51 protein-coding genes, 2 tRNA genes and 1 rRNA gene are annotated in these 47,855 nt (G+C 46.1%); 4 read left to right on the top strand and 50 right to left on the bottom strand.

The annotated features are described in order from the left end of the window. Positions 1–365: 365 nt before the first annotated feature. The 10 genes from lysS to tilS all read right to left on the bottom strand — a co-directional run bounded on the left by lysS (position 366) and on the right by tilS (position 10,708). Positions 366–1,850: a lysine--tRNA ligase gene (lysS, locus tag D479_RS03140; protein ID WP_008633529.1), complete on the bottom strand. Its 1,485-nt coding sequence runs from the start codon at positions 1,848–1,850 to the stop codon at positions 366–368. Positions 1,851–2,052: 202 nt separating this feature from the next. Next, positions 2,053–2,553: a 2-amino-4-hydroxy-6-hydroxymethyldihydropteridine diphosphokinase gene (gene folK, locus D479_RS03135; RefSeq protein ID WP_008633528.1), complete on the bottom strand. Its 501-nt coding sequence runs from the start codon at positions 2,551–2,553 to the stop codon at positions 2,053–2,055. Beyond that, positions 2,550–2,915: a dihydroneopterin aldolase gene (gene folB / locus D479_RS03130; RefSeq protein ID WP_008633527.1), complete on the bottom strand. Its 366-nt coding sequence runs from the start codon at positions 2,913–2,915 to the stop codon at positions 2,550–2,552. The genes folK and folB overlap by 4 nt, the downstream gene beginning before the upstream one ends. Then, the gene (folP, locus tag D479_RS03125) at positions 2,908–3,678 is read right to left on the bottom strand and encodes a dihydropteroate synthase (protein ID WP_081594773.1); all 771 of its coding nucleotides are present in this window, start codon (positions 3,676–3,678) and stop codon (positions 2,908–2,910) included. Before folP ends, folB begins: the two co-directional genes overlap by 8 nt. Before the next feature lie 180 nt (positions 3,679–3,858). Beyond that, positions 3,859–4,785: a cysteine synthase A gene (gene cysK / locus D479_RS03120; protein WP_008633525.1), complete on the bottom strand. Its 927-nt coding sequence runs from the start codon at positions 4,783–4,785 to the stop codon at positions 3,859–3,861. Between the two features lie 214 nt (positions 4,786–4,999). Beyond that, positions 5,000–5,884, bottom strand: coding sequence for an Hsp33 family molecular chaperone HslO (gene hslO, locus D479_RS03115; protein WP_008633523.1), 885 nt, complete (start codon positions 5,882–5,884; stop codon positions 5,000–5,002). Between the two features lie 5 nt (positions 5,885–5,889). Beyond that, positions 5,890–6,681: a type III pantothenate kinase gene (locus tag D479_RS03110; RefSeq protein WP_008633519.1), complete on the bottom strand. Its 792-nt coding sequence runs from the start codon at positions 6,679–6,681 to the stop codon at positions 5,890–5,892. Between the two features lie 128 nt (positions 6,682–6,809). Then, positions 6,810–8,852: an ATP-dependent zinc metalloprotease FtsH gene (ftsH, locus tag D479_RS03105; RefSeq protein ID WP_008633518.1), complete on the bottom strand. Its 2,043-nt coding sequence runs from the start codon at positions 8,850–8,852 to the stop codon at positions 6,810–6,812. Between the two features lie 117 nt (positions 8,853–8,969). Then, positions 8,970–9,509, bottom strand: a complete 540-nt coding sequence (hpt, locus tag D479_RS03100; protein WP_008633516.1) for a hypoxanthine phosphoribosyltransferase — start codon at positions 9,507–9,509, stop codon at positions 8,970–8,972. An 11-nt stretch (positions 9,510–9,520) separates the two neighbouring features. Further along, on the bottom strand, positions 9,521–10,708 hold the full coding sequence (tilS, locus tag D479_RS21155; protein ID WP_277422397.1) for a tRNA lysidine(34) synthetase TilS: 1,188 nt from the start codon (positions 10,706–10,708) through the stop codon (positions 9,521–9,523). Between the two features lie 100 nt (positions 10,709–10,808). Here tilS and D479_RS20610 point away from each other — a divergent pair, with 100 nt between their 5' ends. Continuing rightward, entirely contained in the window at positions 10,809–10,949 is a 141-nt protein-coding gene (locus tag D479_RS20610; RefSeq protein WP_193743862.1) for a hypothetical protein, read from the top strand. A 47-nt stretch (positions 10,950–10,996) separates the two neighbouring features. On the opposite strand, the gene D479_RS03090 is transcribed toward D479_RS20610, so the two are convergent. From D479_RS03090 to spoIIE, 3 genes are read right to left on the bottom strand one after another with little or no spacing between them, the layout of a single operon-like run. Continuing rightward, complete coding sequence (locus tag D479_RS03090) at positions 10,997–11,920, bottom strand: protein kinase (protein WP_008633511.1); 924 nt, start codon at positions 11,918–11,920, stop codon at positions 10,997–10,999. After that, on the bottom strand, positions 11,901–12,668 hold the full coding sequence (locus D479_RS03085; protein ID WP_255358545.1) for a VWA domain-containing protein: 768 nt from the start codon (positions 12,666–12,668) through the stop codon (positions 11,901–11,903). Before D479_RS03085 ends, D479_RS03090 begins: the two co-directional genes overlap by 20 nt. Positions 12,669–12,699: 31 nt before the next feature. Continuing rightward, complete coding sequence (spoIIE, locus tag D479_RS03080; RefSeq protein WP_008633508.1) at positions 12,700–15,141, bottom strand: stage II sporulation protein E; 2,442 nt, start codon at positions 15,139–15,141, stop codon at positions 12,700–12,702. Positions 15,142–15,417: 276 nt separating this feature from the next. Here spoIIE and D479_RS03075 point away from each other — a divergent pair. After that, positions 15,418–15,494 (top strand) — tRNA-Met (locus D479_RS03075). Positions 15,495–15,515: 21 nt separating this feature from the next. Next, positions 15,516–15,587, top strand: a tRNA-Glu gene (locus D479_RS03070). Between the two features lie 162 nt (positions 15,588–15,749). On the opposite strand, the gene D479_RS03065 is transcribed toward D479_RS03070, so the two are convergent. From D479_RS03065 to metG, 25 genes are all read right to left on the bottom strand, one after another. Then, the gene (locus tag D479_RS03065; RefSeq protein ID WP_008633506.1) at positions 15,750–16,136 is read right to left on the bottom strand and encodes a S1 domain-containing RNA-binding protein; all 387 of its coding nucleotides are present in this window, start codon (positions 16,134–16,136) and stop codon (positions 15,750–15,752) included. Between the two features lie 75 nt (positions 16,137–16,211). Further along, positions 16,212–16,595 carry a septum formation initiator family protein gene (locus D479_RS03060; RefSeq protein ID WP_008633504.1) on the bottom strand — a complete coding sequence of 128 codons (384 nt, stop codon included), beginning with the start codon at positions 16,593–16,595 and terminating at the stop codon, positions 16,212–16,214. 16 nt (positions 16,596–16,611) lie between these two features. Beyond that, on the bottom strand, positions 16,612–17,202 hold the full coding sequence (gene yabQ, locus D479_RS03055) for a spore cortex biosynthesis protein YabQ (RefSeq protein ID WP_008633502.1): 591 nt from the start codon (positions 17,200–17,202) through the stop codon (positions 16,612–16,614). Next, complete coding sequence (gene yabP / locus D479_RS03050) at positions 17,199–17,501, bottom strand: sporulation protein YabP (RefSeq protein ID WP_008633500.1); 303 nt, start codon at positions 17,499–17,501, stop codon at positions 17,199–17,201. Before yabP ends, yabQ begins: the two co-directional genes overlap by 4 nt. Before the next feature lie 103 nt (positions 17,502–17,604). Next, on the bottom strand, positions 17,605–17,865 hold the full coding sequence (locus tag D479_RS03045) for an RNA-binding S4 domain-containing protein (RefSeq protein WP_008633497.1): 261 nt from the start codon (positions 17,863–17,865) through the stop codon (positions 17,605–17,607). A gap of 3 nt (positions 17,866–17,868) precedes the next feature. Then, positions 17,869–19,335 (bottom strand): nucleoside triphosphate pyrophosphohydrolase, encoded by a 1,467-nt coding sequence (mazG, locus tag D479_RS03040; protein WP_008633495.1) that lies wholly within the window; start codon positions 19,333–19,335, stop codon positions 17,869–17,871. Next, entirely contained in the window at positions 19,332–20,912 is a 1,581-nt protein-coding gene (locus tag D479_RS03035; RefSeq protein WP_008633493.1) for a polysaccharide biosynthesis protein, read from the bottom strand. Before D479_RS03035 ends, mazG begins: the two co-directional genes overlap by 4 nt. 94 nt (positions 20,913–21,006) lie before the next feature. Beyond that, entirely contained in the window at positions 21,007–21,543 is a 537-nt protein-coding gene (gene spoVT / locus D479_RS03030) for a stage V sporulation protein T (RefSeq protein ID WP_008633491.1), read from the bottom strand. Positions 21,544–21,724: 181 nt separating this feature from the next. Further along, entirely contained in the window at positions 21,725–25,264 is a 3,540-nt protein-coding gene (gene mfd, locus D479_RS03025; RefSeq protein WP_008633489.1) for a transcription-repair coupling factor, read from the bottom strand. Between the two features lie 47 nt (positions 25,265–25,311). Beyond that, on the bottom strand, positions 25,312–25,542 hold the full coding sequence (locus tag D479_RS03020; RefSeq protein ID WP_008633487.1) for an anti-sigma-F factor Fin family protein: 231 nt from the start codon (positions 25,540–25,542) through the stop codon (positions 25,312–25,314). Between the two features lie 81 nt (positions 25,543–25,623). Beyond that, entirely contained in the window at positions 25,624–26,187 is a 564-nt protein-coding gene (gene pth / locus D479_RS03015) for an aminoacyl-tRNA hydrolase (RefSeq protein WP_008633485.1), read from the bottom strand. Between the two features lie 151 nt (positions 26,188–26,338). After that, the gene (locus D479_RS03010; RefSeq protein WP_008633484.1) at positions 26,339–26,992 is read right to left on the bottom strand and encodes a 50S ribosomal protein L25/general stress protein Ctc; all 654 of its coding nucleotides are present in this window, start codon (positions 26,990–26,992) and stop codon (positions 26,339–26,341) included. 81 nt (positions 26,993–27,073) lie between these two features. Beyond that, positions 27,074–28,027, bottom strand: coding sequence for a ribose-phosphate diphosphokinase (locus tag D479_RS03005; RefSeq protein WP_008633483.1), 954 nt, complete (start codon positions 28,025–28,027; stop codon positions 27,074–27,076). A gap of 16 nt (positions 28,028–28,043) precedes the next feature. Then, positions 28,044–29,423 (bottom strand): bifunctional UDP-N-acetylglucosamine diphosphorylase/glucosamine-1-phosphate N-acetyltransferase GlmU, encoded by a 1,380-nt coding sequence (gene glmU / locus D479_RS03000; protein WP_008633481.1) that lies wholly within the window; start codon positions 29,421–29,423, stop codon positions 28,044–28,046. A 157-nt stretch (positions 29,424–29,580) separates the two neighbouring features. After that, positions 29,581–29,880 carry a septation regulator SpoVG gene (gene spoVG / locus D479_RS02995; RefSeq protein WP_008633479.1) on the bottom strand — a complete coding sequence of 100 codons (300 nt, stop codon included), beginning with the start codon at positions 29,878–29,880 and terminating at the stop codon, positions 29,581–29,583. 163 nt (positions 29,881–30,043) lie between these two features. After that, positions 30,044–30,862 carry a pur operon repressor gene (gene purR, locus D479_RS02990; RefSeq protein ID WP_008633477.1) on the bottom strand — a complete coding sequence of 273 codons (819 nt, stop codon included), beginning with the start codon at positions 30,860–30,862 and terminating at the stop codon, positions 30,044–30,046. A 60-nt stretch (positions 30,863–30,922) separates the two neighbouring features. Beyond that, positions 30,923–31,789, bottom strand: a complete 867-nt coding sequence (ispE, locus tag D479_RS02985) for a 4-(cytidine 5'-diphospho)-2-C-methyl-D-erythritol kinase (protein WP_008633474.1) — start codon at positions 31,787–31,789, stop codon at positions 30,923–30,925. A gap of 104 nt (positions 31,790–31,893) precedes the next feature. Further along, positions 31,894–32,073, bottom strand: coding sequence for a small, acid-soluble spore protein, alpha/beta type (locus D479_RS02980; RefSeq protein ID WP_008633473.1), 180 nt, complete (start codon positions 32,071–32,073; stop codon positions 31,894–31,896). Between the two features lie 166 nt (positions 32,074–32,239). Beyond that, positions 32,240–32,500 (bottom strand): Veg family protein, encoded by a 261-nt coding sequence (locus tag D479_RS02975; protein ID WP_008633471.1) that lies wholly within the window; start codon positions 32,498–32,500, stop codon positions 32,240–32,242. 196 nt (positions 32,501–32,696) lie between these two features. After that, positions 32,697–33,569: a sporulation peptidase YabG gene (gene yabG, locus D479_RS02970; RefSeq protein ID WP_008633469.1), complete on the bottom strand. Its 873-nt coding sequence runs from the start codon at positions 33,567–33,569 to the stop codon at positions 32,697–32,699. 72 nt (positions 33,570–33,641) lie between these two features. Further along, complete coding sequence (rsmA, locus tag D479_RS02965; RefSeq protein WP_008633467.1) at positions 33,642–34,511, bottom strand: 16S rRNA (adenine(1518)-N(6)/adenine(1519)-N(6))-dimethyltransferase RsmA; 870 nt, start codon at positions 34,509–34,511, stop codon at positions 33,642–33,644. Beyond that, positions 34,504–35,064: a ribonuclease M5 gene (gene rnmV, locus D479_RS02960; protein WP_008633465.1), complete on the bottom strand. Its 561-nt coding sequence runs from the start codon at positions 35,062–35,064 to the stop codon at positions 34,504–34,506. Before rnmV ends, rsmA begins: the two co-directional genes overlap by 8 nt. Positions 35,065–35,158: 94 nt before the next feature. After that, the gene (locus D479_RS02955; protein WP_008633464.1) at positions 35,159–36,400 is read right to left on the bottom strand and encodes a G5 and 3D domain-containing protein; all 1,242 of its coding nucleotides are present in this window, start codon (positions 36,398–36,400) and stop codon (positions 35,159–35,161) included. Between the two features lie 222 nt (positions 36,401–36,622). Continuing rightward, complete coding sequence (locus tag D479_RS02950; RefSeq protein WP_008633463.1) at positions 36,623–37,396, bottom strand: TatD family hydrolase; 774 nt, start codon at positions 37,394–37,396, stop codon at positions 36,623–36,625. A 67-nt stretch (positions 37,397–37,463) separates the two neighbouring features. Beyond that, a complete protein-coding gene (gene metG, locus D479_RS02945; protein WP_008633462.1) occupies positions 37,464–39,416 on the bottom strand; it encodes a methionine--tRNA ligase in 1,953 nt (650 codons plus the stop codon). A gap of 417 nt (positions 39,417–39,833) precedes the next feature. Between metG and D479_RS02940 the strand changes: the two genes are divergently transcribed. Next, positions 39,834–40,109 (top strand): AbrB/MazE/SpoVT family DNA-binding domain-containing protein, encoded by a 276-nt coding sequence (locus tag D479_RS02940; protein ID WP_008633460.1) that lies wholly within the window; start codon positions 39,834–39,836, stop codon positions 40,107–40,109. A 108-nt stretch (positions 40,110–40,217) separates the two neighbouring features. On the opposite strand, the gene rsmI is transcribed toward D479_RS02940, so the two are convergent. The 12 genes from rsmI to rrf all read right to left on the bottom strand — a co-directional run. Then, positions 40,218–41,090 carry a 16S rRNA (cytidine(1402)-2'-O)-methyltransferase gene (rsmI, locus tag D479_RS02935; RefSeq protein ID WP_008633458.1) on the bottom strand — a complete coding sequence of 291 codons (873 nt, stop codon included), beginning with the start codon at positions 41,088–41,090 and terminating at the stop codon, positions 40,218–40,220. Further along, positions 41,059–41,358: a GIY-YIG nuclease family protein gene (locus tag D479_RS02930; RefSeq protein ID WP_008633456.1), complete on the bottom strand. Its 300-nt coding sequence runs from the start codon at positions 41,356–41,358 to the stop codon at positions 41,059–41,061. The genes rsmI and D479_RS02930 overlap by 32 nt, the downstream gene beginning before the upstream one ends. Beyond that, complete coding sequence (locus tag D479_RS02925; protein ID WP_008633454.1) at positions 41,348–42,091, bottom strand: tRNA1(Val) (adenine(37)-N6)-methyltransferase; 744 nt, start codon at positions 42,089–42,091, stop codon at positions 41,348–41,350. Before D479_RS02925 ends, D479_RS02930 begins: the two co-directional genes overlap by 11 nt. 76 nt (positions 42,092–42,167) lie before the next feature. Further along, entirely contained in the window at positions 42,168–42,515 is a 348-nt protein-coding gene (gene yabA, locus D479_RS02920) for a DNA replication initiation control protein YabA (RefSeq protein ID WP_008633452.1), read from the bottom strand. A gap of 15 nt (positions 42,516–42,530) precedes the next feature. Then, a complete protein-coding gene (locus tag D479_RS02915) occupies positions 42,531–43,358 on the bottom strand; it encodes a stage 0 sporulation family protein (protein WP_008633451.1) in 828 nt (275 codons plus the stop codon). Between the two features lie 7 nt (positions 43,359–43,365). Then, the gene (gene holB, locus D479_RS02910) at positions 43,366–44,352 is read right to left on the bottom strand and encodes a DNA polymerase III subunit delta' (RefSeq protein WP_008633449.1); all 987 of its coding nucleotides are present in this window, start codon (positions 44,350–44,352) and stop codon (positions 43,366–43,368) included. A gap of 15 nt (positions 44,353–44,367) precedes the next feature. Continuing rightward, a complete protein-coding gene (locus D479_RS02905; protein ID WP_008633445.1) occupies positions 44,368–44,808 on the bottom strand; it encodes a YaaR family protein in 441 nt (146 codons plus the stop codon). 18 nt (positions 44,809–44,826) lie between these two features. Further along, positions 44,827–45,156: a cyclic-di-AMP receptor gene (locus D479_RS02900; protein WP_008633442.1), complete on the bottom strand. Its 330-nt coding sequence runs from the start codon at positions 45,154–45,156 to the stop codon at positions 44,827–44,829. A 53-nt stretch (positions 45,157–45,209) separates the two neighbouring features. Next, a complete protein-coding gene (tmk, locus tag D479_RS02895) occupies positions 45,210–45,842 on the bottom strand; it encodes a dTMP kinase (RefSeq protein ID WP_008633441.1) in 633 nt (210 codons plus the stop codon). A gap of 2 nt (positions 45,843–45,844) precedes the next feature. After that, positions 45,845–47,272 carry an aminotransferase class I/II-fold pyridoxal phosphate-dependent enzyme gene (locus D479_RS02890; protein ID WP_008633439.1) on the bottom strand — a complete coding sequence of 476 codons (1,428 nt, stop codon included), beginning with the start codon at positions 47,270–47,272 and terminating at the stop codon, positions 45,845–45,847. Positions 47,273–47,410: 138 nt separating this feature from the next. After that, the gene (locus tag D479_RS02885) at positions 47,411–47,590 is read right to left on the bottom strand and encodes a sigma factor G inhibitor Gin (protein ID WP_008633437.1); all 180 of its coding nucleotides are present in this window, start codon (positions 47,588–47,590) and stop codon (positions 47,411–47,413) included. Between the two features lie 163 nt (positions 47,591–47,753). Beyond that, a 5S ribosomal RNA gene (rrf, locus tag D479_RS02880) occupies positions 47,754–47,855 on the bottom strand; the annotation flags it as partial.

Raw genomic sequence — 47,855 nt, 5'->3', positions numbered from 1 at the left:
AAGTGTTTGACTTGCTCATTTTGCACACCGAATGTGCTTGTTTGAATTCTCTCTATATAATAGAAAGAATGTTTGACGTACTGGTTGGTTCGTTCAGTTTTCAAAGATCAAAATGTTGTTTGCCGCTTAACAGCGACTTAACTAATATAACATGTTGTTTCATTTCCGTCAACAACTTTTTTATATTTTGTTTCGTTAAGTTCTGTGCGGTGCGCCGCTCTCTTAACGCGACAAGTAATAATATATCATGGATATTAAACCTTATCAAGCGTATTTTTGTAATAAAATAATTCAGATAATTTACCCTGTATATAAGAAAAGCCCCCGCTGAAAACGGGGGCTTAGATTTGTAATTCCATCTTCCTTTATTCTTTGTTTCTCATTTGAGGGAACAGCAGTACATCACGAATAGACGGGGAGTTCGTCAACAGCATAACAAGGCGGTCGACTCCGATACCAAGTCCTCCTGTAGGCGGCATACCATATTCCAATGCCTCCAAGAAGTCCTCATCCATCATGTGTGCTTCATCGTTACCTTCTTCTCTTTCTTTCAATTGAGCTTCAAAGCGCTGGCGCTGATCGATTGGATCATTCAACTCGGAGAAAGCATTCGCGTGCTCCCTTCCTACAATAAACAATTCGAAGCGATCCGTGAAGCGTTCATCTTCACGGTTCTTCTTAGCCAACGGTGAGATTTCGATCGGATGCCCGTAGATAAAGGTCGGCTGAATCAATTTCTCTTCTACACGCTGCTCAAAGAATTCATTTACAATATGACCGAAAGTCATCGTATCTTTAATCTCAATACCATGCTCTTCAGCAAGTTCTTTCGCACGTTCATCAGACATCTGTTCCCAGAAATCTACGCCAGTATATTCTTTAATAGCGTCGACCATATGCAGACGTGCCCATTCAGGCTCCAGGTCAATCTCTTCATCGTTGTACATCACTTTAGTCGTTCCCAGCACTTCTTTCGCTATGTGAGCAACCATATTTTCAGTAAGAGCCATGATATCCTGGTAATCCGCATAAGCCTCATATAACTCGATCATTGTAAATTCCGGGTTATGGCGGGTAGACACCCCTTCATTACGGAAAACTCGACCGATCTCATATACCTTCTCCAATCCTCCCACGATTAGACGCTTCAGATGAAGTTCGATAGCGATACGCATGTACAGCTGCATGTCCAAGGCATTATGGTGCGTGATGAATGGACGTGCCGATGCACCACCTGCAATCCCGTGCATAAGTGGTGTTTCCACTTCCAAGAAGCCGAGGCCGTCTAAGTACCGGCGCATAGACTGGATGATCTTACTGCGCAGCACGAATGTATCGCGGCTTTCCGGGTTGGTAATGAGATCAAGATAACGTTGACGGTAACGCTGTTCCACGTCCTGCAGACCATGAAACTTCTCCGGCAATGGACGAAGTGACTTAGTCAGTAGTTGGAACTCACTAGCTTTTACCGAAAGCTCTCCTACGTTCGTTTTGAACATAACGCCGCTGACACCTACGATATCTCCAAGATCGGCCGCTTTGAAAACGTCGTACGCTTCATCACCGATTTCATCTTTACGGACATACAGTTGGATTTGACCGGAAAGATCCTGGATATGAGTAAATCCAGCTTTTCCTTTTCCGCGTTTCGTCATAATACGGCCCGCTATAGTAGCAGGAAGCTGTTTCTCTTCCAATTCATCTTTCGTAAACTGGTCGTATTTCTCTATAAGTTCTTGAGCAGAATCGGTACGTTCGAATTTGTCACCGAAAGGATCCATCCCTTTCTCACGGTGTGTATCCATCTTATCGCGCCGCACCCGCATATGTTCATTTAGTTCTTCCGCCATTATGATCACTCCATTCTTTATCTTTAGGTTAACTCCGTTACAATAATAAAAACTGCCAGTATTGGACTGGCAGTATCTAACTAAGATTTAGTATAAAAAAGTCCTATGGTCGTGTCAACGATTCAAGAGGCACGAAAAGCGCAAACACGGTTTCCGGAAAATGTATCCTTCCACCCCGAGCTGCTGTTTATGACTGTAACTCTCAAAGATTCCCCCACCTTTTCACCTCTGCGCGTTCTGCCTCCGGAATTCGCTCCAGCACATCCTGAGCCTTGCGGTTTAAATGAGGAAGAACAACATCGCAGCTGATATCTACGAGAGGAACCATCACAAAGGCCCGATCTTGCATATATGGATGAGGAATCTTCAAGTGTTCCTCGTTCACACCTTCCTGATTATACAACAAAATGTCAAGATCGATCGTCCTCGGCCCCCATTTCACTACTCTCCTTCTGCCCAATTCTTCTTCTATCACCTGGCAGTATGCCAATAAGGGAGAAGGAGCAAGATCTGTTTCCACTCGGATGACCATATTAAGAAAGTCCGCTTGATCCGTGTACCCCACAGGGGCAGTTTCATAGACGGCGGACTTATTAGTAATTTGAATCGATGCGTGTTCATCCAGGAGAGTCAGCGCGTCCTGAAGGAACTCTTCTCTTGTATTAATATTGGATCCTAATGCAATGAAGGCGATATTTCTCATGAATGGCGGCTCCTGTGAATCTCAACAGCAACAGAGTCATAATGCCCCGGGATCGGCGGGTCCGGTTTGTACCCTTTGACCGTACATGCTTCTAACAGGTCGAAAGAGAGAAAGAGTTCCGCAGCTATTTTCTCTACCAGCGTCTCGACCAAACGATATGCCTCCCCTTCCACAACCTTCTTCGTCACTTCATAAACAGCGCCGTAGTCTATAGATTTGGTCATATCATCACTGGTCGATGCCGGTTTCAAGTCCAATTCCAGCTGCAGGTCGACATAAAATCGCTGTCCCAATTTATTTTCTTCCGGAAAAAGGCCGTGATATCCCCAGAACTCCATTTGATTAAGATAAATTTTATCCATTCTTCTTCACTCCTATCATAGCATCCATCATCTTCGTCATTTTCACTATTGGCTCTACATCATGGACACGTACCATATGTACGCCTTGCGAGATCCCAAAACAAACCGTTGCACCAGTTCCCTCCATGCGTTGATCCTTCGGAAGATCCAGCACCGTTCCAATAAAAGACTTTCTTGATGTGGCAAGAAGAATCGGATAACCCAGCTCGTGAAAGTCATTTAAATGACGCATGACTACAAGATTATCTTCCTGCGTTTTGGCGAAACCGATACCTGGATCAAGAATAATCTGGTGGTCTTTTACGCCCGCTTCCTTCGCGATGGCCACACTCTGTTTCAAATCTGATTTCATATCTTCGATTAAGGATCCGTACGTTTTGTCTGTACGGTTATGCATAAGGATAATCGGTACATCATAGCGGGCAGCAACGTCGGCAATTTCCGGTTCTTTCTTTGCGCCCCATACATCATTAATAATGGAGGCCCCTGCTTCTACTGCCTGTTTAGCCACTTCCGCCTTATACGTATCAATAGAGACCGGAATATGCACAGCGCGAGTAACAGCTTTAATAATCGGCAACACCCGTGCCAGTTCTTCTTCTTCTGAAACAGGCGCATGCCCTGGGCGTGTGGATTCGCCCCCTATATCAATAATATCCGCACCGGCTTCTTCCATTCTGACTGCTTGTCTTACAGCATCATCCATATCATTGTATAGTCCCCCGTCCGAAAAGGAGTCCGGGGTTACATTCAATATTCCCATAACATGTGTCCGTTCATTCAACGTAAATGTCTTCTGAGGTGTCTCTAATGTAAAAGCCACGCTTGATTCCCTCGTTTCCAAATAATTTCTTCCCCTATCTTACAACATTTTTTAATTTCTATCAGGAACTTCTTATATAAAAAAACTGCACCCCTTCAAAAGGAGTGCAGTTCCCATTATTTACTCTTCGTCGAATTGATAAAGTGGTGTAGACAGGTAGCGCTCCCCATTACTCGGAATAATCGCTACGACTTTTTTCCCTTTACCAAGCTTCTTCGCCACTTGTTTGGCTACGTGAATCGCAGCTCCGGAAGAGATTCCGCCAAGGATTCCATCTTTCCTTGCAGCATCTCTTGCTGCAGCAAACGAATCATCCTTCGACACAGTGACCACTTCATCATAAACTTCTGTGTCCAAGATGCCGGGAACAAAACCTGCTCCGATTCCCTGAATCTTGTGCGGCCCCGGACTCCCTCCGGACAATACCGGAGACTCTTCCGGTTCAATAGCATAAATCTTAATATCCGGATATTTTTCCTTGAGTACTTTACCAGCTCCGGTGATTGTTCCTCCAGTACCAATCCCTGCAACAAAGGCATCCAACTGATCGCCCATCTGCTCCACGATTTCCGGTCCTGTCGTTCTTTCATGAACAAGTGGATTTGCTTCGTTATTGAATTGTTGCGGCATGAAATAACCGTGCTTCTCTTCCAGTTCTGCCGCTTTTTTAATCGCGCCCTTCATTCCATCACTACCAGGAGTGAGAACAAGATCCGCACCATACGCACGCAGTAAGTTACGACGTTCTTGACTCATCGTATCAGGCATAACCAGAATTGCTTTGTAACCTTTAGCTGCAGCGATCATCGCAAGACCGATACCAGTATTACCGCTTGTCGGTTCGACGATGGTATCTCCAGCTTTCAGACGTCCGGCCTTCTCGGCCTCTTCTATCATAGAAAGGGCAATCCGGTCTTTCACGGAACTCCCGGGATTCATGTACTCAAGCTTCAAGTAAACGTCTGCACTGTCTGCATCTGCGCTTCCGTTCAATTTAACTAAAGGCGTTTGTCCAACCAACTCTGTAACATTATTTACGATTCTCATACATTCACTCCTAAAACCAAGTATTTTTATAGGATTTAAACCTAATGTACTTAAAAAATCGTCAATTGTCAAACATTTCAATCATTATTTCGACTTATTTTTCCTTTGAGTCAAACTGCATTGCATGGTCCATAAGGAGCGCTTCTCCTTATAATAAAAGAAATGGCGGATCACAATCACCCGCCATTTCAAACTTAATATTCTCCGGTACGAATTATGAATCAGAAGACGTTGATTTCAATGCTTCTAATTCGTCCACGCCGAAGTGATATTCCTCATTACAAAAATGACACTTCGCTTCGGCTCCTTTATCTTCCTCAATCATACGTTCAATTTCTTCGTTACCAAGACTTGAAAGCGCCATTTCGACACGCTCTCTTGAGCAGTGACATTGGAATTTAATCGGCATCGAATCCAACACACGTACATTTTCTTCCCCTAGAAGGGCATACAGAATTTCTTCCGGTGATTTCCCATCACGCACTAGAGAAGAGATTGCCGGCATTTCCGACAGTCGTTTCTCAATCAAACTCGTTGTCTCTTCATCCGCCCCAGGCATCATTTGAATAATAAAGCCGCCCGAAGCAAGGATGGTGTGGTCTGTATTCACTAATACTCCAGCGCCTACAGCAGAAGGAACTTGTTCCGATGTTGCAAAGTAATACGTGAAGTCCTCACTGATTTCACCGGAAACAATAGGAACCTGACCGGTGAAGTGATCTTTCATCCCCAGATCCTTAACGATACTCAATGTACCGGATGTACCGACCGCACGGCGCACATCCAGCTTTCCTTTTTCATTCAAATCGAAATCGACATGTGGATTTTTAATATATCCACGGACTTCTCCTTTGGCATTGGCATCTGCGACGATTGGTCCAGCCGGGCCGTCTCCTTCTACTTTAACGGTCAGTTTGTCTTCCCCTTTGAGCATAGCACCCATCATGGAACTGACTGTCAGCGTTCTTCCCAGCGCGGCAGATGTCGTCGCCCACGTGTCCTGCCTGCGTCTTGCTTCTTCCACTGTATCTGTAGACTTAACTGCAAACGCTCTGACCTGACCGTCAAAAGCTATTGCACGCACTAAATAATCGGACATGCTGATCATTCTCCTTTAAATACTTCTTTTTCTTTGTTGCGCTGATATATCTTATGCAGACCTTTCAAAGTCAGATAAGGATCTACATGGTCGATCGTCCGGGACTGACCCGCAATTAAGTTGGCTAGACCTCCCGTTGCGATTACCGTAGGGGTTTGTTCCGCTGTTTCCTTCATCCGCCTTACCACTTCATCCACTTGACCGACATACCCATAAAACACACCGGACTGCATTGCTTCAACTGTGCTTTGGCCGATGACTTGTTCCGGTTTCTTAATTTCGATCTTAGGAAGCTTGGCAGCCTTGGCATACAATGCCTCCATGGAAATATTTATTCCCGGGGCAATAGCCCCTCCCAAATATTCCCCTTCCGCATTAATGTAACAATACGTCGTTGCCGTTCCGAAATCAATGATGACCAGCGGCAGATCATATTCGTCTTTTGCACCGACAGCATTCACGACCCGATCCGCTCCGATCTCTTCCGGGTTCGGGTATTTCATCTCAAGGCCGTGATCCACATGACCATCTCCGATGATCATCGGCTGCTTTTTAAAATAATAACGAGACATGCGCTCCAGTGCAAACATTATGGGCGGAACAACAGAAGAAATAATGACTCCGTCCATATCTTCAAAGCGAAGACCTTCATGATCGAACAAAGACTTGATGAGCATTCCGAATTCATCTTCTGTTTTATGACGATCCGTCTTGATCCTCCACTGATATTTTAATGTATCCCCTTCGAATACACCTAGTACTGTATTGGTATTTCCCACATCAAGGACAAAATTCATACGTATAGCCTCCCGCATCGTTTCCTTCGGCTACCATCATATCACAACAACGGTTCCCGCGCGCTTCTGCGGCACAGGAAAAGCCACACCGCTCGGGTCATGAGCTGGTGTGGCCTGGTTAAATCAGATTAAGAACGACGGTCTTCGGAATCAGGGGAATGGTTATCTCCCTCTTGCTCCGCTGTGTCTGCTTCTTTTTCCTCTTTCACGGTATCTGTTTCCTGTACATTTTCCTCATCTTTAGACTGGATGTTGACGCGTACGTCCTCATCAACAGAAGAGGTGTTATTTTTTATCTTCGCATTGTTTTCCTGTGCAAGTGCTTCCAGTTCTTCATCCGTAGGTAAACGCCCTTTGTCGAAAAGGGAACGGATTTGGACAGCATCAAGCGTCTCAATATCCAACAATGTCTGCGCGATTAACTCCAACTTATCCTTGTTCTCGGTAAGAATCGTCTTCGCACGGTCATAGCAATATTCAATGAAGTTTTTAACTTCCTGATCGATTTCATAAGCGATTTGATCACTATAGTTCTGTTCATTTTGGATATCACGGCCCAAGAATACTTGACCGCCTGAATTGGAACCGAACTGAAGCGGACCGAGTTTCTCGCTCATTCCGTACTCGGTAACCATCTTACGAGCGATGTTAGTCGCACGCTGGAAGTCGTTATGAGCACCTGTACTCACTTCACCGAAAATGATTTCCTCAGCAACACGTCCACCCAGCAAACCTGTAATCTTATCGAACAGTTCCGGCTTCGTCATGAAGTAACGATCTTCTTTCGGAAGCATTACGGCATAACCGCCGGCTTGGCCACGAGGAACGATGGTAACTTTGTGAACCATATCGGCATCATCAAGCACCATACCGATTACCGTGTGACCACTTTCATGGTGAGCAACGATGTCACGTTCTTTCTTGGAAATGACACGGCTCTTCTTAGCAGGTCCTGCAATGACGCGATCGATCGCTTCATCGACATCATCCATATCAACCTGTTTCTTATCTCCACGGGCAGCTACAAGAGCTGCTTCGTTCAAGAGGTTCTCAAGGTCTGCACCTGAGAATCCCGGTGTACGCAATGCAATCGTCTTCAAGTCGACATTTTCAGCCAACGGCTTGTTCTTCGCATGAACGCCCAAGACTGCTTCCCGACCTTTGACATCCGGACGATCTACCGTAATCTGACGGTCGAAACGACCTGGACGCAGTAGTGCAGGGTCCAGAATATCAGGTCTGTTGGTAGCCGCGATGATGATAATTCCTTCGTTCACGCCGAAACCATCCATCTCTACAAGAAGCTGGTTCAGTGTCTGTTCACGTTCATCGTGACCTCCACCAAGACCTGCTCCACGCTGACGACCGACTGCATCGATCTCATCGATGAAGATGATACCAGGTGCGTTCTTCTTCGCATTCTCGAACAAGTCACGAACACGGGAAGCACCGACACCGACAAACATTTCAACAAAATCAGAACCACTGATAGAGAAGAACGGCACTCCCGCTTCCCCTGCAACAGCACGGGCCAGCAATGTCTTACCAGTACCAGGAGGCCCCACTAATAGAACCCCTTTAGGAATACGCGCTCCGACAGCAGAGAATTTGCGAGGGTCTTTCAAGAAGTCTACGACCTCTACAAGCTCCTGCTTCTCTTCATCTGCTCCGGCAACGTCTTTAAATCGTACTTTTTTCTTCTCTTCGGAATACATCTTCGCCTTGCTCTTACCGAAGTTCATAACACGGCTTCCGCCGCCCTGAGCCTGATTAAGCAAGAAGAAGAATAAGATGAAGATAATGATGAACGGAATAATGGAGGTCAAGAATGTCACCCATGCACTAGGCTGCTCTTCTTCTTCCACATTCAGAACACTTTGTTCCTGAGCCGTCTGTGTAATGTTCGAAATCACTTCATCGTTAGCAGGGATGTTAGCAGTGAAGGATCCTTCCCCTTCAGCCGCACCTTCTAACTGACCACTGACACGAAACACCCCATTGACAGGCTGGATCGTCATCTCCTCAATATCACCGTTATTCAATTTATCGTAAAACTCATTGACATTTAACTCTTGTTGCGCATCACCTTGCCCTCGGAATAGACCGACTACGCCGATTACAACGAGGAAGATAAGTAAATAAAATAAGGTGTTACGAAATATCCGGTTCATTGCCTACCTCCTCCCAAACGAGAAAAACTATAGTAAATACTACCATACAAAAAACGGACGATACAACTAATTACCCTTGATGACAAAGAGTTGACGCTCTGCGAAAAACTACTACGATCAGCCGCCATAGACTTCCGGCTTCAAGACACCTACATATGGAAGATTGCGGTATTTCTCCTGGTAATCCAATCCGTATCCTACGACAAACTCATCAGGAACACGGAACCCTACTGTATCCGCCTTAATGTCAGCACTTCGGCCGGTCGGTTTGTCCAGTAACGTTACAATTTTAATGGATTTGGCTTTGCGGTACTTAAACAGGTCCACTAAGTAAGCAAGTGTTCTTCCACTGTCGATAATATCCTCAACGATCAAGATGTCGCGACCTTCCACTTTCGTGTCCAAGTCTTTTACAATCTTGACTTCTCCGGAAGATTCCATACCTCCGTGATAACTGGAAACATCCATAAAGTCCATTTCCAGATGCGTTTCTACACGTTTCAAAAGGTCTGTCAGGAATGGGGTTGCACCCTTCAGCACTCCGATTGCCAGCGGAAAGCGCCCGTTATATTCCTCTGTCAATTGGGCTCCCAATTCTTTACACTTCTCCTGAATCTCCTCTTCGGAAATCAAGACCTTTTCAATGTCGTTATGCATGATTGCTCCTCCTACGTGTCTGCTTTGTTTTTATAATGTAACCGAAGCCATGTACCTGATGAAGGGTCTACGGGAGTCCCGCTTCCTCTTAGACCTGCCACCCATATGATCTTTCCAGTCTGGTCCGTAACAATCGGCCAGGAATCACGCAATGCAGCAGGAACCTTCTGATCGATAAAAATATCTTTTACCTTTTTCGATCCGTCCATTCCTTTCAACCTGATCCGATCTCCATTCTTCCTGGAACGGACGATTAACGGCAGCTCTACGTGAGCGGTATCACATATGTACATAGTATGACCTTTAGTATCCAACGTTTCTGTCCACTCCGCCTCCACCACCGAGCCGTCGGGTGTAACGACATGCCCGCCGGGTTCCAGCTGGAACCGATAGGGGGCTGATCCGCTTTTCTTTTGGAAAGAGAGCGTGACTTCATCATAGGCACGGACAACTTTCAAACCGCCCGGGAAGTCCAGCATTACGTTTGATTTTTCACCTTTTAACAGGTCTAGAAACAGATCTTCATGCAGGTAAGATATGTCTTCGGTCTGCTTCACATACAGATAGTTCAATATTAGATGAAAGGCAGTCCTTTGTAAAGCTGGCGGGAAGGTTTTGAATGTTCGCACAGACAATTGTACGAATTTCTCAACATTTGTAGAAAAATGTACGGTTTTCAGCACTTCTTCGGCCTGTTTCCTTATGTACGTTCTCTCTTCCCTCGCCCTCTCACTCCACGCCTGCATGTGTTCATGCAGCTTCGGGTTCTGCTCTTTCATGAAGGGCAATACATACTTACGAAAAGCATTCCGTGTATAATCCGTCTGTTCGTTTGAAGGATCGTGCTTCGCCTCGATACCGTGCCTATCCAGATAAGCGGCAATATCCTGTTTGGATACTCCCAGGAGCGGGCGGATAATTCTTCCCGTACTGAAAGGCCGCTCAAGCGGCATCCCCTGGAGTGCTTCCGGCCTTGCACCCCTGACCATCTGCATAACCATCGTTTCTGCCTGATCATCCCCGTGATGCCCTGTAGCAAGCACATCGGCATCATGTGCTTCCATCATCTCCTCGAAAAAACGATAGCGTAAATCTCGCGCCGCTTCCTGGGTTCCTTTCCCTGTCCATTCTTTGTACGTTTGTACATCCACGGAAGTTCCGACAAATTCGATTTCCCACTCCCTGCATATACGCTCCACGAACAAGAGGTCCTCCTGAGACTGSCACCCCTCGCAGGCCATGGTCAACCGAAAGCGCCGTCAGCCGGAAAGGGATGTCCTCACGCAGGAGATTCAAGAAGTGCAGAAGTGCCAGAGAATCCGGACCGCCCGATACAGCTGCCAACACCACTTGGTGAGGCTGTATCAACTGATGTTTCGTGATGAATGCACGAACATTGCGATCCATGACATGTACCTCCTGTCTGTAATTTCAATCTAACTAATCCTATCGTATCACTCTTCGATCTATCTGCAAAAGAATACCCACTAAATAAAGAAACTTATTATCGACACCCCGAAAAGAAGAGCAGATACGAGGGAAAATACGGTCCACTCCTTTGTTTCCATATCCTCTTTCTTTCGTCTGACATAACGTGTCTGGTTGTTTTGAGCTTTCTTGCTGCTCATCAATACGCCAGAAAGAGCCTGCTTCATTTCCCGGGAATTAATGTATCTGCCTCTCCAACAGTCTTGTATGAAACGCCGATATGGTTTTAGAAGATCTGACTGCTGCAGCTTATGTTCCAGTGTCTTCTTTGGACTGGAGCCTCGTTCGAACCGCTTCGGGTACGCCATCTCCATCATAATCATCGTTACAGCGAAGAGGTCGTAAGATGGTTCCGCCCTTCTCGATCCCATCCCCCAGTACCCCCTGTCATAAAACTCGGTGTACTCCTTGATCGCTCTTCCCAATGCTGTCACACCTCCTACATCGATCCAACGAACTTTGGAAGCGGACATAAGGAGGTTATCCGTTTTTAAATCGCCAAATACATAGCCTGCCTGATGGAGATGATCCAAATCACTGAGAAGCTGCAGTGTACATATACCGATCCAGTCTTTCGTCTTTCCTTTAAGGAATTGTTCTAAAGGAATTCCGTCTATATATTCCATGACATAGAAAGGCATAGCCTTTCCGCCTATTCTTGTCCAATCATCGACGTCAACAAAAGAAGGCCCAAGCTTGACCCCTTGGACCTTGCTGAACTTCTTCAGCATATTCACTTCCATCATCATGCGCGAGCTGTCCTCTCCCGCCTTCAAGGCGTACTTGCGCCCATTTTCATTCCGGCACAAAAAAACCGTACCACAAGCACCCGAGCCCAGCTCTCGGATGATTGTGTAGGTTTTTCCATTCCACTTTCCTGTCACCTTCGCTCCAGGTTGAAGATTAATTACCTGTTTCTTCATAAGGATCGACCTCATCTCGCATCGTACGGAATAATGGCTTTTCGGCAAACGCATAGATCGCCTCTTTCAGTGCAGGTCCAGTCGGTGTGTACCCTCCACTGTTCAATTTGGAGAAAATGCCGTTGATTTCCCCTAGTTCCGGCGTCCAATCCACCATGCGTTTGATGGTTCGCTTCGGATCAGGGAACGTGTAGACGCTGAACTGATTCGATCCGGTTCTTGCATTCAAACTTAAGGATAAGTCATACAATGCATCTTTGACCGTCGGCAGCTTGTGATGCATGCTTGCACTCGTGTCGACAAGCACGAGAACTTCCAAATCACAACTTTCTCCAAGCTCATCCACCACCTCCACGACTTCCCCCCGCTGTTCCGGAGGTAATTCCTCAATCGTCTGGCTCTTTCCGAGGATCTCCTGCAATTCTTTATTAACGACTCCTTGTATCGTTTGGGTCATGGCTTGTCTCGTCACCATCTGCACGGTTTGGGACAAACTTTGTTGATAAACAATTTGACTGACGCCTCCACCCGCCTCTGCAATGGACTCTACTTCCTCAAGCCCCTGAGGTTGTCCGTTCTGACGATCGTCAAGAACGCCAATCACATTGACCGTTATGCCCTGATTCCTGGCAAGTGCTGCTACAGCAATCGGGTCTTCTCCGTGGTTTGAGCAACCATCCGTTAATAAAAGAATCTGCTTCAGTCGGCCTGGTTTCATGTTGGATCCCTCCTGTTTCGTTGCTCTCAGCTTCGCCGAAACGGAGGAAATATATACTAAATCACGCCTCTTTTTTCTCTGCTGGAATGGAGGACCACTCCGGCATATACCGATCAATTCTGGCGACGATAATCGTCATATCATCATCGATCGTTCCTGCTTGGGCGCGAATAACTTCTTCTAATAAAAGATCCGCGATAATCTGCGGGTCTTTCTCTGTTATACCTTTGATCCGATGCTTGAGCCACAATTCCACATCATCCAGCTGTTTCGGACCTTCCAAAATCCCGTCGCTCATCATGATAAGGAAATCTCCCGCTTTCAATTGTTCACTCGTCATATCGACGTCGACTTCCGGGATAATTCCCATTGGCAGGTTTCCTGACTCCACAGTAAGGATCTGCCCGCCTCGTTTGATAAAGCTCGGTGTGCTTCCTACCTTAATAAATTTGGATGTCGCCTTATGCAGGTCGATCACCGCTAAATCGAGAGTAGAGAAGATTTCATCATTCGTACGTAGAGATAGAATGGAATTAATGGACTGGATCGCGACAGACTCCTGAATCCCTGACTGCAGAATTTGTTTCAGCAGCCGGAGCGTTTCCATACTTTCTTCATGTGCCCGCTCCCCATTCCCCATCCCATCACTGATTGCAAGGGCATATTTCCCTCTGCCCAATTCCATCATGGTGTAACTGTCACCGGATATGAACCCTCCTCCTTTTGCCGCGTGTGCGACGCCTGATTCAATCGAATAATGCTTTGCCGAACCAAAAGATAAATAACACCGGCCGTTCGGATAAGGAGAAATCTCCTCCATCGTCACAACAATCGTCTCCCCTAAGATATCGGACAATACCGGCGCAATGATCTTGGATCCTTCTCCGCGGTAATTCTCAATTTCTACAATTAACTCCAAGTCCATGTTTCCTTCATCAAGCGAGTAGATTTCAAGTTTCTGAATAATCATCCCCATTCGTTCCAGTGCATGATAAATGATCTGTTCTTTATGTTCGTGCTGCTCCCGCTCCTTTACAATCTCTTTGGCGAAATTATTCATGACCTCTGATACACCCTGCAGCTGCTCCGCTACGAATTTGCGGCTCTCCATCACCTGCCGCTTCAGCTGCTTATTAGCATGATAGAAAGATAATTCATGATTCATCGTATCGATCAGCTTCTGTGATTTCACACAGTGCTGGTCTACATTTTTCCTTAAGAGCCGGCTCGGTTCCCCCTTCTCATCCAGCTCATGCATCAGATCAGTCATTAAATCATGGGTGTCGTCGAACTTACTCACCCAGCATTTCTCCTTCTTAAAGCACGACTGACACGTTTTCTCCGTTACATGACTGAGAAAATAATCGACCTCCTCCGCTTGTCCTTCGTCTACTTTCGGCTGTTCCAATGTAAAACTCTTCGATAACGCCTGAAATACGTCGGAAAACTTTCCGACGCGTACAGCCGTCACATCTCTAACCTTCTGCAAATATTTTTGCTGCTCTGAATGATGTTCTTCCGTTCCCGGAATGTATTTCGATAATTGTGTCACCCATGAATTCGGAGTCAATATAAACAAAGCCACCGCCCACGCAGACGCCCACAGAGAAGACGGCAGACCTGCCCCACTGTTCATATAAAAGCCGATAAGAAGGGTGCCGACGATGAGCCCAGCACTCACCCCCAGCTTCTTCCCTTCTTTCAATAAACCACCCAGCAAGCCCGAGAATGCAAGCAGGCTCATTTGATAGATATGATCCATGTTAGACAAACTTAATACGAGTCCTGTCACGACTCCTACCGTCGACCCGATCGCCGCCCCCGCGATATAGGCCAACAAAACAACTAAGTACCGTGCAAATATATCCACAACTGCTACCCCTTGAATCTGCCAACCGATCATGCCTGTCAATACAGAAGCTAACAATATGATCAAACAAACAATCTCTTCATTCTTTAACGTAGGTTGATATCTTTGTGGTGTTAAAATCGGAAGACTCTGCATAAAGATTAGTACAAGGATGAAGCTCAATACCCCTTCTGCCGCCATTAATGTAATTTCGTAAAGCTGCCAGCGATCGAGCAGTGCCAGACTGACGGTCCTTGGTATGAGACTGGCAATCAAGGCGAGTGCCGGCAGCCATCTCTGGGGGTGACTTGTTTTGCGCACTCCCAGACTTAAGAGCAAAAAAGCCAGCGACGCTCCGACGATAAACCCCGCATGACTGTAGCTGTATGTAGAAGCTCCAGCAGCCATCATAATGGTGACCGGTATAACCAGCGGCCGCTTCAACCACCAGATCACGGCCAGGAACGCAACACCGAAAGGGGCCATGGACGATAATATAATCGCTCGTCCCAGTAGTAGTGCAAGAAGCATGTGGAACACGCCTTTGTTCGCCATGAAGGAGAACGTTCCGAAAGAAACCTTCTGTAAACCTTGTACAATTCCTGATCCTCGAACAGCCTGACGACTTTCCCGTTTTGATACAGTACTCAACATCTATCACCACTCCTTTGTGAAACCTATTAAACCACAGCAAGAACAAGCATTTTGTCAAAACAACAGGAGAGCAGAAACAAAAACTTCGATGGTTTTCCCACGAACGGATGGAGTTTCTACAAAATGTCTCAGGTCCAACCCCCTTCTCCCCCATAAACCTCCTTCATTCCCTAGCGAAATAGACAGACTTATCTGATATTTTTATTTGTTGTTGACACTTTTTTTATCATGGTGTACTATATTTCTTGTGCCTTTGAGATAACTATTTAAAAATATGGCGGTGTAGCTCAGCTGGCTAGAGCGTACGGTTCATACCCGTGAGGTCGTGGGTTCGATTCCCTCCGCCGCTACCATTATTTTTTCAAATACATAAAGGCCCGTTGGTCAAGCGGTTAAGACACCGCCCTTTCACGGCGGTAACACGGGTTCGAATCCCGTACGGGTCATCGAAAGCATTCTTGTCCTAAAAAAGCACGTCTCCCTATGGAGACGTGCTTTTTTCTTTCGCATAGAAAGATAAGCAGCAAAAAAGCAGATCCGCCATCGGATCTGCTTTTTCTATAAGTTATGAAGACGCGCACCTTTTACTCATTGTCCTAGACAGCAAGCTATCCTCTTTTAGCACCTCGACCTCCACGTTTGGATTCCGTGTGCTTTTTCAGTGATGCTAAACGCTCGTCGCTATCCTTGATAAAACGGTTCATCTTCTGTTCAAAAGACTCTACCGGTTTACGAGGTTTTGGCGGACGACGATTCTGGTTCTCTTTTGCCTTTTTTATGGAAAGGCCGATCTTACCGTCATCTCCAACATTAATGACTTTCACTTCCACCTGGTCGCCCTGGCTCAAGTGCTCATTAATGTCTTTGACATAGTTGTCGGCAACTTCACTAATGTGAACTAGACCCGTCTTACCATCTGGAAGCTCGACGAAAGCTCCGAAATTAGTGATTCCCGTTACCTTACCCTGCAGCTTGCTGCCTACTTCAATTGACATAAAAAAAATGCTCCTCCTTAAGTTTTCGATAAAAGTATCGTTCCTACATATTATATATAAGCTTTGAAAAGAGTGTCAATAAGACGGGTCCTCATTAGGCATTTTAAAGATAATTTCGCCTTCTTTGGAGAAGAAATAGTTCGTTCTGGCTATCTGCAGAACATAATCTTCATCATTTAACAGCTCGATCTCCTGTTCCAGCCCATTTTCCTCTTTTTTCAAAGCGGCCATCTCTTGCTGAAGTTGTTCGTACTGTTCGTTCTTTTCGGCATACACGGATTGCTGTTTCCAGTGATACACACCCATGGAGCCGGCAACGACCGTCACTAACAAGGCAAACATAACAAGACGACGAATCAAGCGTTTCTTCTTACGCTGGTGTCTGTCCATGTAAGCATCGTAGTGCTTCATGTATGTAGAATCCATGCGTGCTACTGACTCCGACTGTCTCTTTGCCATGCAGGCTCTGCCTCCTTTACCTCTTTAATCGTTTTATCCACTTGTTCCATGTATTCTTTATTTTATCCAAAAAACCTGCTGTTTTCCTTAAGTAATTTTTCATGTTTTTCGGCACAAGTCGCCAAATCACTCGTAAAATTAACCGGATCGGATAAAATATGACAAGAAACAATAGAATGATACCCTTTAAAAGTATCTTATAAACGCCAAGAAGTAAAGAAATAATAAGGAAAATGATGGATTTCGATGGAAGGAAAAGCACATAGTACACCAGCTTTTTCACAGCATTCCAAATTCCGAGCCATAAGCGGATCCAAGCTTCAAGCGCTCTTAAGTAAACCTTCTGAAACAATGCACGATAGGCGGAAAATCCACAGAGAATCGCCAGGAACACATAGACTCTAAGCTCACCATAGTTAGCCAGGTACAGCAAATAAAACAAAAATACCGCCTGAACGAACCAGAAACCAAGCTGATAAAAAACCTCCCGCCACGCGCGTTTATTACGTCGGCCGAAGATGCGCTCGAATGTGTCCATGGAGGCTCCCACCCCCATCCCTCCCACAATCATAGAGAGGATGGTGATGAACTGTACCGTGAGCGTCATTTGAAGAGCTTGCTAAATAGTCCTTTAGCTTTCTCCCCTTGGTGTTCGTCCAGGTATGTCATCTCATGCATTTTACCCTTGATGGCCACCACACCGGAGTCCAAATCGAGATTCTTCATTTGTAGATTCTGCCCGCGGACGACGAGGTATCCCATGGATGTCTGAAGTAAGAACTCCTCGCTGTCGAAGCTGTCCACTTCTTTCACACCAGTGATTTCTATATTTCTCCGGTTCCAAACCTTCACATTATGTTCTGCCTGCTGTGTGCGCATACCATTGTTCTTATCGTAACCTTCCATTGATTCACACCCTCCTTCTCTAGTACAACCTATGAAAAGAAACAGGCGAATAGAACAAGAAGAAAAACCCGCCGTCCTCATGGACAGCGGGATAAGAACAGCATTATTGTTTCACCGGTTCTTCTTTCTTAATTTCATAAAGTGTCGTCGCTTCATCCTTTGTTACGTTTTCCTTGAGAGACTTCACTTCAATGGTCAAGATTTTCTGACCGAACTGGATCGTCAATTCATCGCCGACGGCTACGTTGCTTGCTGCCTTGCTTTGAGATCCATTGATGCTGATTCTGCCTTGATCCGCTACTTCTTTAGCCAGTGTACGCCGCTTGATCAACCTGGAAATCTTCAAGAATTTATCTAAACGCATCTGTTATTCCGCTCCTTTATTTTTTGCTTTCGCTTCTACCCACAATGCTTCCAGCGAATCAAGATCGTAGTCTTCCAGCTTACGCCCCTGCTGACCAGCCGCTGTTTCCATTAATGACAGCCTCGTCCGGAACTTGCGGTTGGTTCTTTGAAGAGCATTCTCCCCACTTATCTTGTAATGCCTCGCCAGATTAGCGATTGCAAACAACCAATCACCGAATTCCTTCTCCATCTCTACTTCATCCCCGGCATCACGCGCTTCGAGGAATTCCGCCCATTCTTCGTTCACCTTCTCTATTACGGGTTCCGCCGAATCCCAGTCGAATCCAACCTTGGCGGCTTTCTTCTGTAGCTCTTGTGCCTGCAGCAATCCAGGGAAGCTCTCCGGGACACTATCCAGAATAGAGGCAGGAGCCGCTCCCTTCTCTTCCTGTTTGATTGCTTCCCAGTTGGTCAACACTTCCTCCGCATCCCGAGCTTCCTCATCAGCGAATACATGAGGATGACGACGGATCATTTTATCCGTTATGGATATAATTACGTCATCGATTGTGAAAAATCCTTCATCTTCTCCAATTTGACTGTGAAGCATGACTTGAAGCAGGACATCTCCGAGCTCTTCAATCATATTCTCATCATCCACACGATTAACCGCGTCTATAAATTCATATGCTTCTTCAATCATATATTTGCGCAGAGATTCGTGCGTCTGCTTCCTGTCCCAAGGACAACCTTCCGGACTTCTTAAAATGCGGATCACTTCCCGGAGGCGGAAGAATTGATGGTTAAGGCGCTCCCTCTCCAGAGGAGGAACATAGACACTCGTAAGGTTGTCTACTTCCACATGGCGGTCCAGTTCCTCCAGAGGTACAGTCGTAAGCTTCTCTGCAGAGCTTCCCGCCGCCGTTACCACCGTCACGGGATGACTGGCAGGCAGGTCTTCCAGCAGCGTCAGTTTCACTTCTGATGCAATCATACTGTCGTAGACCTGGCAGAGAATAATGTGATTTAAATATTGCAGTTCTTCCCGCTTCAAAGCAGTGGCATCCAGAAATTGAAATCCTTCTACAGGATCGATTTCCAGTGCCGAAAAGGTAGCATCCAGGTAACTCTGTCCCCCCAGTATTTCTACAGCGATGATTCCCGCTTCCCTTTTCTCCAAAAGGAGCTGAGTCGTTCGTTCTGCAAGCATTGGATGTCCAGGTACCACATAGAGAAGATCCCCTTCTGCGGATGCCTCGACCAACCTGTCTACGATTTCCTTGTAGACATCCCCAAACTGCTGATGAGACTCATATACATCATCAAAGCTGCGAAATGCCAGCCCCTCCTTCTCCAATTCGTGGACGACCGGGTGTTCTTTCGTCCTCATATAAACCGGTGATTCGGCATGGATCAACGCACGGTAAATTCCGAGCGGGAGCTGATTCAATTCCGCAGCACCAAGCCCGATTACTCTAATCGTGTTCATTCTTTCATTCCTTTCGGCAACAATTTCATCAACCATCTCCGGGCCGGCAGTGCGGCCACTTCCACTCTTGTGAAACATCCGCACTTAAGCAGGAGCAATAAGTAAAGAGCAGCACCGACACCTACTCTCACAAGCACAAATAATAACAGCCAGATACGGCTTCCTGATATATTCACATATGGTAAAACGGCATCAATAATCCACAGACCGACAACCATCCCGGAAGCAGAAACAAAGACAGCCCGCCAAGGTAATGCGAACCATTTCCTCCATGGGATCTCTTGCCTTAAGAGTACGATATTTCCCACTAAAACGAAAGCAACAGCTATTATGGATGAAACCGCTGTGCCATAGACACCGAACGCAGGTATCCACACTAAGTTGCCAAGCGTCTTCACAACTACCCCTATCACCAGGATCCCAGCTGTCTGTCTCATATATCCCAGCCCCTGCAGGATAGAGGACAGGGTGATGATCAACGAACTGAAAATGATAACAAACATAAACACTCGGAGTGGACCGGTTCCTGCTTCATCCCGAAAGAAGGAAATGTTGATGTCCCGAAACAGATACATCAGTCCCACTGCTGCGCCTGCAGCGATTATGAGAGTAAATTTTACTGCCCGAAACGCATCCCTTTCTACCGCGCTTTTTTCTTTCTCCCATCGTTTTCGATTGATGGACGGCAGAACAGCGAGTGCAAGGGAAGATGCAAGGACCGTCCCTAACTGAACGAGCGGCTGGCCGCGGTCAAAGACCCCTTTTGCCTCCCGGGCTTCCGTTACACTGAATCCGTTGTCCATTAGACCAGGTATCATGGTAAACGCATCTATGAGCTGAAGAGATATCAATAACATATAATTCAAACAGATGAAAATCCCGTTGAGCAGGATCCTCCTCCCCATCTTCGGGTCGACCGAAGAACGCTCCCACGTCCAAAAGGAAGGGGTCTTTCTAAACCATACGTACAGAAGCACCGCAGCACCAAAGGCACCAAGCATGGATCCAGCGGCGGCACCAAGCCCGATCCGGTACACTTCTCCGCCCCTCATTACAGAAATAGCGGCAGCGAGAATAAGCCCTACCCGCAAGAGCTGTTCTGTAATTTGCGAAATCGCCGTGGGCCCCATGTTCCCCCGCCCTTGAAAGACGCCCCGGAAGATAGCTGCAAAAGGAACAAGCAGGAATACGGCAAAAGATGCGCGCAGCGCGGAAACCAGGCGCGTATCGCCCATCACCGAAGCGAGATCAGATGCCATTAAATAACCCGCACTAAAAATCAACAGACACAAACCCGACATGTACCCAAAAACCGGAAGATAGAAGGAAGGAATCGACAGCGGCCGTTCTCCTTTTTCAGCAACTAATACAGAAATAGCCGCAGGAAATCCATAGAGTCCCAGCAGAAGTGCAACACCAAGAATAGGGTAAACCTGCTGATAAATATAAAAACCGATATCTCCCGTCAAATTTTGAAGAGGAATTCTGTAACCTGCACTGATGACTTTGCTGATCAAACCGGCGAGAGTTAAGATGAAAGCTCCTTTTAGAAAGGAGTTGGAACGTGTATGAGTCATTGCGAAACCTTTCTTTCTTATGTATATTCGAAGCTTTCATTATACCATATGAAAAGGTCAGATCCCTTAACCCGCTCGGACCTGACCCTGTTCACTACTCCATTTGTTTCGCCAGAAAGCTGGCAGCTGTCTGCAGCGCTTTTGTCATACTTTCCTCCATTGGTGATCCTTCTTTATTAAAGGCAATCACACATCCAATCGGGTCTCCCTGGGCGATGATAGGATAAATAATGTAGGAAATAACGTCTTCTTCCTGCCCTTGGACAAACTCAACCGGATCCGGATGCTTTTCAAAAGACATCGTTCTGGTATCCATAATTTCTTCGACTTTACTCCCAATCGAGCGATTCATGTACTCCTTCTTCACGCCTCCGGCCACGGCTATAAACTCATCCCGGTCGCAGATCAAGACAGGAGATTCCAACGATTCACTCAGCGCTTCCGCGTATTCCTTAGCGAAATCACCCAGCTCACTAATCGGCGAATACTTCTTAAGAATAACTTCTCCTTCACGGTCAACGAAAATTTCTAAAGGATCCCCTTCACGAATCCTCAATGTGCGGCGGATCTCTTTCGGAATAACTACACGTCCTAAATCATCGATACGGCGTACTATACCAGTTGCTTTCATCCTTTATGCTGCCTCCTTTTCTATGATGAATTCCATTCTTTCTCCTGTTGAAGCGCAAGCAGAATGAGCGGGTGATTAAGGATAGTATGATTCAGCAGAAAAAACCTATGCACCCTTGGTATGGTTTTTTAAATAAATTATGTAAAAACCCCCACTTTCCATGGGATAAGTGGGGGTTCTTTCAAGCTGTAGTCGTTTCACGCATCATTTCCGGCAGTTTACTGATAAACTCTTCAACTAATTCATATTTGTTCCAATCGGCTTTTCGATTCCAGCTGATGGTCACCTTCAATTTCGTTTCTTCCGTACCAAGTTGAACCATCCGCCCATACTTGTTGGCAAATTCGAACAGCTTCGCACCATCAACCTGCTGACTTTGTTCGGATTCCATCAACAACTCAATCTTCTGCTTACGTTCTGTAATGGCTTCGATCCGGGCTCGTTTGGCATACAGACGTATGGAAGAAACGCGGAACAAGTTGTCGACCTCTTCCGGATAATCCCCGAAGCGATCAATCAATTCATCCCGGAGGTCATGAATGTCCTCGACAGATTCAATCGCCTGGAATTGTTTGTACATATCTATTTTCTGCTTCTCATCCTTGATGTATTCTTCCGGAATATACGCATCGACCATCATATCCAGTTCCGGCTGGAATGGTTGGACCGCTTCCGGCTCTTTCCCTTGGCGTTTCGCTTCGATCGCATCCTTCAGCATTTGGGAATACATATCGAATCCGACAGAATCAATATATCCATGCTGTTGGGCTCCGAGCAGATTACCTGCACCGCGGATAGAAAGATCGCGCATGGCGATTTTGAATCCGGAACCGAGCTCTGTAAATTCTTTGATCGCCTGAAGACGCTTCTCCGCCACTTCTGTCAGGACCTTGTCTTTTTGGTACGTAAAATAGGCGTACGCTACCCGGTTGGATCGTCCGACTCGTCCCCGCAGCTGATACAGCTGGCTGAGGCCCATTCGATCTGCATCGTAGACGATAAGCGTATTTACGTTCGGTATATCTACTCCCGTTTCGATGATCGTCGTACTGACAAGCACATCGAATTCCCCTTCTAAGAAGGAGAACATGACATTTTCTAGCTCGGTTTCGTTCATCTGCCCGTGAGCGAACGTTACTCTTGCTTCCGGTACCAGTGCGGAGATCTCCTGCGCCATCCGCTCTATATTTTCCACACGATTAAACAGGAAAAACACCTGACCGTCACGGGCCATCTCCCGTTCCACTGCTTCACGAAGAAAGATCGGATTGTACTCCAGGACGTAAGTTTGAATCGGGAAACGGTTGGCAGGAGGGGTTTCTATGACGGACAAATCCCTGACGCCGAGCATAGACATATGCAGCGTACGCGGAATCGGCGTCGCTGTAAGGGTCAGTACATCGACATTATTCTTCAACTGCTTGATCTTTTCTTTGTGTTTGACTCCGAAGCGTTGTTCTTCATCGACAATCAACAGACCAAGGTCTTTGAACTCTACATCTTTGGAAAGGATGCGGTGGGTACCGACGACGACGTCCACCAGTCCTTTGCGTAAACGATCAGATGTCTCCTTCAGCTGCTTCTTCGTACGGAAACGGCTCATCAGCCCAATGTTAATACCAAATCCCTGGAAGCGCTCCTGAAGCGTCTCAAAGTGCTGTTGAGCAAGTATGGTAGTCGGCACAAGCAAGGCTACTTGTTTGCCGTCTACAATGGCTTTAAATGCCGCACGAATCGCAACTTCCGTTTTTCCATAACCAACATCCCCGCAGAGGAGACGATCCATCGGGCGAATTTGTTCCATATCCTTTTTGATTTCCTCAATACACCGGATTTGATCTTCCGTCTCTTCATAAGGAAATGCTGCCTCAAATTCCCGCTGCATCTCCCCGTCTTCACTGAAGGCATACCCTTTTGATGCCTCACGCTCCGCATACAGCTGGATCAAGTCATCCGCAATGTCTTCGACAGAGGATTGGACTTTGCTTTTGACTTTCTTCCACTCGCTGCCTCCAAGCTTATAAACTTTCGGCTCTTTCCCTTCCGAACCGACATACTTCTGGATCAAATCGATTTGGTCAATCGGCACATACAATTTGTCGTTTCCAGAGTATTTAACCATAAGGAAGTCCTTATGGTTGCCCCCCATTTTCAATGTTTCTATACCAAGGTACTTCCCGATTCCGTGGCTGGCATGGACGATATAATCGCCCACTTTCAACTCCTGGTAGCTCTTGATCCGCTCCGCATTGGACATCTTCTGCTTCTTACGCTTCGGCTTGGCCGTACGTTTTTTGAATAACTCATTCTCTGTCAGCACCGCAAGCTTGTGCATCGGCCACTCAAAGCCACTGCTGATATTCCCTTGAACAATCGTCGGTTTGACTAATGGGAGCTTCACTTCTTCTTTACTGACGACGGCTTCCATGTCGTAATCGTCCAGGACACTTTGGATTTTCTCCTGACGTTTCTCATCAGGCGCCAGAATAACGACGGAGTATCCCTGCTTCTCCCATCGGTCCATTTCGTTCTTCAACAAATTCATCTGACCATGAAACTGCTGCATCTGTCTGCTGGATATGTTCACAACATTCTGGGGCTGTGTATTCGGAATATGACGCATAAACACAGACATATATAGACGAGGCTGCTCGATCTTATCCCACGTATCCTGCCAGTCGAAGGATATGTTCAGATCCCTCACCGTTTGATTAGCCTCCAGCAAGCTCTGATGCCATTCCGCCTCTTCCTGATCCAGACGGGTGGCTGTTTCCTGAATCCTGCTCATTTCATCCAGAATGACGAGGCCGTCTTTCGGAAGATAATCCAGTAAGCTTACCGGCTCTTCATAAAAGTACCCAATATACTTATACATCTCCTGAAAACGTTCCTGTTCCTTCAGTCTACCAAGGTCATGTTCCACGACCTGGGCAAGGGTTTCTTTCGCCTCGGATTTCGTCAACTTTTTCAACGATTGACTCAGTGCCGTTTCTAAACGATCGTGGGAACGGGCATAATCCTCTTCCCTCAACAGAAGCTCTGCTGCTGGCCCAACGACAACGGAATCAAGCTTATCATGGGACCGCTGCGTTTCTGAGTCGAATGTGCGAATAGAATCGACCTCTGTATCAAACAGCTCAATCCGATACGGGTACTCCGATGTTAGCGGGTAGACATCTATAATTCCGCCCCTTAACGAGAATTCTCCGGGACTTGCCACCATTTCCGTCCGGTCGTATCCCATACTGATAAAACGGGTTAAGTATTCATCAAGATCCACTTCTTCTCCAACACGAAAAGGGAGCTGGTTATGCTCCCAATACTTTTTCGGCGGCATGATTCGTTTCAGAGCGGCTACCGGTGCAATCAACACACCGGACTTTTGATTCAACCACTGACTTAGCGCCTCGATGCGCTGACTACGCAATTCCGGACTTGCGACGGCAATTTCAGATGCAATCAATTCGTTAACCGGATACAGATGCACCTGCTCCCCGTCCGTCAATTCCTGCATGTCTTCATATAGCTGCTGTGCTTGAATCAGCTGATGGGTGACGAGAATAATCGGCCGTTTCAACGATTCACGCAGCATCGATATTAACACTGTTCTCGATGCTCCGGAAAGGCCGGCAACCATCTGTTCTTTCATCCCTGACTCATAGCCAGCTATCACCGAATGTATATCATCTTTTGGATATAAATAATCCTTTATTCCCTGCATATCGAATTCCTCCACCATCCGGATCTTCCATGATGGAAGATCACGATTTACTGAATGAAAAAGTCTAGCTCATGATAGTGTGGATTCTCGTCTAATGATTCTTTGCATGAATCACAAATCGTCCGTATATCCATATGCCCGTCCGTTGTCATGCGGACCATCTGCTCCTGGTCGGTGTCATTTAAAAGATCAAACCCCAACTGGGAGACATCCACTTGTGCAGCGTCCAATTCTCCAACTTGGTTCTCGCAGTGACGACAAAAATAACGTATTTTCATGTCCATCCTCCTCTAGGTTGATGGTACATAGTTTTACCGTCACAGGCGGGCGTTATACGGTTATCTGACGAGAGGCGACGATCATTTCACATTGTAATCATTCATCACTTCATTGAAAGGCTGATTGAGCCATGCTTCGCACGCTTGGACAGACTGTTCGATACTCTCTTCCACAGCCTTCCACTCTTCCTTATAGAAATCCCCCAACACATGGTCAATTACAGTCTGGGACCCATTCGGTCGGCCAACTCCTACACGAAGTCGTTTAAACTCTTTCGTACCAAGCTGGTCAATGATATTCCGGATACCGTTATGACCGCCGTGGCCGCCTTTCTGCCTTAAACGGATCTTACCGGGAGGAAGATCCAGGTCATCGTAAACGACCAAAACATCCTCGACATCCATATCGTAATATTCCATTAATGGACGAAGGGACTCCCCGGAAAGGTTCATATACGTTTGAGGTTTCAACAAAACGACCTTTTCCCCGTCTACACGTTCCATCGTGAAGAGGCCGTTGAATTTCTTCTGAGTAAGTGTCCAGCCATTCTTCTCTGCCAGCTGGTCGACAATCATAAATCCGATATTATGACGTGTCTGTTCATATTTCCTGCCTGGATTACCCAGGCCTACGATACATTTCATACATAACTTCCTTTACTGTCTTTGTACTATTTCTCTATTATATCAAAGCATGGATAAAAATAATGTCACAATTCTTGGTCATTGAAAAAAGACGAAATACAAAAGAAGAGGACGCGCCTTCCGGCTACGCCCCCTTATCCTATTCCGTTGTTTACTCTGATTTCTCTTCGGAATCCCCATCTTCATCTTCTGATTTCTCATTGATGACTTCCGGTTCTTCGTCTGCATTATCTGTATCCGGCTCTTCCGGCATTTCTTCCGGTGGAGTTACGGAAACAATTGTCGTGTTATCATCTTCTGTGATTTCATAACCGCGGGACTCTTTCAAGTCGCTGACCATCACACTGTCACCGATATTCAATTCAGAAACGTCTACGACGATCTCTTCCGGAATATCCGCTGGTTTAGCACGAACCGCCAATTCATAAAGCGGTTGTTGTACGACACCGCCTTCTCTGGCGCCGGCAGCCTCCCCTTCAAGACGGACAGGAACTTCTACATCCATCTCTTCTGACATGTTAACGATATAGAAATCTGCATGAATCAGCTGGTCCTTCAACGGATCGACTTGATATTCATGTAGCATAACATCCACTTTATCTTTTCCATCGATATCAAGGGAGATAATTGCGTTCTTCCCTTCATCACGCACAGTTTTAAGTAACTCTATGCTGTTAACAGCAACCGTGATCGGCTCTTTTTCTTTACCGTATACTACACTCGGCACATTGCCGTTAAGTCGCAGTTCACGAGTAGCAGACTGTTTGAGATCTTTTCTTTGATTTGCTTTAAGAGTAATAGCCAAATTAATCAACCTCCAGTAATTTACCAATCATAATAACAGTTTCCCGTTAAACAAGAGAGTTAAACCTAATTTTATAAAAAATTAGTCAAACAAGATGCTGATGGATTGACGTTCATGGACACGAATAATGGCTTCACTAATTAAACCGGCAACAGAAAGTTCTTTAATCTTCTCACTGGATTTCTCTTCCCCTAAAGGAATCGTGTTCGTAACAACAAGCTCTTTAATCTTGGAATTATCGATGCGCTCAATCGCAGGACCTGAAAGCACCGGGTGCGTACAGCATGCATATACTTCCTTCGCTCCATTCTCAACAAGAGCGTTCGCAGCAAGCGTAATCGTACCGGCTGTATCAATAATATCATCGATCAAAATAGCTGTTTTCCCTTCGATGTTTCCGACGATATTCATCACTTCCGCTACGTTCGGACGAGGACGACGCTTATCAATAATGGCAATCGGCGCTTTCAGGCGATCGGCCATTTTGCGTGCGCGGGTCACTCCACCATGGTCAGGGGAAACGATGACGAGGTCGTCAAAGTTCTTCTCCTCGAAATAATCCGAAAGAATCGGCACACCAACAAGGTGATCGATAGGAATATTGAAGAAGCCTTGAATCTGCGGGGCATGCAGATCAAGCATCAGCACACGAGTCGCTCCGGCTGTTTCCAACAGATCCGCAACCAATTTCGCAGTAATAGGTTCACGCGGACGGGCTTTACGGTCCTGCCTTGCATATCCGTAGTAAGGCATAACGATGTTGATGGTTCTTGCAGAAGCTCGTTTCAGTGCATCGATCATAATCAGAAGTTCCATGATATGTTGGTTGACCGGTTCACACGTGGATTGCACCACATAAACATCACAACCGCGGATACTTTCTTCGATGTTGATTTGAATTTCGCCGTCACTAAAGCTTGTGACTGAACATTTCCCTAAGTCTACTCCGATTTGGTCGGCAATTTCTTTTGCCAGCTCCGGGTTGGAGTTTAGTGAGAATACTTTCAGTTTTGAATCCTTATATCCAGTTGCCATGGAATGGAACCCTCCGTTAATCTTTTTTGATCGATTTCATTTTAGTAGCGTAGCCTTCTTTATTCGTCTGGCGGGAACGCGCGATGGAAAGCGCTTCGGACGGGACGTCTTGATTGATCGTCGAGCCGGCAGCGACGTAAGCTCCCTTGCCGACCGTGACAGGTGCAATCAAGTTGGAGTTACATCCAATGAACGCATCATCTTCAATAGTCGTCAAGAACTTATTCTCTCCGTCATAATTCACTGTTATTGTACCACATCCGATGTTGACACCACTTCCAACTTCCGCATCACCGATGTAGCTTAAATGAGAAGCCTTGCTGCCGTTACCGAACTGCGCCTTCTTCACTTCCACGAAGTTACCGATTTTGACATCATCGCCTAGAGAAGATTGCGGACGGATGTGGGCAAATGGTCCAATTTGGACTCTTGCGCCGATTTTGCTGTCAGCAGCAGCACTCTGCTTAATGCTCGTTTCTTTACCGACATGGCAATTTTTAATTGTCGTATGTGGACCAATAACGGCATCATCCTCGATAACCGTCTCCCCTTCCAACACAGTTCCAGGGTAAATCACCACATCCTGCCCAATGACGACATCCGGACCAATGTAGGTTTGATCAGGGTCCACCAATGTAACCCCGTTTCTCATATGCTTCTCATTAATTCGTTCTTTCATTAATTTCTCTGCTTTCGCCAATGCGACACGGTCATTTACTCCAAGGGACTCCGAAAATTCAGGTGTCTGATAAGCGGAAACCGTCTCCCCGCGGTCTTTCATAATTTCCACGACATCCGGTAGATAGTACTCTCCCTGGACGTTATCATTGGAAACGTTCTTCAGCGCTTCAAAAAGCATAGCGTTATCAAAGCAATACGTTCCTGTATTAATTTCCTGTACGGCCTGCTCTTCTTCCGAGGCATCCTTCTGTTCGACGATTCGCTCCACCTGACCGTTGCCACCACGGATCACGCGCCCGTATCCATGTGGATCTTCCGCATGGGCAGTCAAAATGGTTGCCTTCGCCCCTTCTGCATCATGGTGGTCAAGCAGTTTCTGGAGCGTCTCCCCCGTAAGAAGAGGAGTATCTCCGCAGACAACAACCGTCGTCCCCTGCTTGTCTGCCAGGATATCGTCTGCCTGCAGTACAGCATGTCCTGTGCCAAGCTGTTTTTCCTGGACGACATAGTGGCTGTCCTCACCCAGTTGATCCTGAACCTTCTCTGCTCCAAAACCAACAACAGTGATTAGCTCATCTAATTCCAATGTATTTAATTGATCGACAACGTGCTGTACCATAGGCTTCCCACATACGGGGTGCAAAACTTTATAAAGTTTCGACTTCATACGTGTACCTTGGCCAGCAGCGAGAACAACAGCGTAACGGTTAGTCATGAACGTACCTCCATCCTAATTATCCACTTTGAATCATATCTCAAACGTAGGGTGATTTCAACATTTGAGCCGGTGGGAAAAGGTAGGAATCGACATTTCTCCCTATCAAAAAAAGAGCCTGACCGCAGTGGTCAGACCCTTTGTTGTGCTTTAAGTATTACGAAGCTCCGGCTTCTTCAAATTCCACCCCTGCTTCGTCTTCTTCACCGGCCTGGTGGTAGGCTTCAAGAACAGCGTCCTGAATCTTTCCACGTGTGCCGGAATTGATCGGGTGTGCAATGTCTCTGAACTCCCCGTCCGGGGTACGTTTGCTCGGCATTGCTACAAACAACCCATTGTTGCCATCAATCACCCGTATGTCATGGACAACAAACTCCTGATCCAAGGTAATAGAAGCAATTGCTCGCATTCTTCCATCGGTATTCACGCGTCGCAGTCTCACGTCAGTTACTTCCATTAAATTCACCACCTTTATCCCAAAGGAACTTATGTTAAATAAATTCCACAAAACGGGAATAATTCCTGCTTATTTTTCTAAAAAATTTTTCAAATCAATTAATTTTTCACAAACAGGTATAGAAAAGGCCCCCATCACAAGGATGAGAGCCTGATTGACAGTCCTATATATTTTCCAGCAAGTTCCCAGGTCGTACTTCAATGGAGAATTTCCGTTCATCCGCATTGACGATTTGAACTAAGGAAAGGTAATCGTCCACGACACGATCCTCTTCATCGTCTTCGGCTTCTGCCAATACACCGATGCCGGCAAGCTCTGCGTCGAATTCCTTCAAGAGATTCCGCATGCCGTTGATCGTTCCCCCGGCTTTCATGAAGTCATCAATGATACATACGCGTGAACCTTCCTGCAGAGAACGCTTGGTTAATACCATCGTCTGGATCTTCCGCGTCGAGCCTGAAACATAGTTGATACTTACCGTCGACCCTTCCGAAATTTTAGGGTCTCTTCTGGCTATAACAACAGGAACGTTAAGATAGGAAGCGACAGCGTAAGCAAGCGGTATTCCCTTAGTGGCCACTGTCATGACGACATCTATGTCTTTATCCCGGAAAGCGGAAGCGAATAATCGGCCGATATTCCTTGTCGTCTCGGGATCACCGAGTATGTCACTCATAAATAAGTATCCGCCCGGCAGAAGCCTCGCCGGATCCTGCAATCGTTCGCACAATTCACGAACAAACGTCTTACTGTATTCTTCTGAAAAAGCAGGGATATATTTAACGCCGCCAGCTGCTCCCGAAATCGTCTCCAGGTAGCCTATCCCTTCATGTTGAAACATTTTATTAATAATACCTAGATCTTCGCTGATCGAGGATTTTGCCGCTTCATACTTCTCCGAGAAGAAAGGAAGGGAAATCAATTCTCGAGGTCGATCAAGGATGAAATGGGTCATCGCAACTAGTCGCTCACTTCTTTTCATAAGAGGACACCTCAAAATCCGGATATTTTCATTAAATATAACAGATTTGTACGGATTTTATCAAGTATTTTCTCTATATCCCAGCATCCGAACCATATATACTTCGGTACAGAAGCCTTTTAAACTGTTATAGATCCGTTGGGCGCGTGCATCCTGCTCTACAAGCGAAAACACAGTCGGTCCGCTTCCACTCATAAGCACAGCATCCGCTCCGGCCTGGCGCATCTGCTCCTTGATCTGCCCCACTTCCTCATGCAGCTTAAGCGTCACACCTTCCAATGTATTTCCTACATTGGCACAGATTCCTTCGTAGTCCTCTTCCTGTAACGCCCGTACCATCGCTTCCGTATCAGGGTGTTCCGCCTGGGAAACGTCCAGACCCTGATAGACCGTTTGTGTAGAGACACCGATGGTCGGCTTCGACAGAACAACCCAGCAGGGCGGCGGTGCTGGCAGGAAACGAATCTGCTCTCCTCGCCCAGTAGCAAGGGCCGTTCCTCCATAAACACAGAACGACACGTCTGATCCGATTTCCGCACCGAGTTCGGCCAGCTCATCGTCAGAAAGCCCAAGGCCCCACATTCGATTGACACCACGCAGAACAGCAGCGGCGTCACTGCTGCCTCCCGCAAGGCCCGCTGCGACAGGGATATTCTTTTCAATAAATATGTTAACCCCTTTATTTACCTTAAACCGGTCCTGGAGGAGTTTCGCCGCACGATAAGCTAGGTTACGCTCATCATTAGGGACGAAACGGCTCTCTGATTCGACCTTAATGACAGGTTCGGAAAGCAGCGTCAATTCAATCCGATCTGCAAGGTCCACCGTTGTCATGACCATTTCCACTTCATGAAAACCATCCGGGCGCTTATACAGGACGTCCAGTGACAAGTTTATTTTGGCAGGAGCTTTTTCAAGTATTTGCATGCAAGCACCTCATCTTCAAGATTATCTTACAGCATTGTACCATATTTATATGAACAAGAAACGTTATGTAAAAAACCCCTCTGTTATGCACAGAGGGGATTCATTCACCGCTGGTTGTCCGCCAGCTGTTCTTCTGCCATTTGTATCGCTCGTTTTACCATGTTACCTGCATCACGCGTAGTGATGCCACCCCATCCATCTTGCTGCACCTTGTCGTAAAACCCAAGTTCTTTCGCGAGTTCCTCTTTAAACGAATCGGACATGATACTTCGCTTACGTCCCATCGCTTTCAGCTCCTTTCGCATTCACTTAGTTACGACAGTCCTAGTATGTGTCTAGACGGATGAATTATAGCGGGGAGTTGTATGTAATTGTTCCATAAAATACATGGGAACGCTTTTTATATTTCATGGAAAAAAAGACAAAATAAAAAAGCAGTAAACGAAAGGTTCACTGCTCAAGAGCCATAGTCTGTAGGTCGTCGAAGTTCAATTCGACTGTCTCTGTAAGAACATCTGCATAGCTGTACGATACACGTTCAAAAGCATTTTCATCTTGGTCAAGTTCAACAATGAACACGGCAGGATATGTCTCTGCCAAAATTCCAGAACGCTCAATCGTCTTACGACGGCCGCCATTCGCCTTTAATGTTAAACGCTTGCCAATTTGTCCTTCTAAGGATTGCTTAATTTCTACTAATGTTTTAGCCACTGCACTCCACCTCACTAAAGATTAGTTTACCATAAGACAGGGACAAAGTCAAATAAAATTATTAATTATACCAATAGCCGCTTCACATTGCAATAGAATGACGTAAATAATGCGTTGATGTTTATGTTATCCATTAACAGGAAAAATATGTACACCCCCTTGGAAAAGAAAAACCGCTATCGTCGTTCGATAACGGTCAATCTTCTTCCTGATCCTTCGTGTACGGCATTCCGATCCGTAGCAGCCCTTTTGTTTCCACGCCGCCAAGTCCATCTTCTCCACTAATCGTGTTTCTGATGACCTCCCATACATTTATATGCTCTGTAAAGGATGTATATGCCACCCTTGCAGCTACATAAACAGGATCGATCGCATGAATATTGACGCGGGCCGGGGAACTTGCGAAATTGGCTCCTGCCCGGATGATGGATTCAAAATGGGACTGGCAGGCTCCTGCAAAAATGACCATTTGATCGAAATTAGGGTGCTTCTGCCTTATGTTGCGTACGGCCTCTACAAAATATTTGGAGTGTCTGTAAGAGTCAAGGGCTCGAATAGACCCCTTAGCTTTTGAGTATGCATCATGGCCTGTAAGAACCACAATTTGAGGGTGAACCTTCTCGATAAGAGGCATCACTTTGTGAGGCATTTCTTTTTCATGCAGATACTGGCCGTGTACCTGAAGACCGAGCTGTTCATACAGCGCAATACACTTCTTTAGAAACAACGGGTCCCCGTCAATATGAAGGATCCGGGGGGGCAGTTGGAAATAGTTCGTCTCCGATTCCTTCGTGTATCCGGTTCCCGCTTCTGCGTCTCTTTTCTCTTTCAGCAATCGGTAATCCTGACGAAAAAGCCTGTAAGAATAGGCTTCCTGCTCTTCATATTCATTTCTGATCCGGTGGTATGCTGCACCTGTTACTTTTTCCAGGTCATCGAGAGGTGCATCAGCCTCAAGGCGTACATGTTCGCCCATCAGCTTCACAACCGTTTGAGCCTGTGCCATCACTCGGAAGATGATATCGTGCCGATAGGACTTCCGTGTTACAAGATCTCCGTTTGCTATCATAACTCTCCACCTCATTCCAAAACACTACTGTAGTGTATGTGAAGAGGTGGGCTTTGTGCCTTCAGAATTCTGTTATTTATAAAGAATGTTAGCTAAGGAGGCGAATTCATCCATCGATAGAGATTCCCCCCTGCGCTGAGGATCGATGTTCACCTCTGCCAGGCGGCTGCGGATCTCTTCTTTATCTAATGTCCCCTTAAAATGCCTTGCCAGGTTGTTCATCAATGTTTTACGGCGCTGACCAAAAGTAGCTTTTACAACATCAAAGAAGAAGGACTCATCATCGACATGAACCGGCGGCTCTTCTCTCATCTCCAGATGAAGAACAGAGGAATCTACGTTGGGCTGTGGCATAAAGACGGTTTTCGGCACGTTCAATGCCACCCTGGCCTTCGTGTAATATTGAACAGCTATTGAAAGGGAGCCGTAACTTTTCGTATTTGGTTCCGCAGCCATCCGATCAGCAACCTCTTTTTGAATCATGACCGTGATGCTGTCTACAGGCAGACGATCCATCAACAACTTCATGAGGATCGGTGTCGTAATGTAATAGGGAAGGTTTGCGACGACGCGTATTTTCTGACCTTCTTCAAAATGTTCATCAATCATCCCGGCAACATCCGCTTTCAGGATATCTTCATTGATGATGTGGACATTGTTATATTCGGAAAGCGTCTCTCCCAGAATAGGAAGCAGGCGCTGGTCTATCTCAAACGCCACAACCTTGTCGGCATGCCTTGCAAGTTGTTCTGTCAACGCGCCGATTCCAGGCCCGATTTCGATAGCTGCTGTTGTGTCGTCAATCCCTGCTTCTGCAATGATATTCGTCAAGATGTTCACATCGATCAAGAAGTTCTGACCAAGACTTTTCTTGAAGGAGAAACCGTAATTCTTCAATATTTCTTTCGTGCGTGTAGGTGTTGCAATGGCTTTGTTATTCATTATTTTCCTCCTGCATGATCTGCTTCATCGCTTCTCCCAATTGCTGTGGCGTGATGTGGAACATATTCAGTCGCTTGAGCAGTTGTTTTCCATTAGTCTTTCCAATTCTTAAGTGCAGCCCCAGCTGTTCTCTAAGATCCGTCGATCGGGAGCCTCCGATCAGTCCGAGATCGATCAAATCCTGCTTCGTTATCTCTCCCTCTATCCCGTCCACCAGTTCATAAACCGATGAGAGGGCAGTTCGGATATCCTGGATGGATGCATGTTCGATACCAATCCCTTTATCTCGTTTGGCCCTCGCTTGGTCCTTCGGAAGAAATGCATGCTTACAATTCGGGACATGCTGGTCGACTATATGTCTGATTCGCTCCCCTGGATAATCAGGGTCTGTGAAAATGATAATGCCACGTTTTGACTGGGCATGTTTGATGCGGTCGAGAACTTCCTCATCGATGGCAGAGCCGTTCGTTTCGATCGTATCTGCATCTACAGCCGCTTTGATTTTCGCTGTATCATCTTTCCCTTCAACAACGATCACCTCTTTTATTTTCAATACCTTATCCTCCTGTACGTACGTGTCCATCTTCTTCTAGCATACCATGAGTTTACAGACGAAAAAAGCAGAGGTATCCCCTCTGCTGTCTCCTTTAATCCAGTATTTTGACCGTTACTTGTTTTCTCCCATAGCTGTGGGCCTGACTCTTCGATGGAACGAATAAATCAATGCGTTTCCCATCGATGGCTCCCCCGGTATCTCCAGCAATGGCTGTGCCATACCCTTCTACCCACACACGGCTGCCGAGTGGAATGACATCAGGATCGACGGCAACAACTTTTCTATCAGGATTCTCTTTCAAATCAATTCCTGTAGCAGTCACACCGGAACAGCCGGCGCAATTTGCCGTATAGGCAGTCGCATGCATTTGTAACGTCTTCGTATCATCCTGCTTATCAGAAGGTTTGGCTGACGCTTGAACAACACGAGCTTCCTTCTTATCAGAGGAAGCAGAAGCAACCGTTACAGGCGCTTTTTCCTCCTCCACTTTCGTACCGAGTGCTATGATCTCTTTCCTGCTTTCCTTCTGCACCGTTTCTTCTATCAGCTCTCGGCTTTTCTCTTCACCGTTCTCAAGAATGACATCATATTTTTTCGTGACGAGGCCGTTTTCCCCGGAGGAAAGAACTTTCCTTTCCCCTTTCGGCAGAGACTCGTCCCGCCTTGTTTCCACCGCATACTCCATATCTTCTTCTACAGTGTCCGTCATTTTCTCAATTCTGGTAATTTTGATAGGAGTGTCTGCCTTGACGATTTCCTCCTCGGAAACGTTCAACTGATCAAGGTCGCTGAGTTCAACCTGCTGATCTTTCAGTAAGTCTCCGACAGTTGTAGCAGTTGTCCATATCTTCTCTTTTTCTCCCCCATCATGGAGGGTCACTTGGAATGCTTTCTGTACTTCAATATCCATCCCTTGTTCGATCGGTGCTGCTAAGTCATGAGACACCTCGTCCCGTTCTTGGAACTCCAGACCTTGTTCGTCGAAGAATTCACCTACTGTAGAGGCTGTCGTGTTGTATTGTTCTGTATTGGAACGATCAATGGCTAATTGAATACGCTTCGATGCTATGTAGTTTACATCCATACCACGTTCAATCGGATCGGATAACTTATGGGATAGTTCATCATGCTGGTGTACAGTAATTCCCATTTCGGACATAAGTTCTTTAACAGTATTGGCATGAGTGCGAATTATTTCTTTCTGTCCGTTTTGAGACACTTGTACAGGCTTTTTAGTAAATTCATAGGAAGCCATTACTAAAAAAGTGATGCACAGGACGGATACGGCGGCGACCCAAATATAAATGGATTTAGTCACTTTTTCCTTGTTCATCCTTCATCCTCCTTTCAAAAGCATGCGTTCTATTCTAGTCAGACATAGATTCGATGTCAAACGGACTGCTTTTTTCACAACATTTTCCTGTCATAAAAAAGAAGTCAGATGATAGAATCACTGACTTCTTACATTATGCTATTATACCTAGACAATTAACATAACAAACATGTTACAGTTCCTAAACAATTGCATCTGTTTTGTAACAATCATGACACAATTTTACTTTGATTCTATGCCGAAGAACCGAAGCGCGTTGGCTGTTGTCGCTTCACTGACTTCCTCATAAGTCAGCTCCTTCAAATCCGCAATCTGTTCAGCCACAAGCTTGACATAAGCAGGCTCATTGCGCTTTCCACGGTTCGGGTGGGGAGCGAGAAACGGACAGTCCGTCTCAATAAGAAGGTGCTCCAGATCGACAGCTTTAGCGACCTCTTTAGGCAGTTTCGCATTTTTGAATGTAACAGGTCCACCGAGTGAAATCATGAAATTCATCTCAATACATTCTTTGGCGATGTCAGCAGGTCCACTGTAACAATGCATGATGCCGCCCACTTCCGCTGCATTCTCTTCTTTCAGTATTTCGACGATATCCTCCGTCGCTTCCCGGTTATGAATGATGATGGGCATCTTTACCTTCTTCGCAAGACGGATCTGTTTACGGAATACTTCTTTCTGGACTTCCGCCGGAGACTTGTCCCAATGATAGTCGAGCCCCATCTCGCCGAGAGCCACGACTTTGGGATGATCGGTAAGCGATTCAATCCACTCCAGATCCTCCTCTGTCATATCAACGGCATCGACCGGGTGCCATCCGACCGCAGCATAGATATGTTCGTGATTCTCAGCGATTTCCAACGCTTTTGGAATCGTCACCCGGTCGAAGCCAACGACCGTCATATACGTGACCCCTGCTTCACGGGCCCGCTCGATCGTCGCTTCTAAATCCTCTTCAAACTGATCTGCGTTCAAATGTACATGCGTGTCAAAGAGCATGTCTATTCCACCTTTCCTATTGAAAAAAAGGGAAAGCTGTATGGATGCTTCCCCTTTTTTCCTCTTGTTATTTCACTTTCGTTCCGTTCGCAAGTGTTTGATCTACAGAAGCGAGGGCAAGCTTGCCTTCGTCTTCTCCGGCAAGGATCATTCCTTGAGAAAGCTCTCCGCGAAGTTTGACAGGCTTCAGGTTAGCGACACAAATGACCTTCTTGCCCACCAATTGTTCCGGTGTATAATGTTCTGCAATTCCAGAAACAACCTGGCGCTGCTCATAACCGAGATCCAATTGAATCTTCAGCAGCTTATCGGCTTTCTTTACTTTGTCCACCTTCGTCACTTCTGCAACACGGAAGTCCAACTTCATGAAGTCATCGATGGTGACTTCTTCTATTTTCTCTTCCTTCTCGACCTTCTTCTCTTCTTTCGGAGCAGAAGATTTCATCATGTCTTTAATCGCTTGTGTTTCCTCTTCTGCATCCAGACGAGGGAAGATTGGTTCACCTTTGGCTACGTGTGTACCCGCCGGAACAGCACCGAAGCTTTCCAAACTGGCCCATGCTTTCCCAGCTTCCCCTTCGATACCAAGCTGCTGGAACATACGATCCGGTGTACGTGTGAGGAAAGGTTGAAGCATGACGGCGATTTGACGTAGTGACTCTGCGAGGTGAGCCATTACATTTCCAAGGCGGTCGCGCTTACTCTCATCTTTCGCCAGCACCCACGGCTGTGTTTCATCAATGTATTTATTCGTACGGCTGATGAACTTCCATAGGTCTGCAAGAGCAACAGAGAATTCCATGTTTTCAAGGGATGTTTCCACCGCGTTTTTCGTATCCGCAGCAAGCTGTTCCAAACTTTGATCGAATGCATCTTCCCCAAGGGTTAATGCCGGGATTTCCCCATCGAAGTATTTGCTGATCATCGCGACTGTACGATTCAGCAGGTTTCCAAGGTCGTTCGCAAGGTCATAGTTGGTACGCTCCACGAAAGCCTCTGGTGTAAATACACCATCTGAACCGAATGGAACTTCTCGAAGAAGGTAGTAACGAAGCGCATCAAGACCGTAACGATCGCTGAGTTCGACAGGATCGACGACGTTTCCTTTGGATTTGGACATCTTTCCGTCCTTCATAAGAATCCAACCGTGTGCGAATACTTTCTTCGGCAGCGGAAGATCGAGCGCCATCAACATAATCGGCCAATAGATGGTATGGAAACGAACAATTTCTTTCCCGACAAGCTGCACATCTGCCGGCCAGAATTTCTGGTAACGGCTGTCATCTTCACTGTCGTAACCCAGTGCAGTAATATAGTTCGTCAGGGCGTCGATCCAAACATAGATGACGTGCTTCTCATTACCAGGTACGCCAATCCCCCAGTCAAATGTCGTACGTGATACGGCCAAATCTTCTAATCCCGGCTTAATGAAGTTATTGATCATTTCATTTTTGCGGCTTTCCGGCTGAATGAACGTCGGATTCTGTTCATAGAATTCCAACAACTGATCGACATATTTACTCATCTTAAAGAAGTAAGATTCTTCTTTTACTTTTTCAACGTCACCGCCACAGTCCGGACATTTGCCGTCTTCCAGCTGACGTTCGGTGAAGAAAGATTCACAAGGTGTGCAGTACCATCCTTCGTACTGATCCAGGTAGATATCCCCTTTGTTCTTCAAGTAGTCAAAAATCTTTGCAACAACTTCTTTATGACGGTTCTCTGTCGTACGGATGAAATCATCATAAGAAATGTCGAGTTTGTCCCATAACTGCTTAATTCCGCTCACAATATCATCGACATATTCCTGCGGGGAAACGCCTTTTTCCTCCGCTTTCCGCTGGATCTTCTGCCCATGCTCGTCCGTTCCAGTCAAGTACATGACCTCGTATCCCTGCAGACGTTTGTATCTCGCCATTGCATCTCCGGCAACAGTCGTATACGCATGTCCGATATGCAAATTCCCACTTGGGTAATAAATAGGTGTGGTGATGTAAAAGGTGTTCTTATCCTCAGCCATGCTGTTCCCTCCTAAAAATCTTCCATTCTCATGCCGAAAACGGCCATGTTAACATTCTATCGATTTATTTACTTTATTTCCATTCCTAACATTAAAATATACCGAACAAAAGTCGAAACTGTCAAAGATTGGCTTTGTCGAATTCCACAACTGTCATGACTACAGTAAAAAAACTTGTCCATACATCCATGGATAAACTAACCAATTTTGGAACATAAGGAGCATTAGAAATACAGCTTTAATTCGGCTAATACCCTGAAATGAAAGGATATCGTTATACCCCACGATGTATTAAATGCTGGAAAAGAAAAATCGGTTATTAGTAATTGACACGTCTGGGAATGGTTGGTACTATTATGTCGAGACATATGTCGAATATTGACGATTTTAAACTTTTGATTGAGGGGAGACAGAAAAATGAAATCTACAGGTATCGTACGTAAAGTCGACGAACTAGGTCGTGTAGTAATCCCGATCGAACTTCGCCGCACATTGGGAATCAACGAAAAAGACGCATTGGAAATTTATGTTGATGATGATCGTATCGTCCTTAAAAAGTACAAGCCGAACATGACATGTCAGGTGACAGGGGAAGTTTCAGATGACAATATGAAACTGGCCAATGGCAACCTCGTCCTTAGCAAAGAAGGCGCACAAATCCTTCTTCAAGAGCTACAAGACAACCTTAAATAATTATTATAGAGATAAAAACAAAAAGACGACAACTGGTTACAAAGAAACAGATCAACAAGACATATGTTCAAACAAATCCCTTACTGTAGTACAGTAAGGGATTCTTTATTAATCCTCGATATGATAGGCCTGATACACATCCCGTTTCGGGATTTTCCGATCGAGGGCTGTCTGTTTGATGGCATCTTTGTTCTTTTTATTCTCTTTCCTAATATAGTATTCGACATGTTCGACTAAAGACATTGCCGACCACCACAATTGATCCTCTGTGACCGCTTCATCCGTTCCCTCCACAAGCACAACGAATTCGCCGCGGAGCTCCTGTTCCTGAACCCAGCCGCTTAACTCTTCCAGCGTACCGCGCGCATATTCCTCATACCGCTTGGATAATTCACGTGCCAGGGCGGCCGGACGTGCACCAAGTAATTTGTATAGATGAGCAAGCATCTCTTTTAAACGGTGGGGAGATTCGTAGAAGATTAGTGTTGCTTCCATTGTTTTCAGACGATCCACAACCACTTTACGATCTTTCTTTTTTCGTGGCAAAAAGCCACAAAAATGGAATTCTTCTGTAGGCAGGCCGGAACCTGCTAAAGCCGGCAGTGCCGCGTTTGCTCCCGGCAGTACGACGACGGGTACGGCTGCTTCCACAGCCAATCGCACCAAATCTGTACCTGGGTCAGAAATTCCCGGCATACCTGCATCACTCACCACAGCCAGGTCTTCTCCGGCAGTCAGACGCTCAATCAGTTGAGGACCTCTTGTCTGTTTATTGTGTTCATGATAGCTGACAAGCGATGTGTCGATGTCAAAATGATTAAGCAGTTTTTTCGTATTGCGCGTGTCTTCTGCACCGATTGCCTCTACTTCTTTCAAGATCCGGACCGCCCGGAACGTCATATCCTCCAAATTCCCAATCGGAGTAGGAACGATATAAAGCGTACCGGTTTCATGGTTTTCGAAACTTTTCTGTATGTTCATAGTCATCCATCCTCGCTTTCCGCTCTGTGATCCACGCTTCCTTCTCGCCCTTCGTCAACTGCTTCAAACGATATTCTTCACGAAGTGCCTCGCCTCTGCTTTCATAAGATTCAAATGCCTCGAGGAGAAGCGGGCCGCGGCCGCGGGTGTATTTTGCCCCCTTACCGGCACGATGCTTCTCCAGGCGGGCGGACAAGTTGTTTGTATAACCGGTATATAGTGTATCGTCCTTGCAGCGGAGCATATAAACACAGTGCTCATTCTCCATCAAGGATCTCCCTCAATTCATCCGTGTAGGAGCCGTCATCCTTTAAAGCGTAGAACGGCGGGAGAATCTTGAGACCAGGCTTCCCGTCTCTTACTCCTTCCACCAACAGAATATTCGCTTCTTTTCCTGCTTTCGGATATACGAGCTGCATCCGTTTCGGTTCCAGTTTATATTTCTTGAACAACTCAATGATTTCCACCATTCTGTCCGGCCGATGGACCATAGAGACTTTCCCTCCGGATTTAGTCAGCTTGCTGCACGCTTGTACGACATCTTCCAGCGTGCAGTATATTTCGTGCCGCGCAATGGTCAGATGCTCATTGTCATTCTGCTCTTCTTTCTTCGGCGTTGGGAAGTATGGTGGATTGCACGTCACCAAATCAAATTTATTGTTCCCATAATAGGCCGGCATGTCTTTCAGATCCCCATGAATCATCTCCAGTTGATCTTCAAGCCCGTTCAATTCGATATTCCTTACCGCCATATCGTAAAGCCGCTCCTGGATTTCCACCCCCGTAATCGGCACGATCGATCTAGTAGATAAGAAAAGGGGGATGACGCCATTCCCAGTACAAAGATCTAAAATCTTTCCTCTCGTTTTCGGAACATAGGTGAAATGCGCAAGCATGACCGCATCAAGAGAAAAGGCGAAAACACTGGGACTTTGAATGATTCGTTTATCTTTCTTTGCTAACAAATAGTCTATCCGTTCATCACCATATAATGAAACCATCTTCCTCTAACCCTTTCTTCCTTCTATATAAAGACAGCCCTTCCTCGGACGAGCAAGGAAAGGCTTGGACCTGGAATTATTTCTTTTTATTTAAGAATGATAGACAGAACAAGCAGTCTTCGTCTCTCGGGCTGCCAAAATGCAAATTACAAATATGAAAGCCTTCTTCGTAAAGCCTGGCGAGGTTGTCATAACCTTCACCGACGACGGCGCCCTTTTCCTGTTTAGAGGGGGAGGAAGCTGTCTGTTCTTTCTCATTTTCTTTCTCTAGTCGTTGCCGCAAATGATGATTCTCAAGCGATAAGTGCTGGTTCTCCTCCAACAAATAGGCAAGCTGCTTTTTTAAATCGCCCAGCTGTTCATACAGCTCGCCGATCTGACTTTCAAAATGGGATACTTGTTCAAAAATGGCTTTCTTGTTCACGCTTGACTCCACCCTTTATTCTGAAGCTTCTGCTTGAAGGACTCCTTCGTCAATCAGCTCTTGCAAAGAGTATTCCAATACCCGCTCTTGATCGCGGAATTCGACCTGGATCAGCCGTTCCAGCATGTTCAGCCCGACAACTTTGCCCTTGCCGACAGAAGTCGCAATACTTTCACCAAGGTCTGGAAGCTCTTTCTTCGCATGTTCATAATCATCATTCTCATATTTGAGACAACACATTAAGCGGCCGCACAATCCGGAAATTTTCGCTGGATTCAACGATAGATTCTGATCTTTAGCCATCTTAATGGATACCGGTTCAAAATCTCCTAGAAACGTCGAACAACATAACATCCGGCCACACGGGCCGATGCCGCCGAGCATTTTCGCTTCATCCCTCACACCGATCTGGCGGAGCTCAATCCGTGTCTTAAATACGGATGCCAGATCCTTTACAAGCGTACGGAAATCCACGCGTCCATCGGCTGTAAAATAAAAAATCACTTTATTACGATCAAACGTATATTCCACATCGACAAGATTCATGTCCAATTTATGTTCTTGAATTTTCTTCTCACAAACGCGGTAGGCTTGGAAAGCGTTATCTTTGTTTTCATCCACCGTTACTTTATCTTTATCATCTGCAAGACGGATGACCTTCTTGAGAGGTAAAACAACGTCTTCTTCATCTATGGATTTATTAGCAATGACAACTTTCCCGAACTCAATCCCACGGACCGTTTCGACGATGACATAATCTTCCGTCGTCATACGGATTCCGCCTGGATCGAAATAATATACCTTACCCGCCTGTTTAAATCGGACACCTACAACTTCGATCATTCGATCATCACCTCTGTAGTTGAAGGGTAAGTTGTTCCATCACTAAATTAGGATGGACATTTTGATTTATCTTTCGTTTCGCCTCAAGTATTTCAGACAAGCAGTTAGCAGCTGACTGACGGGACCACCGCATACTCGCTTGGTTCAATTTCTCTTTCTCTGTCATGAAAACGATGGATTCTTCCCGGTCCAAAAATAGGTTGATAACATCCTGGAACCAAAGCATCAAGACGTCTAGCCCACGTTGCAGCTGAACGCGTTCTTTAAAATGAGGCATCCACTGATGGTTGATAAACAAAAGTCCTTCATTTGGTTTATTTTGAAGCACTTCAACTAATTGTATCACTAGTTTTCGCACCTGCGCAAACCACTCATCATTATTCATATCGAGCGCTTCACTTAAATTATTCGTCAAAGAAGCGAGCAGCCTGGCATTGGATGCGGAAACGCCTTCTTGGATTAATTTTTTCTCGACATTGTGAGGATTGAGCGGTTGAAAAGCGAGGAGCTGGCATCGGGAACGAATCGTATCCAATATCGTCTGCCCGCTTTCTGTCAACAGCATCGCTGTCGTCTGCTGGCTGGGCTCTTCCAGGAACTTCAACAGCCTGTTTGAAGCGTTGACGGTCATCTTATCTGCATCCACAATAATGTAAACTTTCCGGTTGGATTCCATACCGGTATAGGCGAACTCCTTCTGCAGATGAAGGATCTGTTCTTTCTTAATGGATTGGCCGTCTGGTTCAATCCAGTGAAGGTCCGGGTGGTTTCCAGAATCGATTCTGTGGCAGTCCCGGCAGTTCTGGCAGGGTTCCGAACCTTCCCTCTGTTTACAGAAGATGCTCTTCGCAAATAGAAGACTCATCTCCTTTTTCCCTGTCCCTTTACTTCCCTGGAACAGATAGGCATGGGAAATGCGGTCTTTCTTAAAGCTGTTTCTTAACATTTGTGCCGCCAAAGGCTGGATCTCTTGCATAGTTGTCCAAGTCTGCATATGGCTTTTCCGTCCTTACGTATATAAATTGATGAGCAGACCTTTGATTTCACCGATCAAGCCCAGCAAATCAATAGAGTTGGATTCTTGATCCATGACAGCCTCGGTAAGCTCCACCAGTTTTTCGTCAACCGTTTCTACGATAGTGAGCTTCCTCGTCTGTCCGTGGAGGTTCCAACTGTGTGATTGTTTCTTTTGATAACCGTAACTGACTGATTCCTTCAGGAAATCACGGACCAAACGCTTATATTTCGCTAAATCACGGAAGGAGCGGGAGCGGGCCACGCGGTCCCCCTGCGACGCAATCGTCGACATCAAATGGTTCAGCTGGGTCTGCTGCAGCTGCTCGGTCTTCGTTTGAATGACGCTGTGGAAACTAGACTTAGCCTTCCCGGACGGAACCATCTGTTTCCCTGCTCCATCCACCTGCGTACGTACATCCTGCGTAATTTTCATACGAGTATCCTTCCTGAATTAAAAATGGAAAAATGATTCGACGGGAAGGACAAATACCGTCGCACCGCCGACTTCCACTTTGACAGGCTTCGGTATATAGGAATCGGCATTTCCTCCCATAGGGGAGATCGGTGCAATCATCTGCTCTCTTTGGCTGCAATTCTTTCGAATGATATCCAGTGTCGGATCAACCTGATCATCATCACAGCCGATCATGAATGTCGTATTCCCCTCCCGAAGGAAACCGCCTGTCGTTGAAAGTTTTGTTGTCTTTATATCGTTTTCCGCTAACGCATTCGTCAAGCGGTTGCTATCTTTATCCTGAACAACAGCAATAATCATTTTCATAAGCAAAACCCCTCCTATCGGGTGTTATCTATAGTATAACAAATGATGGAATCTTATGAGGAAGTCAAAAAACTGTCCAACACACGTTGGACACTATTTCTTACCTCTTTGAAGGATTTTCCAGCGTCAATGACCTTAATGCGTTGTTTATGAGCTTCTGCAAGCTTATGATAGGCGTCCCTGACTGTCTTATGGAAAGCGATATGTTCCAAGTCAAGTCGATTCTGCTCTCTTCCCTCATTAGCTTCGATTCTCGAAAGACCCTGCTCCGGTTCAATATCAAACAGCAGGGTAAGGTCCGGCATGTGATCATCAATGGCAAATTTGTTGATGTCATAGACTTCTTCCATCCCGAGGCCGCGGGCCGCACCTTGGTAGGCCAGACTCGAATCAATGAAGCGGTCACATAGAACAACCTCTCCCCGCTCTAAAGCAGGGAGGACTTTCTCGATCAGGTGCTGCCTTCTTGCTGCAGCATATAATAAAGCTTCTGTCCTTGCATCCATTTCTGTATGGGCAGGATTAAGTATTACCTTTCTAATTTCTTCTGCAATCCGGATACCCCCGGGTTCTCTTGTCTCTAGAACTGCATATCCCTGATCACGCAGCTCTCTGCCTACTTCGCGAAGGATGGAGGATTTTCCTGCTCCTTCTCCACCTTCGAATGTTACAAACAATCCCTTCACGTTCATTCTCCTTTAAACACTCGTATCCCATCTTCCATTCCTACATTATGAAAACGCGCCCCCAGCGATAGAAGGCGGCGGATTTCTGACACATGGGCCTCCATGATCCGCTCTCCTTTCATGAGGATCGGAATACCAGGCGGATAAGGAATGACCGCCTCTGCGGCGATTAAGCCCACTGCATCTTCCAAAACTGCCCGTTCCTGCTTTCTATCCCGCATTTCTGTATACCGCATCTCTAAGGTTTGGATTGGTGGAAACGTAATTTGTTCTTCTGCTATTGTAGCACGCCCGGGGGCCTTTTTTAATGCGGAATCTACTTTCCCAATACGTTCCTTTAACTCTTGAAGAGAGAAATGAGGACGCAATCCTAGAATAAGCAGGACCTGTCTGCTCGTAGCGAGCTCCGGCACGATTCCCTCCTTCTCCAACGCCTCAGCAAGTTCGAATCCGCTCCCTTCAGCGGGTTCCAATGTAATCTTAAATGGATCATCCCTTGGCCCCTGCTGCAGGACATGCCAATAGGGGGAGGATTGAAAGACATCCCGTACCTGCACCGCCCAATGCAAACCGGCTTCTCTTTCTTCTTCTCTCCAAGTAGATAAGAACTTCCGGGCGAGATCCAAGCTTGCCATCAATGGGTAAGATGGGCTGCTTGATTGAAGCATTTGCAGGTAATGACGCAATACGTATTTATCCACCCTTTTCCCTTGGACATGCATATAAGAGGCCATCGTCATCGCAGGAGCCATTTTATGAGCAGACTGAACGACGACATCTGCCCCTGCTTCCAGTGCAGGAACAGGCATTGGATCACCTAAATGAAAATGAACCCCGTGCGCCTCATCAATGAGTAAAGGTACACCTTTGCTGTGAACAACCCGGGCAATCTCCTTCAAATCGTAAGCACGGCCGAAATAGTCGGGATACGTCAATAACACACCTTTGCTGTCCGGGTGCTCTTTCAACGCCTGCTCAATGCTGGACGGAGTTATGCTGCTGTATCGTCCTGTTTCTTTCTCATACGCGGGACTTATTACCACCGGGGATGCATTCGCAAGCTCCAAGCCGTTCCAAACAGATTTATGACAATTCCGTTGGACAATAAGTTTTTCCCCCGGCTTACAGACCGCGTGAATCATAGCCAGATTCCCAACCGTGGTTCCATTAACAAGGAAAAATGTTTCATCACTTCTAAAAAAAGAAGCTGCTAAGTGCTGTGCTTCTTTTATGACCCCTTCCGGTGCATGCAGATCATCCAAACTGCTTACCTCCGTAGCGTCGATCCTTAGAGTTGATGGCAGGATACCTTCCGCTTCTCCCGGGAGAATCCTTCCATATTTATGCCCGGGGACATGAAACGACATTGGATCCCGGTCTATATTTGCTTGAAGGGCCTCATATAGAGGAACCCGTTTATAATCATTCATTTACTCCACCTCTTCCAATAGAAAGCGTACAAAAAAACCCTTCTACAATCAATGGATTAGTAGAAGGTTGGTTATATCTTAAATAAGCTGAAATACCCTTATTATTTTTTTATAAGACCCATATACCAGGCACTCTTTTCAAGAAGGAATCATCGAACGCTGCGCTTTGGACATTTGTTTTACAAAATACTCATACCTTGGATCATCTGCCGGCGTCTCAATCATTTCTGCTTCACAGGACGGACAAATGTAAACTTTCAACAAGTAAATTCCTTCACTCGTTTCTTTTGAACAAATGCTGCACTCATGCTTAGCCATTTTGATTTCCCTCCCCTGTTACTTTCCATATCCTTAACTCTAGTTTCTCCGAAACTACGAATAATATACATCTCTTTTCAAAAAGAAGAAGTACTAGATAGAAAGAAAGCACACGAAGGATACACAAAACCCCTCCAGGATAACCTGAAGGGGTTTCAAAGAGACGTGGCAGCGTCCTACTCTCACGGGGATCTACCCGACTACCATCGGCGCTGAAGAGCTTAACTGCTGTGTTCGGCATGGGAACAGGTGTGACCTCTTCGCC

Source organism: Halobacillus sp. BAB-2008 (assembly GCF_000328325.1).
In the GTDB taxonomy this organism is placed as follows: domain Bacteria; phylum Bacillota; class Bacilli; order Bacillales; family Halobacillaceae; genus Halobacillus.
This window is presented reverse-complemented; position numbering and strand designations above follow the sequence as displayed.

Coding starts and splice junctions, on each gene's coding strand:
- lysS (WP_008633529.1), bottom strand. CDS start 1,850: ATGGCGGAAGAACTAAATGAACATATGCGGGTGCGGCGCGATAAGATG.
- folK (WP_008633528.1), bottom strand. CDS start 2,553: ATGAGAAATATCGCCTTCATTGCATTAGGATCCAATATTAATACAAGA.
- folB (WP_008633527.1), bottom strand. CDS start 2,915: ATGGATAAAATTTATCTTAATCAAATGGAGTTCTGGGGATATCACGGC.
- folP (WP_081594773.1), bottom strand. CDS start 3,678: ATGGGAATATTGAATGTAACCCCGGACTCCTTTTCGGACGGGGGACTA.
- cysK (WP_008633525.1), bottom strand. CDS start 4,785: ATGAGAATCGTAAATAATGTTACAGAGTTGGTTGGACAAACGCCTTTA.
- hslO (WP_008633523.1), bottom strand. CDS start 5,884: ATGTCCGATTATTTAGTGCGTGCAATAGCTTTTGACGGTCAGGTCAGA.
- D479_RS03110 (WP_008633519.1), bottom strand. CDS start 6,681: ATGAATTTTGTCCTTGATGTGGGAAATACCAATACAGTACTAGGTGTA.
- ftsH (WP_008633518.1), bottom strand. CDS start 8,852: ATGAACCGGATATTTCGTAACACCTTATTTTATTTACTTATCTTCCTC.
- hpt (WP_008633516.1), bottom strand. CDS start 9,509: ATGCATAACGACATTGAAAAGGTCTTGATTTCCGAAGAGGAGATTCAG.
- D479_RS03090 (WP_008633511.1), bottom strand. CDS start 11,920: ATGAAGAAACAGGTAATTAATCTTCAACCTGGAGCGAAGGTGACAGGA.
- spoIIE (WP_008633508.1), bottom strand. CDS start 15,141: ATGTTGAGTACTGTATCAAAACGGGAAAGTCGTCAGGCTGTTCGAGGA.
- D479_RS03065 (WP_008633506.1), bottom strand. CDS start 16,136: ATGTCAATTGAAGTAGGCAGCAAGCTGCAGGGTAAGGTAACGGGAATC.
- D479_RS03060 (WP_008633504.1), bottom strand. CDS start 16,595: ATGGCAAAGAGACAGTCGGAGTCAGTAGCACGCATGGATTCTACATAC.
- yabQ (WP_008633502.1), bottom strand. CDS start 17,202: ATGACGCTCACGGTACAGTTCATCACCATCCTCTCTATGATTGTGGGA.
- yabP (WP_008633500.1), bottom strand. CDS start 17,501: ATGGAAGGTTACGATAAGAACAATGGTATGCGCACACAGCAGGCAGAA.
- D479_RS03045 (WP_008633497.1), bottom strand. CDS start 17,865: ATGCGTTTAGATAAATTCTTGAAGATTTCCAGGTTGATCAAGCGGCGT.
- mazG (WP_008633495.1), bottom strand. CDS start 19,335: ATGAACACGATTAGAGTAATCGGGCTTGGTGCTGCGGAATTGAATCAG.
- D479_RS03035 (WP_008633493.1), bottom strand. CDS start 20,912: ATGACTCATACACGTTCCAACTCCTTTCTAAAAGGAGCTTTCATCTTA.
- spoVT (WP_008633491.1), bottom strand. CDS start 21,543: ATGAAAGCAACTGGTATAGTACGCCGTATCGATGATTTAGGACGTGTA.
- mfd (WP_008633489.1), bottom strand. CDS start 25,264: ATGCAGGGAATAAAGGATTATTTATATCCAAAAGATGATATACATTCG.
- D479_RS03020 (WP_008633487.1), bottom strand. CDS start 25,542: ATGAAAATACGTTATTTTTGTCGTCACTGCGAGAACCAAGTTGGAGAA.
- pth (WP_008633485.1), bottom strand. CDS start 26,187: ATGAAATGTATCGTAGGCCTGGGTAATCCAGGCAGGAAATATGAACAG.
- D479_RS03005 (WP_008633483.1), bottom strand. CDS start 28,027: ATGGCAACTGGATATAAGGATTCAAAACTGAAAGTATTCTCACTAAAC.
- glmU (WP_008633481.1), bottom strand. CDS start 29,423: ATGACTAACCGTTACGCTGTTGTTCTCGCTGCTGGCCAAGGTACACGT.
- spoVG (WP_008633479.1), bottom strand. CDS start 29,880: ATGGAAGTAACTGACGTGAGACTGCGACGCGTGAATACCGATGGAAGA.
- purR (WP_008633477.1), bottom strand. CDS start 30,862: ATGAAAAGAAGTGAGCGACTAGTTGCGATGACCCATTTCATCCTTGAT.
- ispE (WP_008633474.1), bottom strand. CDS start 31,789: ATGCAAATACTTGAAAAAGCTCCTGCCAAAATAAACTTGTCACTGGAC.
- D479_RS02980 (WP_008633473.1), bottom strand. CDS start 32,073: ATGGGACGTAAGCGAAGTATCATGTCCGATTCGTTTAAAGAGGAACTC.
- yabG (WP_008633469.1), bottom strand. CDS start 33,569: ATGATAGCAAACGGAGATCTTGTAACACGGAAGTCCTATCGGCACGAT.
- rsmA (WP_008633467.1), bottom strand. CDS start 34,511: ATGAATAACAAAGCCATTGCAACACCTACACGCACGAAAGAAATATTG.
- D479_RS02955 (WP_008633464.1), bottom strand. CDS start 36,400: ATGAACAAGGAAAAAGTGACTAAATCCATTTATATTTGGGTCGCCGCC.
- D479_RS02950 (WP_008633463.1), bottom strand. CDS start 37,396: ATGCTCTTTGACACGCATGTACATTTGAACGCAGATCAGTTTGAAGAG.
- metG (WP_008633462.1), bottom strand. CDS start 39,416: ATGGCTGAGGATAAGAACACCTTTTACATCACCACACCTATTTATTAC.
- D479_RS02940 (WP_008633460.1), top strand. CDS start 39,834: ATGAAATCTACAGGTATCGTACGTAAAGTCGACGAACTAGGTCGTGTA.
- rsmI (WP_008633458.1), bottom strand. CDS start 41,090: ATGAACATACAGAAAAGTTTCGAAAACCATGAAACCGGTACGCTTTAT.
- D479_RS02930 (WP_008633456.1), bottom strand. CDS start 41,358: ATGGAGAATGAGCACTGTGTTTATATGCTCCGCTGCAAGGACGATACA.
- D479_RS02925 (WP_008633454.1), bottom strand. CDS start 42,091: ATGGTTTCATTATATGGTGATGAACGGATAGACTATTTGTTAGCAAAG.
- D479_RS02915 (WP_008633451.1), bottom strand. CDS start 43,358: ATGATCGAAGTTGTAGGTGTCCGATTTAAACAGGCGGGTAAGGTATAT.
- holB (WP_008633449.1), bottom strand. CDS start 44,352: ATGCAGACTTGGACAACTATGCAAGAGATCCAGCCTTTGGCGGCACAA.
- D479_RS02905 (WP_008633445.1), bottom strand. CDS start 44,808: ATGAAAATTACGCAGGATGTACGTACGCAGGTGGATGGAGCAGGGAAA.
- D479_RS02900 (WP_008633442.1), bottom strand. CDS start 45,156: ATGAAAATGATTATTGCTGTTGTTCAGGATAAAGATAGCAACCGCTTG.
- D479_RS02890 (WP_008633439.1), bottom strand. CDS start 47,272: ATGAATGATTATAAACGGGTTCCTCTATATGAGGCCCTTCAAGCAAAT.
- D479_RS02885 (WP_008633437.1), bottom strand. CDS start 47,590: ATGGCTAAGCATGAGTGCAGCATTTGTTCAAAAGAAACGAGTGAAGGA.